Below are 54451 nucleotides of genomic sequence, written 5' to 3' on the forward strand. Positions count from 1 at the left end.
GGACGCGGCTTCTTCTTCCCCATGCTCTCCATCATGGACATCCTTCCGGGGACGAACCCCTGATCTCGGATGTCCGTCAAACCGGATCAAGCCCAGTGCGGCAGTGGATCGGGCGGAGTAGGCGTGGTCACATGATCCAATGCACGATCGGAAGCGCGCCGTTTCGGCTCCTGAGCGGGTATTTCGGCACCGTGCATTGATCGCGAGCACGAGACGGTGTCGGCGACCTGGAACCAGCCTCTGACGAGGAGCTGTCGTTCAGATTCTGTGTGGGCTTTTGTCCGGTCACTGGGTGGAGGACGCTGGGCCGCGCATGAGGCGCCAGATCAGGTAGGCCTGCAGCAGGCCCGCTCCGGTGAGGATCGCTATGAGCAGTACGGGGTCCGCTATCTGCGGTGGAATGACGTCCCACCCCCACCAGATCAGCGGCCCCAGGGGGAAGGTGACGAGCATGAGCGCGACGCCGGACAGCAGGATCGGGTCCTGGACGGTCAGCAGGATCACCGCGGAAGCCACGCCGAGAAGCAGCACCAGGCTGGCGTACGCACCGGCGACGACCGACGCGGCGCGGCCGTTCCTGTAATGCCTCATGCGGTCACGCTCCTCGGGTGCCCGGCGGAAGAGGCCGAGTGTATGCAACGGCGCAGCGCGGGCGGGGATTGTCGGTGCGGTGAGCCATACTCCGCCGAGCCAGGGTGATCACCGACAACGCGAAGGCGTGGGCATGGCACAGTTGTTGCGGGCGCTCGACGACGAGGTCTACGTCGAGTACGACACGTTCGGGCTGGACGGCACCGACCTGCCGTCGTGGGGTTCGCCCACCGATGAGATGTACCACTTCATCGCCGGGGTGCGGCTGGAGTCGTGGGACGCCGAGCCGGCGCCTGCGGACGACTCGTGGACGCCGGTCAGTTCGGCGACGTTCGTCGCGGAGAGCGGCGTGGTCTCGATCGTCACGATGATGGACGGCAGGGGGCATGACTTCCTGATCGGGCCGCCGCATTTCGAGTACGGCGTGCGCATGTACCTGCGGGAGCCGCGGCCGGGCGACGGGCATGGCACGGGGGAGTGTGAGGAGGCGTGGCTGCTGAGGATCTGGCCGATCCGGGATGTCTTCGACCCGATCACGCATGCGGTGCCGTTCTCCTATATCGCGCGCGGAGTGCTGTACTACTCGATCGACCTCGAACCCGAGCAGCTCGTGCAGCCGCCGGCGCGGCGGGAGGTGCCGGTGCCGGTTTCGGGGGTGGCGGACTGGGTGTCGGTGTGCCCGGACCCCGATCTGGACACGTTCGACGGATGGCTGCGCAGGGTGAGCCGTAAGGCCGAGGAGGCGGGCGTCACCGTTCATGAGCTGCTGCGCGGGGGCGGGCTCGACATCGAGGACGGCGCGGACCTCACCGTGGCCTCCTGCACCCCGCCGCGGGCGCGTGCGGGGCGGTTCACGGATCCGCTGGTCGACCGCTACTACGCCGAGCAGGCGCGGCTCGGCACGCTGCCCGAGCAGGAGCCGGGCGAGGATCGGCTGCGCGAGTACGCCGACGGCGAGCGCATCGCCAAGGAGTTGTGCCGCGGCGGCGCCCGTACGTTCTCGGTGCCCGTCGAAGGTCGCGGCGCCCCGTACGTGTCACCGGGTGTGAGCCGTCGCGTGTGGCGGTGGGAGGACGACCTGCTCGGTGGCGAGCTCATGGACGGCGGGCTGACCGTGGATCGGCAGGTTCTGGCCAGGAACCCGTGGACCAGGCAGATCCTCGTCTCCGGCATCGTCACGGTCCTGCGTCGCGATCACGACAGGCGCGGCACCGGCGACACCGTCTGGTACGTGGTGCGTGACGCCGAGCCGCACGAGGCGGCGAGGGTCCTGTGCGCGGAGGCCACCTGGGAGGAGGACCCGGCGCAGCGCCGGGCCCTGGACGAGGTGGCCAGGGAGAAGCTGGTCGAGCTGCGGGCCACGTACAGGAGCCGGGAAGGGTGAGGGGCCGGTCGGCGGAGATCTTGGCGGTTCAGGCATAGATCCAGGCGCCGCCCGCGTCCTTGCCGGTGAATGTCGCGAGGAGGACGGGTGGATCCAGGCTTTGAGGCGGACTTCCGGCAGTTCGTGGTCGACCGGTCGGGGGCGCTGTTCCGTACGGCGTACCTGCTGACCGGTGACCGGCACGCCGCCGAGGACCTGGTGCAGTCGGCCCTGGTCAAGACGGCCGCGAAGTGGCGCAGTCTGCGTGATCCGGGCGCCATCGAGGGGTACGTGCGCCGGGCCATGTACCACGAGCAGGTGAGCTGGTGGCGGCGGCGCTCACGTGTCGCGGAGGTGTCCACCGGCCGGCTGCCTGACCAGGGCGGCGACGGGCACGCCGACGTGGTGGATCTTCGCCTGGTGATGCGCGCGGCCCTGTCCCGGCTCACGCCCCGGCAGCGAACCATGCTCGTGCTGCGCTACTTCGAGGATCTCTCCGAGACCGAGATCGCGCGGTTGCTCGGCGTCAGGGTGGGGTCGGTACGCAGCCAGATCTACCGCTCGCTGGAACGCCTGAAGAAGACGGCGCCTGAACTGACCACCGTGAGGGAGCTCCGATGAACATCGAGAACCTGCTGCGTGAAACGCTCTCCGACATGGCCGACGAGGAGCGGCCGCCCGCGCCCGGCCGGTTCCTGGTGGCCCACGACCGCTCCCGGCCTCGTCGCCGCGGCGTCGCCCTGGTGGCGGCGTCGGCCGTCGCTGCGCTGGCCGTCGGATCGGTGGTCGTGGTGCAGGGGATGTCGTCGCGGGCCCCCGGTGAGGCCGTCGCCGGGCCGCTGAACGCGGCGTCCGAAGCCCCGCGGGCCGTCACCGTGACGGTGGTGGAAGGGGTACGGGTCGCGCGGCTTTTCGAGACGCTGTCGTCGCTCACGGGCAGGCCGGTGGCGGAGTTCGAGAATGCCGCCAAGGACGGCAGCGCGCTCGGGCTGCCGTCCTACGCGCGAGGGAGGCTCGAAGGGTTCGCCTTCCCCGGGCGCTACGCGTTCGCGCCCACCGCGAGCGCGGGTGAGATCCTCGGGGCGATGGTGGCCGGGTTCGGGGTGGCCGCCGAGGGCGCCGGCCTGGTCGAGGGCGCCAGGCGTGCCGGCAGGACGCCGCTGGAGATCGTGACCATCGCCAGCATCGTCCAGGCCGAGGCGGGCCGGGACGAGGACATGCCCAAGATCGCCCGGGTCATCCACAACCGGCTGAACCGGAAGATGTTTCTGCAGATGGACAGCACGGTCCTGTACGGCCTGGGCAAGTACGACGCCCGCGCCGGGCGCGAGGATCTCAGGAGCCGGTCGCCGTACAACACCTACAGGCGTGCCGGACTGCCGCCCGGTCCCATCGGCAACCCGGGGGAGAAGGCCATCCGGGCCGCGCTGAAGCCGGCTTCCGGAGCCTGGCTCTACTACGTGACCACCGACCCGGAGAACGGAATCACGAAGTTCGCCTCCTCCGAGGCGGAGTACGCCGAATTGATCGAAGAACTGCGCCGCAGGAAGCACTGAGCGGGGCTTCCTTTCCGGCGCTTCATCGTCTATCGTCGATGTTCGATGAACACGAACGATGAGTCCCTGCCGCGCGCCGAGGCCGAGGAGTATGCGAGCTGGTTCAAGGCCCTCGCGGACGCGACGCGCATCCAGCTCGTCTCCCTGCTGGCCCGCAGGCGGGCGCCGATGAGCGTGGGCGAGATCGTGCTGGCCTCCGGAGTGGGCCAGTCCACCGTCTCGCACCACCTGAAGATCCTGGCCGACGTGCGTTTCGTGCTGGTCGACAAGCAGGGCACGTCCAGCCTCTACCGGATCAACGAAGCCTGCGTGAGCTGTTTCCCTACGGCGGCCGACGTGGTCATGGGCAATCCCGTGCCCGCCGCGCCCGCCTGTGAGTGAAGGGATGCCGGTCATGGGTGAGGAGAGCGCGGACGGGCAGGGAGGCGTGCTGCCGCGGGCGGGGGAGAGCGTGCTCGTTCTCGGCTCCGGCGGCGGCGTTCTCGGTTCCGGTGGCGGCTTCGACGTGCTGCCGGTGGCCCAGCGGGTCGGTCCGTACGGGACGGCGTACGTGATGGCGGACGACCCCCCGTACGGGCTGGACGGTGGCGCGGACGGGATGGAGCGGGCGGGGATGGCCGACGTGCGGTTCCTGCGGGGCGGCGTCGAAGGGATCCCGCTTCCCGGCCAGTCGGTCGACGTCGTCGTCTGCGGCGGTCTGCCCGGCGGCGGGGAGAAGGCGGTGGCTGAGGCGTTCCGGGTGCTGCGGCCGGGCGGCCGCTTCGGGGTGACCGCCACGACCGCCGCCACGACCGCCGATGCGACCACCGATGCGACCACCGACGCGGTCACCCTCCTGGCGGCGGCCGGGTTCGTCCGCATCCGGATCGCACCCGCGACCGATCACGACCAGGGCATGCCCACCCCGATCATCCACGCGCTCAAGCCACTCGTGGGCCCCGGTCTGGAGATCCGGCCGATGCGGGACGCCGACGCCCCGCAGGTGCTGGCGATCTACCAGATGGGCCTCGACACCGGGGAGGCCAGCTTCGAGACGGTCGCGCCGAGCTGGGAGGGCTTCAACGCCGGCAGGTTGCGGCACCTGCGCTACGTGGCGGTGGACGTCGACTCCGGGGAGGTCGTCGGCTGGGTGGCCGCTTCGCCGGTCTCCTCGCGGCAGGTCTATTCGGGCGTCGTGGAGCACAGCGTCTACGTCCATCCGGGCTGCCAGGCGCATGGCATCGGCCGGGCGCTGCTGTCGGCGTTCGTGGCCGCGACCGAGGACGCGGGCGTGTGGACGATCCAGTCGGCGATCTTCCCGGAGAACGCCGCGAGCCTGTCGCTGCACCAGGCGCTCGGCTTCCGCGTGGTCGGCACCCGCGAGCGTCTCGGCTGCCATCGCGGCGTGTGGCGGGACGTGCTGATGCTGGAACGCCGCAGCAGCGCCGACCCCCCTGTCCAGCATGGATAGATGTGTGTCAATATAGACAACAGTCGACTTCGATAACCATCTATACGAAGGGGTGCCGGTGAGGTGCAGCCCGCAGCTGGCCCGTGAGCCGCTGGACGCCGAACGGGCGGCAGCGCTGGCCCAGGTGTTCAAGGCGCTGGGCGATCCCGTACGGCTGCGCATCGTGTCGATCGTGGCCAGCCACGACGGCGGCGAGGTGTGCGTGTGCGACATCACCGGCGCGTTCGAGCTGTCGCAGCCGACCATCAGCCACCACCTGAAGGTGCTCAAGGAGGTCGGCCTGCTCACCAGCGAACGGCGCGCCTCCTGGGTCTACTACCGGCTGGTCCCCGAGGCGCTCGGCGAGCTGTCGGCCCTGCTCGACGTGCCGGTCGTCGCGTGAGGCCCGCCTTGTCCCCGCCGGGCGTGATCGGCGCGCTGCCGGTCCTCGACCGGCTCCTGCCCGTGTGGATCATCGCGGCGATGGCGGCCGGACTGCTGCTCGGCAGGCTGGTCCCGGGGCTGGACGCCGCCCTGGAGGCGGTGCGGATCGGCGGGATCTCGCTGCCGATCGCGCTCGGCCTGCTGCTGATGATGTACCCGGTGCTGGCCAAGGTCCGCTACGACCGCGTCGGGGCCGTCACCGGCGACCGGCGCATGCTCGTGGCCTCGCTGGTGCTCAACTGGGTGCTCGGCCCGGCGCTGATGTTCGCGCTGGCCTGGACCTTCCTTCCCGACCTGCCCGAATACCGCACCGGGCTCGTCATCGTCGGCCTGGCCCGGTGCATTGCGATGGTGCTCATCTGGAACGACCTCGCCTGCGGCGACCGCGAGGCCGCCGCCGTCCTGGTCGCGCTCAACTCGCTCTTCCAGGTCGTCGCGTTCGGCGCGCTCGGCTGGTTCTACCTGGACGTGCTGCCCGGTTGGCTCGGCCTGGCGCAGACCGGGCTCGACGTGTCGACCTGGGACATCGCCCAGTACGTGCTCGTCTTCCTCGGCGTCCCGCTCGTCGCGGGCTACCTGTCCCGCCGGCTCGGCGAACGCGTCAAGGGCCGTGACTGGTACGAGAGCCGCTTCCTGCCCCGCGTGGGCCCGATGGCGCTGTACGGCCTGCTGTTCACCGTCGTCATCCTGTTCGCCCTGCAAGGCGGCACGATCACCACGCGGCCCGGCGACGTGGCCCGCATCGCGCTGCCGCTGCTGGCGTACTTCGCCCTCATGTGGAGTGGCTCGTTCCTGGCCGGGAAGGCGATCGGCCTGGGGTACGAGCGGGCCACCACGCTGGCCTTCACCGCGGCGGGCAACAACTTCGAGCTGGCCATCGCGGTCGCGGTCGGCGTCTTCGGCGTCACCTCCGGCCAGGCGCTGGCCGGGGTCGTCGGCCCGCTCATCGAGGTGCCCGTCCTGGTCGCCCTGGTCTACGTCAGCCTGGCCGGGCGCCGCCTGTTCCGCAGCGAGGAGATCGTCCATGCCTAGCGTCCTGTTCGTCTGCGTGCACAACGCCGGACGGTCCCAGATGGCCGCCGGCTGGCTCACCCACCTGGCCGGTGACCGGATCGAGGTCCGCTCCGCCGGGTCCGCGCCGGCCGAGCAGCTCAACCCGGCTGCCGTCGAAGCCATGGCCGAGGCCGGCATCGACATCCGCGCGGCCCGGCCGCGCATCCTCACCGCCGACACGGTGCGGGCCTCCGACGTGGTGATCACGATGGGCTGCGGCGACGCCTGCCCCGTCTTCCCCGGCAAACGCTACGAGGACTGGCAGCTCGACGATCCCGCCGGTCAGGGCATCGAGGCCGTACGCGCCATCCGCGACGAGATCCGTACCCGGGTCGAGAAGCTCGTCGGCGAACTGCTGCCCGACTGAGCGTCACCCGCGCCGGGCCAGCAGCTCCACGGTGGCCACCAGGAGCCGGGCGGCGGCCAGCAGGGTGTCGTTCCGGACGCGGTCGGGCGTCTCGGCGGGGGTCTGGTAGCCGGGCATGCCCATGCCGATGCCGACGGCGGGCAGCCCGGCGGCGGCGTAGCGGCGGTTGTCGGAGGCCATGGCGCCGGCGCGCAGCGGCACCCCGGTCAGCCGGCCCGCCTGGTCGAGGGTGGCGAGCAGGGCGTGGGCGGGGCCGCCCGCCTCGACGGAGGCGGCCTGGTGCAGCTCGGCCGCCCCGTCCAGGTTGATCACCAGCGTGTCCTCCGGCAGCGTGGCGGCGTGGTGCGCCGAGCCCCGGGCGCCGGCCTCCTCGCCGTCCAGGAACGCCACCGACAGCTCGACGCGCGAGGCGGCCGGGCTCGTCGAGAGGACCCGGGCGGCCTCCAGGACCGCGGCCACGCCCGAGGCGTTGTCGGCGGCGGCGGGCAGTCGGACGCCGGGGTCATCGCCGACGCCGTCATAGTGCGCCGTCAACAGCACCCGAACCCCCACCCCGCCGCCCGGGCCGAGAACGTGCGCTCCCGACTCGCCGTCAGTGGTCCACGGGGAGCCGGCGTACGCTCCCGGCTCACCGTCGGTGGTCCACGGGGAGCCGGCGTGCGCTCCCGGCTCGCCGTCGGTGGTCCACGGGGAGCCGACGTGTGCCCCCGGCCCGCCGTGGGGGCCGGGGGCCCAGGGGAAGTCGTCCTCTAGCCCCGGGCCGAGGGTGCGCGGGAAGCCGGCCTGTGCCCCCGGCTTGCCGCCTCGCGGGAAGCCGGTGTGCGGTCCCGGCTTGCCGTCCCGGGGGAGGTGGGCGTGGACGTTCAGGCCGTGGGTGTCGAGGCGGCGGAGTGGGGTCGATGCCGTCACCTGGACGGGGCGCTCGGCCGCCGTGTCGGCCAGCCGCCGGTGCAGGTCGGCGCGTACGGCGAGGATCGGCACGCCGCGCGTGCGCGGCCCGGCGATCATCTTGGGCATCCAGCCCTCGGCGTCGACGCCGCGCGCGATCAGCACCCCGGCCGCCCCCTGCGCCTCGGCGAGGTCGCAGGCGCGGGCCCAATCGCCGGGCTCGGCCGGCACCCACCGGCCGCGCAGGTCACCGTCGGCGGAGGGCGCCAGGGGCGCGGTGCGCGGGGTGGGCAGATCGGCGGAGGCGAGGTGTTCGGCGAAGTCCCGGCGATGCCGCAGCCGGGTCGTCCCGCCGTCGTGCCATTCGAGGACCGGCGTGGCGTACAGGTCACGCACGTCCGCGACGGGGAAGCCGTCGAGCCGGACGTCGCCGCCCAGCTCGCGCAGCCGGGCGGCCAGCCAGGCGGCGGCGGCCCGGCCGCCGGGGGTGCCGACGCGCCGCCCGGAGTACCGGTCGGCGGCCAGCTCGTGCACGGTGGCCCGCATGCGCGCCGCCGACACCCGATTGACGGCGCGCCTGGCTGTGGAGGTCATCCGCAGCAGCCGGTCGAGCTGTCGCTGGGGCCGTCCTGCGCGTCGGCGGGGGCGTTGCCGCAGCAGGTCGTGGCCGTCTCGGTCGCGGCGGCCGTACTGCCGCAACAGCCTCCGGCGGCGGCCGGGGCGAAGGCGTCGTTCAGGTCGCCGATGAAGCCGCCGCTGAGCTGAGTGGTCATGAGGATCTCCTAATTAGATGGACATCTAAACAGTGGCCACATTCTCACACTGATTAGAAGAACGTCAAGATAGATGAGGATCGAATCAGCCGGTGATCTCCGCCGCCAGGTGCCGCGCGGTCCGGCCGGCGCCGATGCTCGCGGCGCTCTCCCCGCGTGCCATCGCCTGGTGGTGGCGCGTGGCGAGCGCGAACAGCGCGCGCCCGTCGACCCTCGTCGGGCAGCCGCCGGGGCGGGCGCGTCGCCACCCAGGTGGTGTGGGCGACCTGCGAGACCTCCGCGAGGATCTGCGCGGCCGAGTTGCCGCCGCCGACGATCACCACGCGCCTGCCCCGGAACGGCTCCGGCCCCCGGTATCCGGCGGTGTGCAGATGCTCGCCGCGAAACCCGCCTGCCCGCCCCCGATGACGACGACCTCAGCCTCGGCCGACGCCGGGATCATGAGGGTGCGGTCATACGGTGACGAGCTCGGGCTCGGCCAGCGGGGCGAACAGCGCGCCCAGCTTGTTCACCGCCTCGGGAACGATCCGGTAGTAGACCCAGGTGCCGCGCCGCTCGCCGTCGATGAGCCCGGCGGTGCGCAGCACCTTCAGGTGGTGGCTGATCGTGGGGGCGGTCAGGTCGAAGGCGTCGGTCAGGTCGCACACGCACGCCTCGCCGCCCGCGTGGGAGCCGATCATCGACAGCAGCCGCAGCCGTACGGGGTCGGCGACGGCCTTGAGGAGGCCCGCCAGCTCGGCGGCGTCGCTCTCGGCCAGCGGCTCCCGCGCGATCGGCGCGCAGCACGCCGCTGTCGGGTTGGCGGTCATGACGGCACCTCCTGCTTTGAAACCTGTCTAAATGATAGGCGATGGCAGGACGGCGAGGCCCGGCGCTCAGCCGCAGCAGCCGCCGGACCCGGCGGAGGCGCCCACGGTCTCCAGCGGCAGCAGGCCGCCGCCGACGCCGGTGGCCAGGCCGACCCGCTGCTCCTGGGCCTCGGCGAGGTCGGAGGAGCACACGCCGGTCTCGGGCAGGTCCAGCCGTACGTCGCGGGCCGCCTCCCAGTCGCCGGCCAGCGCCGCGACCACCGAGCGGACCTGCTCGTAGCCGGTCGCCATCAGGAACGTGGGCGCGCGCCCGTAACTCTTGACGCCGACCGCGTAGTAGCCGGCCTCCGGATGCGCGAGCTCGTCGACGCCGTGCGGCGGGACGGTGCCGCACGAATGCCGGTTCGGGTCGATCAGCGGCGCGAGCTGCCGGGTGGAGCCGAGAACCGGGTCAAGGTCCAGGCGCAGCTCGGCGGCGATGGCGTGGTCGGGGCGGTAGCCGGTGGCGCTGACGATCCGGTCCACGGTGACGGACTGCTCGGCGCCCGACGGGTCGCGGCTGATCACCTCGACGCCGCCGGCGCCCTCCCGTACGCGGTGGGTGAAGAAGCCGGTCAGCAGGCGGATGCGGCCGGAGTCGACGTGCGCGCGCAGCCGGGTGCCGAGCGCGCCGCGTGCCGGCAGCGCGTCGGCGTCGCCGCCGCCGTAGGCGCGGGCGGCGCTCCCGGCGCGGATGGCCCAGGTGATCGGCGTGTCCGGCAGCTCGGCCAGGGCCAGGAGGGTGGTGGCGGCCGAGTGTCCCGCGCCGACGACCAGGGTGTGCCTGCCTTCGTACGTCTCGCGGTCGGCGCCGAGAACGTCGGGCAGGGCGTGGTCGACGGCCGCTTCCGCCTCGCCGTGGGCGGGCAGGCCGCTCGCGCCCAGGACGTTGGGGGTCGCGTACGTGCCGGACGCGTCGATGATCGCGCGCGCCCGGATCTCCTCGCCGTCGCTGAGGCGGATCAGGAACGGGACGTCCTCCCGGCCGTTCGTCCGCACCCGGTCGTAGCCCAGGCGGCTGATCGCCGACACGCGGGCGCCGAGCCGTACCCTGTCGCCGAACAGGGCGGCGAGCGGGGCCAGGTAGTCGCTGATCAGCTCGGCGCCGGTGGGGAGCCGGTCGGGGTCGGGCTCGGTCCAGCCGGAGGCGGTGAGCAGGCGGCGGGCGGCGGCGTCGACGTCGTAGCGCCACGGGCTGAAGACCCGGACGTGCCCCCAGCGGGCGACGGAGGCGCCGGCCCGGTCGCCGGCCTCCAGGACCAGGAAGTCGATGCCGCGCTCGGCCAGGTGCGCGGCGGCGGCGAGGCCGACGGGGCCGGCCCCGATGACCACGACGGGCAGGGCGCCGGTGTCGCCCGCGCCCAGGGGGCGCTCCCGTTCGAGTGAGGTGGTGGTGCCGCAGCAGCTGTCGCTCATCGTCGTCTCCGATCGGTTGATTAGAAATCTGTCGAAGTAGCCAGCAGCAGCATGCAACGCTGATTAGAAGATTGTCAAATCAAGGAGCGGGCGGACAGCAGGTGCTCAGCGCGGCCTGTAGGTCGGCCAGCGCCTTGCCGATGCGTGCCGGGTCGGCGCGGTAGTAGACCGTCTTCCACTCCCGGCGCGAGGTGAGCACGCCGCCGTCGCGCAGTGTCGCCAGATGGGTGGAGGTGGCCGACTGGGCCAGCGACATCCGCTCGGCGACCTCGCCCACGGTCAGCTCCGCGCCGCCGGCGAACAGCCCCATGATCTGCTGGCGGGTCTCGCTGGCCATCGCCTTGAGGAAGCCGCGCGCCTCGGCGCTGAGCCCCATCCCGTCGGTCGTCATGGTCATAGCATCACCCCGGGCTCATCATATTGTGATTTCCCGATTTGACGATACGATCTGGCGGCATGGACACCATCGTCATCGGCGGCGGCCAGTCGGGCCTCGCCGCGGCCCGCGCCCTGCGCCTGCGTGGCCGCACCCCCGTCATCCTGGAAGCCGGCCCAGAACCGGCAGGCTCCTGGCCGCACTACTACGACAGCCTCACGCTGTTCTCGCCCGCCCGCTACAGCGCCATGCCGGGCCACGAGTTCCCCGGCGACCCCGACCACTACCCCACCCGCGACGAGGCCGCCGCCTACCTGCGGCGCTACGCCGACAGCCTCGACGTGGAGATCCGCACCGGCGTCCGCGTCACCGCCGTGCGCTCCGACGGGGCAGGAGGCTTCCTGGTCCACCCCGCGACCGGCGACCCCATCCGCACCAGGGGCGTCGTGGCCGCGTCGGGCTCGTTCGGCAACCCGTACGTCCCGATCCTGCCCGGGCAGGACGGCTTCACCGGCCGGGCACTCCACGCCGCCGCCTACCGCGACCCCGGACAGCACGCCGGACAGCGCGTCGTCGTGGTCGGCGCGGGCAACTCCGCCGTGCAGATCGGCTACGAGCTCGCCAGGACGGCCACCGTCACCCTCGCCACCCGGGCGCCCATCCGGTTCTTCCCCCAGATCATCGCCGGCCGGGACGCGCACCACTGGCACACCACCACGGGCTTCGACACCCTGCCGCCGCCCTGGCTGGCCCGCATCGCGACCGGTACCCTCGTCATGGACACCGGCGACTACGCAGCGTCGCTGGAGGCCGGTCGCTGGGACCGGCGCCCCATGTTCACCGCCTTCGACGGCGACCGGGTCGTCTGGGCCGACGGCAGCCGCGAACCCGTCGACACCGTCATCTACGCCACCGGCTACCTGCCCCACCTGGACTACCTGCGGCCCCTGGGCGCCCTGGACGAGCGCGGGCTCCCGCTGCACGACGGCGGCATCTCCACCACCACCCCGGGGCTGGCCTACGTGGGGCTGGAGTTCCAGCGCTCGTTCGCCTCCAACACCCTGCGCGGCGTCCACCGCGACGCCGACCACGTCGCCGCCCCCGTCGCCGCCTACGCCGGCGACGCCCTCACCGCCTACGGCCTCTGACCCGCTGTCGGTCAGAGGCCGCAGGCGAGGCCGGGCGGGTCAGCTCGGGTTGAGGTCGTTCTTCCAGATTTCGCGCTCGTCGCGGCGCGGGTCGTAGACGATGACGTTGTCCGGCTTGTTGTCGTGGTGGAAGGACATCACCGGGCGTTCGGTGGTGTTGTAGGTGGCCCACTCGCCGAGCCGGCCGGTGGTGGCGAACTCGACCCAGCGGCCGTGCAGGGCGTCGGCGAGGGACTGGGGCGGGTTCGGGCCGGTGAAGGCGGCGCTGTCCGGATTGGCGAGCGTGTCCCAGGCGAAGGGCAGCGGCAGGCTGTGGCAGGCGCCCAGCTTGACGCTGAGGATGTTGGGCGTGACGGGCGAGCGCCAGCCGAACTCGAAGACGTACGTGTCGGCGGGCGCGTCGATGCGGGCCTCGGCGATGCGGTAGGTCGGGATGCGGAACATGCGGTCGGTGAGCGTCGCGCAGGCGATGCCGGACGGGGCGTTGCGCGGGTACGGCGCGACGTCGGTCTCGGCGTAGCGGTCGTAGAAGCCGGCCGGAGCCCCGTACACCTCGGTCCTGGTCCGGAACGCGGCGTCGCCGGGCCAGCCCACCATCGGGGTGGGGACGACGAAGGTCCTGAACTCCTCGACGGTGGTGCCGATGAGCAGGGTCACGTCGGCGCCGCGCCCGTCGGCGATGGCGTCGATCGGCAGGCGCGGCACGACCTGGCCGTCGATGACCGGCATAAACGACATGCCGCACGAGGCGATGGTGCTGGCCCCGTAGCGCTCGGGGTCGGCGCTGGAGGTGACGTCGTCGCTGACCTCGGCCTGGGCCGCGATCAGGGCGGCGGTGTCCACGGCGGCGAGCGCCTGGGCGGTGGGCTGCACGTTCAGCCGGGTGGCGACGGCGGCGGTGATCAGGGCGGCGTCCTGGACGGTCTGGCCGATGTGCGCGCTGCCGCTCTCGACGATGGCCTGCTGGAACAGGTTGCGGTCGAGGGAGAGCAGGGTCAGCACGCTCATGGCGCCGGCGGACTCGCCCGCCACGGTGACGTTGCCGGGGTCGCCGCCGAAGCGGGCGATGTTGTCGCGCACCCATTCCAGGGCGAAGATCTGGTCGAGCAGGCCGCGGTTGGCCGGGGCGGGCGCGTCCTCGATGTAGGCGAAGCCGTCCACGCCGAGGCGGTAGTTGACGGTGACGCAGACGACGCCGTCGCGGGCGAAGGTGGCGCCGTCGTAGGTGGTCACCGCGGAGGAGCCGGTGGTGAACGCGCCGCCGTGGATCCACACGAGCACCGGCAGCGCGGCGTCGGAGTTGGGCGCGCTGGTCCACACGTTCAGGTTGAGGTAGTCGTCGCCGGGGACGACCGGGTTGCGGAAGAGCTCGCCGAGCCGGCCCTTGAGCGGCGGCTGCGGCGGGGTGGGGCCGAACGCGTGGGCGGGCAGCGGCGTGCTCCACGCCCTGGGCGGCACGGGCGCGGCGAACCGGTTCTGGCCCACGGGCGCGGCGGCGTACGGGATGCCGCGGAAGGCGGCGATCCCATTCTCGGTGAGGCCCAGGACGGGGCCGTGGACGGTGGGCACCTCAACGGTGGTGGGCGACATGGCACTCCTTGGCCGGGTCAGGTCGGTGCACGCTCGCTGAGGGGCCGGCCGTCCCCGGAGCACCGTCCAGGCCGACAAGCCGCGGCCAGGCATCTGGGTGATTACCCGGAGTGATGATCGCCGGATCTGGGCCTGACGAAGCATGACGATCTGTTGCCTCAGGATTTCTGTCCGGACTTGCCGGGCGGCTGAGTAAGCATTCCTTACCAACTCGCCGCCGCCGGCTGTGCTCGATGTCGGGATACAGCCTCTTTGGAACTTTGGGTCTTGTGTAAGGTCCGGTGTCAATTTAGGCTCCGCGTCAAGTTAGTAAACCTTCCTAATCGGACCCCTCCCCCAAGGATCGGAGCTGTTCGTGAGGCGAAGTGCAGTGATCACAGTTCTGGCCGTCGTGGCCGCACTGCTCGCGCCGTCAGGCGCGAGCGCGGCGGCGGCGGCGGACCCGCTGGTGTCGCAGGGCAAGAGCGTGACGGCCTCCTCGGTCGAGGCCGCCGGCCTGGAGCCGGGCAAGGCGGTGGACGGCGACCCGGCCACCCGCTGGGCCAGCGCCGAGGGCGTGGACCCGCAGTGGATCCGCGTCGACCTCGGCTCCGCGCACACGATCTCCCGCGTACGGCTGACCTGGGAGGTCGCCTACGCCAAGTCCTACCGGGTGCAGACCTCGGCCGACGGCTCCACCTGGAGCGACGTCTACGCCACCGCCTCCGGCGACGGGGCGACCGACGACCTCACGGTCACCGGAACGGGCCGGTACGTCCGGGTCCACGGCACCCAGCGCGGCACCCCGTACGGCTACTCACTGTGGGAGCTGGAGGTCTACGGCGCTCCCGTCACGGGCGGCGGCGGGGACACCCCGGTCGAGGCCAACGGGCAACTACGGGTATGCGGCATCAAGCTCTGCAACGAGAACGGCAAGCAGATCCAGCTGCGCGGCATGAGCAGCCACGGCATCCAGTGGTACAACCAGTGCCTCAACAGCGCCTCGCTCGACGCGCTGGCCGCCGACTGGAAGGCCGACGTCCTGCGCATCTCCATGTACGTCCAGGAGGGCGGCTACGAGACCAACCCCCGGCTGTTCACCGACCGGGTGCACAACCTGATCGAGATGGCCACCGCGCGCGGCATGTACGCGATCGTGGACTGGCACATGCTCACCCCCGGCGACCCGATGTACAACCTCAGCCGGGCCAAGACGTTCTTCACCGAGATCGCCCAGCGGCACGACAGCAAGGACAACGTCCTGTACGAGATCGCCAACGAGCCGAACGGTGACGCCGTGACCTGGTCCGTCATCCGCAACTACGCCCACCAGCTCATCCCGGTGATCCGCCAGCACGACGCCGACGCCCCGATCCTGGTCGGCACCCGCGCCTGGTCGTCGCTCGGCGTCTCCGGCGGCGGCGACGAGAGTGAGATCATCGCGAACCCGGTCAACGCCGCCAACATCATGTACACGTTCCACTTCTACGCGGCCTCGCACGGGTCCGAGTACCTGAGCACGCTGTCCCGGGCCGCCGACCGGCTGCCGATCTTCGTGACCGAGTTCGGCACCCAGACGGCCTCGGGCGACGGCGGCAACAACTTCACCAGGTCGCAGCAGTATCTCGACCTGATGGCCCAGAAGAAGATCAGCTGGGTGAACTGGAACTTCTCCGACGACTTCCGCACCGGCGCCGTCTTCAAGACCGGGACCTGCCCGGGCGGCCCGTTCGCCGGGACGGCCAACCTCAAGGAGGCCGGCGTCTGGGTCCGCGACCGGATCCGCACCGCCGACGACTTCTGACGGAACGGGACGACCCCCACCCGCGGCTTGACAACCGATCGGCGCGCGTTTCTAATGTTCGGCGTGTCGCGTGACGCCGCCGGGAAGACGGCCGCGGGTGGGCGGCACCGTATACAGGGAGATGATCGCCGTGGACTCGTTCACCACAGGTCGCGCCTGATCTCGTCGCGCCCGCGCGTCATCGCCGAGCCCTTTCCCGTCCCTTCCCGTTCGCGAACGGGTCGCTGACGCGCGCCGGTTTCCGCACTGCTCGTCCCACATTCCTCACCGCCTGCGCGCGGTCTTTCTCACGTGGCCGAAAGGGCTTTCTTTTTGCTGACCATCACCCATGTCCCCGCCTCCCAGCACGAATCGGACGCCGTACGGGCGAGGATGCAGCAGGTCTTCTCCGACCCGCCCGTCCTCGACGGCGACGCCGAGCTGCGCCCGCTCCTGCCCGGGACCGGCGGGGTGCCCGCCACCTGGGTCACCTCGGGCGGGGCGACGATCGAGGACGGCGTGACCGTCTACGTCCACGGCGGCGGCTTCTCCTTCAGCAACCCGGCGATGGAGCGGATCATGGCCTGCCGCCTGTCGAAGGCCACCGGCCGCCCGGCGCTGGCCGTGGACTACCGTCTGGCCCCGGCGCACCCGTACCCGGCGGCGGTCGAGGACGTGCTGGCCGTCCACCGCGGCCTGCTGGCGCAGGGGGTGCCCGCCGGGAAGATCCTGCTCGTCGGGGAGTCGGCCGGCGGCACCCTGATCCTCTCGGCGCTGCTGCGGCTTGCCGCGGCGGGGGAGCCGATGCCGGTGGGGGCCGTCCCGGTCTCCCCGATCACCGACCTGGCGGCGAAGCCGGCGGGCAACGGCCGTGACTCGATCGACCCGGCCATCCTGGGGCCGATCGCCACGCAGTATCTCGGCGAGGCCCGGCCGGACCAGGCGCCCCAGTCGCCGATCTACGGGGATCTGCGCGGGCTGCCGCCCATGCTGCTCCCGATCGGCGGGGACGAGATCGTCCTCGACGACGCCCGGCGGTTCGCCGAGGCCGCCGCCGGGGCGGGCGTCCCGGTGGAGGTGGACGTCTACGAGGGCATGCCGCACGCCTTCCACGCGGCCGTGCTCTTCGCCGAGGACGCGCACCTGCCCACGGCGGCCGCCTTCCTGAGCCGCCTCACGGACTGGGTCACGAGGCTTCCCGCGCGCTGAGCCCGGCGGACAGCACGGCGGGCTGGGCGGCGGGCTGGGCGGCGGCGATGACGCCGTGCACAGCAGCCGCGATGCGGGCGGCGGCCTGCTCGGGGTCGGGCCGGCCGGCGTCCAGCCAGGCGATGACGGCCTCCAGGGTGAAGGCGGGGACGAGGTTGGCCGCCCAGTCCAGCCACGGCCCGGCCGGGATGCGGCGCGCGAGGTTGCGGCGGGCGACCTCGCGCGAGGCGTCGGTGATGGTGTCGATCAGCTCGCGGAAGTCGGGCTCGCGGGCCGCGTGGCGGAACAGCAGCCGGAACCCGTCGGGGTCGGCGCCGGCGGCCCGCAGCAGCGCGGGAATGGCGTCGTCGTCGTAGTCGTCGCCGCCCGTGGCCTCGGCCAGCCGCGCGCAGGCGCGGTCGAGCACGGCCCGGTAGAGGCCGGCCTTGGAGTCGAAGTGCCGATAGAGCATCGCCCGGGTCAGCTCGGCCTCGGCGGCGATGTCGTCCAGGCCCGTCGCGGCATAGCCGGCGCGGGCGAAGGCGCGGGTGGCCGCGTCCAGGATCTGCTCACGCCGCTCCGCGCGGCGCATCCTGCGCACCGGCTCGGCCTCGGGCTTGCTCATCGACCCTCCACTTGTAGAAGGCAAAGTATACATGTAGCTTTTTAGACGCTGGAGTATACAAAGCTGCGTCTACCTCCTGGAGGGGTCATGCCGTCCACGCCCGTTCGGCTCCCGTACGAGCAGCCCGACCCGATGCGGCCCGCGCCGCTGCTGCGCGAGCTGCAGGCACGCGGCCCGATCCACGCCATCCGCACCGCCGTCGGCGACCCCGGCTGGCACGTCACCGCGTACGAGCACGTACGCCTGCTGCTGGACGACGACCGGCTCGGCCGCGCCCACCGCGAGCCCGCACGCGCCTCCCGCACCGGCGAGTCGGCGCTGTTCGGCGGCCCGATGGGCGACTTCGACACCGAGCAGGCCGACCACCGCAGGATGCGCTCGCTGCTCCAGCCGCACTTCTCGCCCAAGCGGATGCGCGCCCTGACCGGCCGGGTCGAGACCCTGACCACCCAGCTCCTCGACGAGCTGGCCGCCGCCGGGCCGCCCGCCGACCTGCACGCCGCGCTGGCGCTGCCGCTGCCGATCGCGGTCATCTGCGAGCTGCTCGGCGTGCCGTACGAGGACCGGGCCCGCTTCCGCGCCTGGACGCAGGCCGCCGGGGACGTCACCGACCGGGCCCGCTCCGAGCAGGGGCTGGCCGAGCTGTTCGGCTACGGGCGGCGCCTGGTGGCCCGCAAACGCGCCGCCGGCGACCTGGACGGCGACGTGATCTCCCGGCTGGCCGCCACCGACGGGGTGAGCGACGACGAGGCGGCGGCGATGGGCATGACGCTGCTGTTCGCCGGCCACGAGACGACGGTGACGGCGATCGGCCTGGGCGTGCTGTGGCTGCTGGCCACCCCCGGCCAGTGGCAGGCCCTGGTCGACGACCCGGCGCGGATCGACGCCGCGGTGGAGGAGATCCTGCGCGCGCCCGGCCTGGGCGGCGGCGGCATCCCCCGCTACGCCCGCACCGACCTGGAGATCGCCGGCGTGCGCGTGCGGGAGGGCGACCTGGTGCTGCTGGATCTCGGGGCCGCCAACCACGACGCGTCGGTGTTCGCCGACCCGGACCGCTTCGACCTCGACCGGCCCGCCGCGCCGCACCTGACGTTCGGCCACGGCGCCCGCTACTGCATCGGCGCGCCGCTCGCCCGGATCGAGCTGAAGGCCGTCTTCTCCCAGCTCGCCGCCCGCTTCCCGACCCTGCGGCTGGGCTGCGCGGTCGACGAGCTGACCTTCAACCCGCACGTGCTCACCGGCGGGCTGACCGCGCTGCCGATCGCCTGGTGAACGCGCCCTGACGCCACCCACGGGACGCGCGTCAGCCCGGCGGCGGCCGGGTGTCAGGCCGGCCGGCCATCGTCATCCCCATGAACGGCACAGCGATCGCGGCCACGGGGCTGCGGAAGGCCTACAAGGACAAGATCGTCCTGGACGGCGTCGACCTGCGCGTCCAGGCCGGCACGATCTTCGCGCTGCTCGGGCCCAACGGCGCGGGCAAGACCACGACGGTGAACGTGCTCACCACCCTGCTGCGCCCCGACGCCGGCCAGGTGCTCGTCGCCGGGCACGACGTCACCACGCAGACCCGGGCGGTGCGGGCGGCGATCGGTGTGACCGGGCAGTTCGCCTCGGTGGACGACCTGCTCACCGGCCAGGAGAACCTGCTGATGATGGCGGACCTCCTGCACCTGCCCAAGGCGGAGGGCAGGCGGATCACCCGGCGGCTGCTCGGCCGGTTCGACCTGGCGGAGGCGGCGGGAAAGCCGGCGTCGTCCTACTCCGGCGGCATGCGCCGCAAGCTGGACCTGGCGATGACGCTGGTCGGCGGGCCGCAGATCATCTTCCTGGACGAGCCCACGACCGGACTCGACCCGCGCAGCCGCCGCACCATGTGGGAGATCATCCGCGAGCTGGTCGCCGACGGCACCACCATCTTCCTCACCACGCAGTACCTGGAGGAGGCCGACCAGCTCGCCGACCGCATCGCCGTGCTCGACCGGGGCCGGCTGGTCGCCGAAGGCACCGCCGCCCAGCTCAAGCGCCGGGTCCCGGGCGGCCACGTCCGGCTGCGGTTCGCCGACCGGCGCGCGCTCGACACCGCGGCCCGCGTCCTGGCCGGATCCGCCACGGACGAGGAGGAGCTGACCCTGCGGGTGCCCGGCGACGGCGGCGTCCGGTCGCTGCGCGCCCTCCTCGACCGCCTCGACTCCCACGCCGTCGAGGCCGAGGAGCTCTCGGTGCACACCCCCGACCTGGACGACGTCTTCCTGGCCCTCACCGGCCACACCGACAAGGAGATCAAGGCATGACCGGCTTCTCGGCCACCCTGACGGACTCGGCGACCATGCTGCGGCGCAACTTCCGGCACACGCTGCGGAACCCGCTGGCGCTGTTCAACGCCGTGATCATGCCGATCGTGCTGATGTTCCTGATGGTCCACATCCTCGGCGGGGCGTTCAGCGTCGGCGTCGACTACGCGGACTACGCGACCCCCGGGCTGATCATGACGACCATCTGCTACGGCATCAGCCCCACCGCGATCGCCGTCAACTCCGACATGACGACCGGGTTCATCAACCGGCTCCGCGTCATGCACGTGTCACGGGCCGCCGTGCTCAACGCGCACGTGATCGGGACCATGCTGCGCAGCCTGGTGGCCATCGCGCTCATCGTCGGGGTCTCGTTCCTCATGGGGTTCCGGCCCTCGGCGAGCTTCCTCCACTGGCTCGGCGCGATCGGCATCGTCGTGCTGACGGTGCTGGCCATCGGCTGGCTGACCATCGCGTTCGGCCTCGCGGCGAAGTCACCGGCCAGCGCGGGCCTGATCGGCGTCCCGCTCATGCTCCTGCCCTTCCTGAGCAGCGCGTTCGTGCCCGCCGAGAAGATGGGCGCGGGGGCGCGGCAGTTCGCCGAGTATCAGCCGTTCACCTCGATCATCGAGGCCCTGCGCGGCTTCCTGACCGGCGCGCCGTCGGCGAGCTCTGCCGTCACGGCTATCGCCTGGTGCGCGGGCACCATGCTGGTCGGCTACGTGTGGGCGCGGGCGTCCTTCACGAAGCGAGGATGACGCCCGCCAGCTCGCGCCAGTCGGCCTCCCGGCCGGCGCCCGACGCCTCGGCGAACCCGGTCTCGCCGAGGCGTCCTCGTGCGTCCGCGGCGATCCTGGCGGCGTCGGGCTGCGACAGGTCCGGCGTGCCGCGCACGGCGTCGCTCGCCGCGAGCAGCCGTACGGCCTGCTCGTCCCCGCCCTGGCGCAACGCCTGGTCCGCGACCCCGACCAGCACCAGGGCGATCAGCGGCGGATAGGAGGTCTCGGCCGCCAGGCGGAACGCCTCCGCCCGGTGCGCGCGGGCCTGCTCCAGGTCCTCGGTCAGATAGCCGTACAGGTCGCTGACCTTGGCGTGCACCATGACGCTCAGCTCGTGGACGCCCGGCATCGCCCGCACGGTGGCCAGGTGCCGGCGCGCCTCGTCCGCCTCGCCGCGCCAGTGGGCGAGCTGCGCCTTGGCCAGCTCCAGCTCGGCGGACGTCTCCGGCCAGGCGATCTCGCCCGTGTAGCGCTCTGCCTCGGCCATGGCGGACGCGCTGGCCCGCTCGTCGCCGAGCAGCCAGTAGAGGTGGGCCAGCCGCGAGCGCAGGCTGGTGACCTCCTCGTTCACGCCCAGCTCGGTCAGCGCGGTGCTCGCCTCCTCGTAGTGCTCGCACGCGCGGGCCAGCTCGCCGCGCATGGCGAGCCGGTCGGCCAGCAGGGTCAGCGACAGCGAGATCCCCATCCGCTCGCCCAGCGAACGGAACTCGGCGAGCGCGATCTCGGCGTCGTCGTCGACGCCGGTCTCGTCGCCGCTGAGCGTCAGCCGCAGCCGGCCGCGCGCGAGCCGCGCCTGCGCCCGCACCCAGGCGTCCTCGTCGCTGATCAGCGGCTCCAGCGCAGGCAGGAACCCCGTCGGGTCCCGCAGCATCCGCTCCCACAGCCGGACGAACCCCAGGATGGAGTGGCGCAGGCCGTGGCGCTCGGTGATCCGGTGCGCCTCCTGGATCCACTCCCGCGCCTGATACTGGTCGCCGCCGACCCCGGACGTCAGGAACACGGTCACGATCGTGTACGCGACCGCCCGCGTCTCGTCGGCCACCTCGCCGGGCAGCGAGGCCGCCGCCACGGCCAGCTCGGTGCCCTCGGCCCGGTGCCCGGCCAGGAACCAGAACCAGCCCACCGCCCCGACCAGCCGCATCGCCTCCTCGGCCCAGCCCTCGGCGATCGCCCCGCGCGCGGCCGCGCCGATGTTGTCGTGCTCGGCTTCCAGCGTGGCCAGCCATTCGAGCTGCGCGGCCGTGCGCAGATGCGGGTCGGCGCTCCGGCCCAGCTCGGTGAAGTAGGCCAGATGCGCCCGCCGCGCCCGTTCGCTCTCCCCGGCCTCGTCGAGCCGGTCGGCCGCGTACTCCCTGATGGTGTTGAGCATCCGGTAGCGGGTGCCGTCGCCGTCGGAGAGCAGCAGCGACTTCTCGATCAACGCGGTCAGCACGTCGAAGACCTGCTCCCCGGCCGTCTCCCCGTCACCGCAGACCTGCTCGGCCGCCTCCAGGGTCGCCCCGCCCGCGAACACCGAGAACCGGCGCAGCACGGCGCGTTCGGCCTCCGTCAGCAGGTCCCAGCTCCAGTCGACGACCGCGCGGAGCGTCTTGTGCCTGGCCAGCGCCGTCCGGCTGCCGCCGGTCAGCAGGCGGAAGCGGTCGTCGAGCCGGCGGGCGAGCTGGTCGACGGACATGGTGCGCAGCCGCGCGGCGGCCAGCTCGATCGCCAGCGGGATCCCGTCGAGCGCCCGGCAGATCCGCGCCAGGGCCGCCAGCGTGTCCGCGTCGGAGCCGATGTCCTTGCGCACCAGGTCGGCGCGGTCGCGCAGCAGCCGCACCGCGGGCGAGGACTCGATCCCGGCGGCGTCCGCCCCTTCGGCGGGCAGCGCGAGCGGCTCGACCTGCCACAGCACCTCGCCGGTGATGCCGAGCGGCTCCCGGCTCGTGGCCAGGATGCGCAGCCTGCGGCACTCGCCCAGCAGCCGCTCGGCGAACGCCGCCGCCGCCTCGATCACGTGCTCGCAGTTGTCCAGGACCAGCAGGACCGTGCGCTCGCGCAGCGCCGTGATGAGCCGGTCCATCGGCTCGCCGCCCCGCGCGTCACCGACCACCGCCTGGTCGCGCAGGCCGACCGCGGTGAGCGCGGCCTGCGCCAGCTCGCCACCCGCCTGCACCGAGGCCAGCTCCACCAGCCACGCGCCGTCCGGCAGCTCGGCGAGCATCGTCCGCGCGGTCTCCGTGGCCAGCCGCGTCTTGCCGGAGCCGCCCGGCCCCGTCAGCGTGACCAGCCGGTGCCTGACGGACAGGCCGGCGACCGCCGACACGTCGGCGTCCTTGCCGACGAAGCTCGACAGCCCGGCGCGCAGGTTGGTCCTGCGGTTCTCCGCCCGCTCGCCCAGCTCGCCGCGGAGCAGCGCGGTGTGCAGCGCGGACAGCTCGGCCGACGGGTCGGCGCCCAGCTCGTCGGCCAGCCGCTCGCGCGTCCGCTGGTAGACGGCCAGCGCCTCGGTCGCGCGCCCCGCCTCGGCGAGCGCCCGCATCAGGCCCGCCACGAACCCCTCGCGCAGCGGGTACGTGGCCACCAGGTCGGTCAGCTCGGAGACCAGCTCCGAACCCCGCCCCAGCCGGAGGTCCGCGTCGACGCGGTCGCCGAGCGCGGCCACGTGCAGCTCGTCCAGCCGCGTGACCACGGCGTCGAACGCCTCGCTGTCACGCAGCGCGATGTCGGCCAGGGCCTGGCCGCGCCACAGCTCCAGGGCCGAGCGCAGCAGCTCGGCCCGCGCCGCGGGCTCGGCGCCACGCGCCTGGGCGACCAGCCGCTCGAACCGGCACACGTCCACCGCGTCCGGGTCGACGGCCAGCCGGTAGCCGCCGGACTCCGCCTCGATCACCCCGTCGGGCAGCACCCGGCGCAGCCTGGACACCAGCGCCTGCAAGGCGTTCACCTCGTCGGCGGGCGGCTGCTCGCCCCAGATCCAGTCGACCAGCCTCGACCGGGTGACGATCCGGCCGGCTTCGAGGGCCAGCGCGGCCAGCAGTGCGCGCAGCCGAACCCCGGGAACCTCGACCACGGCCCCGTCACGGTTACGGACCTCGAAGGGCCCGAGCAATCCGACTCGCACATCAGCAATTGTGCCGAATCGCGAAGACCAGCCGCGACGGCGAGCGCGTACGGGCGCCGTCAGCGGTCGTGTCAGGGCGGCGACGGCCCGATGTCAGCGCGACCGGCGAAGGTGAAGTCCTGTCGCCAGGGAGGAAAGAGCATGGAACACACCGTCACCACGATGCCCGCGGCCCGTCAGGCCGGCTGCCCCTTCGACCCGCCCAAGGAGCTCATCGAGGCGCGCGAGCAGAGCCCGATCAGCCGCTACCCGTTCCCCGACGGGCACCAGGGCTGGCTGGTGACCGGCTTCGACCTGGTCCGGTCCGTCCTGGCCGACGCGCGGTTCAGCTCACGCAAGGAGTTCATGAAGCACCACCCGACGATCGACTACGGCGACATCGAGGTGCCGCCCGCGCCGCCCGGCGAGTTCCTGCTGATGGACGAGCCGAGGCACAGCCGCTACCGCAAGCCGCTGGTGGGCCGGTTCACCGTGCGGCGGATGCGGCTGCTGACCGAGCGCGTCGAGCAGGTCACCGCCGCGCACCTGGACGCGATGGAGCAGGCCGGGCCGGCGGCGGACCTGGTGACGGCGTTCGCCAAGCCCATCCCCGCCATCGTGATCTGCGAGCTGCTGGGCGTCCCGTACGAGGACCGGGGCTTCTTCCAGGAGCAGATCGACAAGTTCCTCGGCGGCGAGGTGGGCGACGAGGAGCTGATCGCGGCCTACCTGGGCGTCCAGAACTACCTCGCCGAGCTGGTCGCGGCCAAGCGCGCCAACCCCACCGACGACCTGCTCAGCGACCTGACCGACAGCGACCTCACGGACGAGGAGCTGAAGGGCATGGCCCTGATACTGCTGTCGGCCGGGTTCGACACCACCGCCAACATGATCGCGCTCGGCGCCTTCGCGCTACTGGAGAACCCGGATCAGCTCGCCGCGCTGCGCGCCGACCCCACCCTCGTCGAGGGGGCCGTGGAGGAGCTGCTGCGCTACCTGAGCGTCGCCAAGACGTTCATGCGGGTCGCTCTGGAGGACGTCGAGCTCGGCGGCCACACGATCAAGGCAGGCTCGACGGTCATCGTGTCCATCAACACCGCCAACCGCGACCCCGAGCGCTTCCCGGACCCGCACAAGCTCGACCTGCGCCGCCAGGACGGCGGCCACCTGGCCTTCAGCCACGGCATCCACCAGTGCCTCGGCCAGCAGCTCGCCCGCGTCGAGCTGCGCGTCGCCCTGCCCGCGCTGCTCCAGCGCTTCCCCACGCTGCGCCTGGCCGTGCCCGCCGGCGAGGTCCCCCTGCGCCCGGAGGCCGCCGACATCTACGGGGTCAAGAGCCTGCCCGTCACCTGGGACGCCTGACCGGATCCGCCCGCGTCCGCACCTGGCCTTCGCTGACGACCCAACCTTTCACCCCCTCCCGGGCGTCTTGTCTGTATGACGGACTCCGAGGCGTTCGAGGCCTTCGTCGCCGCGTGGTACCGGCGGCTGCTGCGGGCCGCCGTCCTCATCAGCGGTGATCCGCACCTGGCCGAGGACGTGCTCCAGGACGCCCTGATCAAGCTGGCCCGCCGGTGGCCGAAGGTGCACACCGACCCGGTCGGCTACGTGCGCACCACCCTGTACCGGGACGTCGCGTCCAAGTGGCGGCGGCAGCGGGAGTTCGCGTACGGGGAGCAGCCCGACCGGGCCGACGGCGACAGCGCGGCGGCGACGGACCTGAAGGTGCTCTTCGCCCGCGCGCTGGCCAGGCTGCCGGTGAAGCAGCGCGCGGTGCTGGTGCTGCGCTTCTACGAGGACCTGCCCGTCATGGAGGTGGCCGCGATCCTCCGCGTCTCGCCCGGGACGGTCAAGAGCCAGACGCACGCGGCGCTGAAACGGCTGCGCGAGGTCGCCCCCGAGCTGGAAGAGGTGCTGGTATGACGGACCAGAGGCTGCGGGAGCTCTTCGGCGAGCTCGCCGAGACCCTGCCCGAGGGCTCGTCCAGGGCGGGGGAGCTGTGGCGGCAGGGCACGCGGAGCCGGGCCCGCCGCCGGTGGACGGTGCTCGCGGCGGCGACGGCCGTCACCGGGCTCGTCGTCGCGGCGAACGTGGTGACCGGCCCGGAGCAGGCCGAGCGCGGCGTCACGGGCCGGCCGACGCCTGCCGCCTCGCCCGGTCCCGTGCTCGACACCGCCCCGCCGGCCGGCGACGAGGCGGCGCTGCCCGCCGCGGCGACCGCGCTGCCGGAACGCTGGGCCGCCATCCCCGTCGTGCGCACGGTCCCCGGGCCCGTCCTGGCGCTGGCCGAGTTCGGCGACGGGCGCGTCCACGTGCTGAAGTCCGGCGGGCGCTTCCCCCTCGACGTGAAGCTGGGCCGGGCGGGCGACGGCGGGACGCCGCTGCGGCCCAACTCGCTCGCGCCCGACGGGACGATGGCCGCCTTCCCGCAGAAGGACGAGGTCGTGGTCGTCGACCTCGTCATCGGCCAGACCAGGCGCTACCCGGTGCCGGGGCGCAACGCGGTGGTGCTGTGGCGCGGCGAGCGGCTGCTCGTCGAGCAGGAGAAGGCGGACTACCTGCTCGACCTGGCCACCGGGGAGGTGACGCGGCAGCCGAACCGGGGCTTCGGCGGGGTGGCGGGCTACCGCGACCTGCGGATCGTGCCGATCGGCGGCCGGACGTTCCTGAGGGAGGGCGCGACACAGGTGGAGCTGGCCGTCGACGGCGGACCGGCCACGGCCGTCCCGGGCCGTCACGGGTGGCAGCGCGACGGGCTGGTCGCCGTGCCCGGACGCGCCCCCGGCGAGCGTCCGGGGCGGGCCGACGCGGTCGTCGTGGCCGACGCCGCCACCGGGCGGGTGGTCAGGACGCTGCTCCTGCCCGGCGCCCGGTGCGGCAAGGGCGGCTGCCCGGTGCGCGGCTGGGCCCGCCACGGCACCGTGCTCGTCGAGAGCGGTGACCGGCTGCTCGGCTGGGACCTCGCCACCGGCGCGCTGTCACGTGTCGCCGACCTGCGCCCGGACGTGACCGCCTACTCGCTGCGCAGCGGGTGAGCGCCGTCAGCCGGCCAGGGCGCGGCGCAGCGCCGCGAACAGTTCGCCGTTCTGCCGCTGCGACACCCCGGCCGACATGATCGCGTACGAGCCGTGGAACGTCCCCGGCCACTGGTGCAGCTCGACCTGGACACCGGCCTGCATGAGCCGCAGCGCGTAGTCGATGCCCTCGTCGCGCACCGGGTCGAACTCGGCGGTGGCCACGTAGGCGGGCGGCAGGCCGGACAGGTCGTCGGCCCGCGCCGGGGCGGCGTACGGGGTGGCGGGCGCGCCGCCGAGGTAGAGCCGCCAGGCGGCCGTCAGGCTGGCGGCGTTCGCCCTCGGGGTGCCGGTGAAGTTCCGCGCCGACCAGGTCCGCTGCCGGTCGTCGAGGCTGGGCTGGGTGAGGAGCTGGAAGCGGATCGGCGGCCCCTGCTCGTCGCGGGCCCGCAGCGCCACGCCGGCCGCGAGGCCGCCGCCCGCGCTCATGCCGCCGACCGCGATCCGGTCCGGGTCGACGCCCAGCTCGGCGGCGTTCGCGGCGACCCAGACCAGCGCGGCGTAGGCGTCGTCGAACGGGGCGGGGAACGGGTGTTCCGGGGCGAGCCGGTAGCCGACCGAGACCACCACGGCGCCGGACTCGGCGGCCAGCTTGGCCGCCCACCGGTGCTCGGTGTCGAGGTCGCCGACGATGCACCCGCCGCCGTGCATCCAGACGATCACGCCGCCCTGCGCCTCCTGCGGCCGGTAGATCCGTACGGGAACGTCCGGGTCCGCCGAAACCATGCGGTCGGTGATCTCCAGGGCCGAGACGTCGGGCTCCGGCAGCGAGGCGACCAGCTCGGCGAGGGCCTTGCGCTCGCTGACGGGGTCGGCGTACTCGGCCGCGGGCAGCAAGGGGACGAATGGTTCGAGTTCGGGATCCATGCCGACAATCCTCGGCGTCGACCTGGGGCCCGATCATCCGCCAACCGTCGGGATTCGCACCCCCGGGGCGCACCGTTCGGCGGGCCGCCTCAGGTCAGGACCACGAGCTGCCGCGTCGCCCGGGTCATCGCCACGTAGCGGTCCACCGCGCCCTCGACGCCCTCGCCGAACTCCTCCGGCCGGACCAGCACGACCAGGTCGAACTCCAGCCCCTTCGACAGCTCCGGAGTGAGCGACCGGACGCGCGGCGTACCCCGGAAGGCCGGATCGCCGATCACGCACGCCGTGCCCTCGGCATGCTCGGCCAGCCAGCCGTCGAGGATCGCCTCCAGCTCCGACACCTGCCCGTGGACCACGGGCAGGCCGTTGCTGCGGATCGACGTCGGCACGTTGGCGTCCGGGAGCGCGGCCCGGATGACCGGCTCCGCCTCCGTCATGATCTCCTCCGGCGTCCGGTAGTTGATGCTCAGGGAGGCCAAGGTGATCCGGTCGAGCCCGATCCGTTCGAGCCGCTCCTGCCACGACTCCGTGAACCCGTGCCTGGCCTGGGCGCGGTCGCCGACGATGGTGAAGCTCCTGGACGGGCAGCGGAGCAGCAGCATCTGCCATTCGGCGTCGGTCAGCTCCTGGGCCTCGTCCACGACCACGTGCGCGAACGGGCCCGCGAGCCGGTCCGGCTCGACCGACGGCACCGCGTTCTCGTCGACCAGCGCGTCCTTGAGATCCTGGCCGTGCAGCATCGTCACCGCGCCCTCCCCGTCGTCGTCGGCCTCGACCAGGGCGTCGACGACCGTGGACACGCGGGCGCGCTCGGCGGCGACGGCCGCCTCCCGGCGGCGCCTGTGCCGGGACGCCTCCGGGTCGCCCAGCCGCTGCCGCGCCGCGTCCAGCAGCGGCAGGTCCGACACCGTCCACGCCTGCGGCTCCGCGCGCTGCAGCTTCCTGATCTCCTCGACGCTGAGCGAAGGCGCGCACCTGCGCAGGTAAGCGGGCACCGTCCACAGGTCGCCGACCAGGTCGGCCGCCTCGATCACCGGCCAGGCGCGGTTGAACGTCGTCAGCAGCTCCCGGTTGCGCAACAGCGACCTGCGGAGCAGATCCGGCGAGACCTCCTGCTCGTGCTTGTCCTGGACGATCGTGACCAGCTCCTCCCAGATGCGGTCACGCGCCTCGTTGTGCGGGGTGCCCGGTTCCGGCGCGTCGAACGCGTCCGCCCAGTCCTCCGCGCTCACCCACACGTCCGCCCAGGGCGTCGTGATCGTCATGCCCGTCGTGGGCGGGTTCTCGTAGAACCTGACGGCCGGCTCGATCGCCCGCACCAGCTCCGCCGACGCCTTCAGCCGGGCCACCTCCGGGTCCGCCTCCACCCCGGCCTCGGCCCCCTCCGCGACCAGGTCGCGCAGCGTGCACGTCTGCACGCCCTCCTCCCCGAGACTGGGCAGCACGTCCGCGACGTACGCCAGGTACGGCTGGTGCGGGCCGACGAACAGCACGCCGCCCCGGCGGTGACCGAGACGCGGGTCCGAATAGAGCAGATAGGCCGAGCGGTGCAGCGCCACCACCGTCTTGCCCGTGCCCGGACCGCCGTCGACCACCAGGGCGCCGCTCGAACCGGCGCGGATGATCGCGTCCTGGTCGGCCTGGATGGTGCCCAGCACGTCCCGCATCCGGGGCGACCGGTTGCTCCCCAGGCTGGCGATGAAGGCCGACTGGTCGTCGAGCGCGGCATGCCCGTCGAACCCGTCGGCGGTGAACACCTCGTCCCAGTAATCGCTGATCCGGCCCCGGGTCCACCGGTAGCGGCGGCGGCTCGCCAACCCCATCGGGTTGCCGTGCGTCGCCCCGAAGAACGGCTCCGCCGCCGCCGAACGCCAGTCCAGCAGCAGCCGGCGGCCCTCGCTGTCCGTCAGGCCGAGCCGCCCGATGTACACCGGCTCCGGATCGTCCTCGCTCACCATGTGCCCCAGGCACAGGTCCAGCCCGAACCGGCGCAGCGCCCGCAGCCTGGCCGCCAGCCGGTGCACCTCCAGGTCCCGGTCGAGCGCCTGCCGCCCCTTGCCGCCCGGCGCCCTGCGCGCGGCGTCGAGCCGGGCGGACAGGTCGGCGATCGACCGGTCCAGGCTCTCCGCGATGGCCGCGAAGTGCCGCTCGTCCCCGGCGATCAGCTTCGGGTCGGCCTTGGCGGCGAGGCGGGCGGGAAGGTCGAACACGCTGGTGGTCAGCGGGGTCACAGGCAAACGCTCCGATCTGGGCCTGGCTCGCGGACGCGCGTCGTCCGCCGTTTCCCCAGGCCGGCTGTGGCTTCGGCGTGCCATTGTGCGGCATGACCGGGGCCTTGCGGCAAGCCCCCCGCTCCGCTATACGTTGAGAGTGGAGAGGCGTGGCCATCCCCTCTCCCTTTCTCGCTTTTCAGCTGTTTTTGTTGTCCCGATATGTCGTGCATATGCATGAATACTTGGGCAGAATGATCGTGTGACGGCGATCGTGAAAACCGAGCAGATGCCCGGCCTCGTACGGGCTGCCAGGGTCATCCTGATCGTGCAAATGGCCTTCAGCCTGTTCGGCCTTGTGCTCATCTCGCCGGTGATCACGGTGATGTTCAGCGAGCCGAGGGTGGCGGCGCTGCTGCTCGTATCCTTCGCGACCGTGGTTCTCATGGGCGTGCTGATCTCTCGCTGGTCGTCCCGGCGGAAATGGGTGCGCTGGGGCGGCATCGCGTTCGAAACGGTCTTGCTCGCCAGCAATCTCATCCTGACCGCCATCGACGGAGAATTCAGCTGGCTGACCCCGATCCACCCGGGCACCATTCTGCCCCTGGCGATCGTCGTCGCGCTGCTCAGGCCCCCGGCGGCCCACTGGTTCGACCGCTGACCTGAGGCGGGCGTCAGCTTGTGGCGCAGTGGGTGAGGGTGGAGCCGCGTTGCTCCCGGACGCACTGCTGGTTGACCACGGTGGCGACGCCGCGCAGGTCCCGCACCGTGTCGGCCATCGTGCGCCAGGACGCGCCCTCCCGCAGCTTCAGGCGGAACGACTCGGGCACGTCGCCGGCGGTGAGGGCGGCCCACCAGCGCGGCGCTCTCGGCCGACCAGACGGGCGGCTGGTACGGCAGTGGGCGCCGCAGTCTGACGGCCCGGCGGCGCAGCGTCGACCGGCACCCGTTGAGCACCGTCGACCGTACGTACGCCAGGGCGCGGCCGGGGTCGTGCAGCGTGACCCGGCCCGCGTGGATGCGCGTGTAGGCGTCCTGGACGACGTCCTCGGCGCTCGCCTGGTCGCCCACCATGAGCAGGGCCAGCCGGACCAGCCCCACATGATGGGCGGCGAAGATCTCCGCGAGGTCCACGCGTTCCCGCGCCGTCGGCTCTCCGCTGGAGAGCAGCTCGACTTCCATACTCCAGAGACGCCCGGCGCCCCGGTTTGCTGCCTCCGTCGCTACTTGAGGTTTGAGCGCAAGTACTTGCTATCGTGTGTCAAGTGAGTACGCGTGAGCACGTGGCGTTGGTGCGTGAGCTGGTCGAGCTGGTCGAAAGGCGGATCGTCGACCCGCTGGAGATCCTGTTCGGCTCCGGCGAGCAGGTGGAGCCCGTACGGGCGCGGCTGCGGATCGAGGCGGAGGTGTGGGCCGCCCAGTTGCTCGGCCCCGACGACGCCCTCGCGGTCCGGGCGGCGGCGCGGCTGGTCGCGGCCGTCTTCCCCGGTGACGGCCCGTTCGACCCCGCCGACGCCTGGTGGGGCACGGCGTTCGGCCGGGCCGTGGCCAGGCGGGCGGGCCACCCCGGCAAGGAGGCGGTGCCGTACGCCACGGCGGGGGCGATGCTCGGCATCACCCGGCAGGGCGTGCACGACCTCGTCAAACGCGGCAAGCTCGACCGGCACCCCGACGGCGGCGTGACCACGCGCTCCATCCGCGCCCGGCTGAACCGATCTCTGGAGCGACATGGCGTACGACGTCACGATCACTGACCACGACATCCCCCTGGCCGTACGCGACCACGGCGGCCCCGGCGACCCCGTGCTCCTCCTGCACGGCCTCGGCGGCACGCTGGAGGCGTGGGACGCCGTCGCCCTGCCCGGCCGCCGCGCCGTGGCGCTCGACCTGCGCGGCCACGGCCTGTCCGGCGACGGCCCGTGGGAGTGGGACCGGGTGCTCGACGACCTCGAAGCGGTGGTGAAACACCTGGACCTGGGCAACCCGGCGGTCGTCGGCCACTCGCTGGGTGGCATGCTCGCCGTGCTGTGGGCCAGGCGTCACCCCGAGTGCCCGGCCATCGTCAACCTCGACGGGCTGCGATCCGCCGAGAGCGCCCCGGGCAACTACCCGGGCCTGGACGCCGCGACGCGGGACCGGGAGCTGGCGGCGCTCAAGGCCGCCTTCGACGCGCAGGCGGCGACCCTGGCCGGGCCGCTGCCCGACGGGCTCGGGCCGCTGTTTCCGGCCAGGGCGCGCGTCGAACGCGACGGCGAGGTCTACGCCAGGCCCGGCGCCGAGCTGCTCGCGGCGGTGCGTCATTCGCCGGAGTTCTGCGACACGATCCCGCTGCTGCGCCAGGTCACCTGCGACGCCCTGGTCGTGATCCCGACCCAGGACCCGCCGGGGGTGCCGGGCGGCGAGCTGATGGCGGCGTTCCGGCGGGGCGTGCGCCGCGACCTCGCCGGCCTGCCGCCCCACCTCCAGGTCAGGGAGCTGGAGGGGAGCCACGACATGCTCGCCGAACAGCCCGCCGCCGTGGCCGCGCTGATCGGCGGCTTCCTCGCCTGACGCGGTTCGGGCTCACATCGGCGGCGGCTGTCTCGTCGGAGCCGGAAAGCCCGCCACCGAGAGGAAGACTCCTGATGACCGACGCCCTCCAGTCCCGGCTGCCCGATCCCTCCCGCTTCTTTCCCGAGGTGGGGCCGATCGCCGGAGGCATGACCAAGGCCGTGCGGAACGGCGCCGTCCCCGACGCGACCGTCCACCTGATGCAGCTGCGTGCCGGGCAGCTCGTCGGCAGCACCTACCACGCGGTCCGGCAGAGCGGCCAGCTCCGCAAGGCGGGGGAGAGCGAGGAGCGCATCACCGCCGTGGCGACGTGGCGTGACGCCCCCTGTTTCACCGACGCGGAACGGGTCGCCTTGGAGCTGGTGGAGGCCGTGCTCACGCCGAGCCCGTCGGGGGAGCGGGTGCCCGACGAGCTGTACGCCAGGGCGGCGGCGCACTACGACGACAAGGCGCTGTGGACGTTGACCCTGGCGATCGGCCAAATCTGCTTCTTCATCCCCGTCGCGCTCATCGCCAGGCCGATCCCCGGCAGGCCGCTGGGCAAGAACTACACCGGCTGAAACGCGCCACCGGCGCGGCGGTCAGCGGCAGCCGGCGCGTCCCGGGTGGGCGTCAATCTTGCACCCATTTGGGGCCGGCGCACTGGGCGATCTCGCGGACGATCTCCTCCGGGCGGGCCCGGTAGCCGCTGAGCGTGGTGAACAGGACCTCGCCGCGGCCCGGGTCGTACCGGGGGCTGAAGTCGCCGTTGCGCTGCGCCGACGGCAGCATGATCGTGGGCTTGAGGTCGATGCAGATGTAGCGGCGGAAGTTGCGCCGCCGCTCGGCGATCCGGGACACGTCCGCCCACCGGTAGTGCCATCGCTGGTCGCGCACCCGTACCTCGATCCCGGCGGTGTTCACGATGAGCAGCCGGGCCAGGCGGCGGCGCATGCGTCGGTTGCCCCGCTGGAGCATGTTCACGAACAGCCCTAACGAGTAGGCGCAGCCGACGATGCCGATCACCATCAGGATGGCCAGGAGGAGGCCGGGCGCCCTCAACGAGCCCGCGATCAGCCAGATGAAGGCGCCGGCCAGGGCGAGCGGCAGGAGCGAGGCCAGCCACCACATCCAGCCCAGCCCCCGGCTCGGCGCGAACGTCCGCCCCTGCCCGGCCTGGACGATCGGAAGCTCGCGGGAAGGCGGTGTACGGGCGCCGGTGCGGGCGGCGTTGCGCGTGAAGGGGAAGTCGTGGGCGTTGTCGGTGCCGCGCTGGTTGGGGTCGGGCAGCCCCCGGGCCCGCAGCCGGTGGCGCAGGTGCCCGTACAGCACGCCGAGCGTGAGCGGGTCGGGCTCGCCCGGGAGGCCGCCCCTGATCAGGCGCAGCAGCTCTCCGGTGAAGGACGTGCAGGCGTCGACCTGCTCCCCGAACGGCACGACGTGCGCCGCCAGGTCGCTGGCGGTCAGCGTGTAGACGCCGCGGACGTCGCTCTGGTCGGCGATCAGCCCGGCGGACAGCCCGGCGGAGAGGGTCTCGGTCTGGATGACCGATCCGGCGTAGCAGCAGTCGAGCACGGCGATCTTCACGGCCGCCGGGCTGTCGCGCAGCGCGGTGCGGATGCGGGAGTACTCCAGGCCGGTCAGGTCGGGGTCGGCCGCGGTGGTGTCGGCCAGGGCCAGGCACAGCTCGCCCTCGGCGGTGAGCATGCCGTGCCCGACGAAGTACAGCAGCAGCACCCCGGTCGTCTCCCGGGCGAGTTGCCGGATGCGCTGCGCCACGACGCGGCTGTCGCCCTCGTTGTGCAGGACGGTGACCTCCCCGGCGGGCCAGCCGCACAGGGCGGGGTCGGTCAGCGCCGCGCGCATCCCCAGGACGCTGTTGGCGGCGGCGGGCAGGTCGGGCAGGCTCTCGTCGCGGTGCACGGAGGTCGCGACGAGGACGGCATGGGAGACGCCGCTCCGGCGCCGGTCAGCCGACATCGCCCGCGCTCGCCCGGTCGGTCTGGTCCAGCACCTCCTGGAGCAGGGGCAGCGCGTCGCCGACCCGCTTGGCCTCGACCGTCACGGTGCGTTCGGGGGTGGTGAGCGTGATGGACACGTCGGCGTGCCGGTTGGTCAGCCACGTCGTCAGCGCCCTGGCCAGCACCATGCCAGCGCCGCCCGACCCGACGGCGATGCTGAGCAGCTCGACGGCGCCGCCGAGCTCCTCGCGGCCCGGCGGGCGGCCGACCGGGTCGATCCGGCCCTGCAGCGGGCGCTGGCTGCGCAGCCAGCGCGTCAGCGAGACCAGCTCGCCCGTGGGGACCACCCGGACTTCCACCCGCATCTGGCCTCTCCTCTGCTCAGGGAGCTGATCCAGCTCCAGCATGAGGCATCGCCCGGCGGGGTGTCAGGAAACGCTTCCTACCACACGACCCACGGGCTCTCCACGCGGCCGCTGAACGACGCCGTGCCCGACCTGCGCCACCGCTGGCGCACGTCGACCTTGGCTCCGGTACGGGACGCCGTGGCGGTGAACGGGCCGCAGGTGACCACGGCGCCGTCGCGGGCCGGGGCGACGCCCGCGCAGAGGAACGGCTGCGACAGGTTCGTCTCGGCGTCGGTGTTGTAGAGCTGCACGTGGATGTCGGAGCGCAGCGAGGCGGAGCCCCTGATCCGGCCCATCAGGCGGAACTCGTCCCCGACCTGCGCCATGCAGGGCGACATCTGCAGCCCGGGCGTGGGGGAGAACCAGTCGCGGCACCGCCAGTTCACGGCGGCGGCCGGGGGCGGGGTCTCGGGCTCGGCGGTCGTCGGGTCCTCCGGGTCGGCGGACGTGGGCGGCGAGGTCTTGGGCTTGGGCTTGGGGGAGCGGGTCGTGCGTTCCGGTGCGGGGCGCGTGGTGGCGGGCTCGGCGGTGGGGGTCTTCGGGGGGTGGCTGCGGATCGGCAGCACCTTCGACGTGGGGGTGTCCGGGACCTCGGGCTTCTTGGAGGCGGTGGCCGGGGCCGGGGCCTGGGCCTCGACGGTGGCCTCGACGGTGGCCTCGCTCACGGCGCCGACGGTCTGGGCCCGCCACGGCGCGACGACGACGAGCGCGCCCGCGCTCACGACCAGCGCCGCCGCGGTGGCCAGGCCGACCAGGACGCGCTGCCGCGACCGTCCCGTCCCCTTCCCGGCCTCGCGCCGCCCGCCGTTCCCACGCCCGGGCGCCGTCTCCACGGCGCCCGTCCCGCCGGCGCCCGGCGTCCCGCCTGTGCCCGGCGTCCCGCCTGTGTTCGGCGTGCCGGTGGGCGCGGGCGGGCGGGTGCGCGCGTCCTGCGGCTCGGCTGCCGCGGGCGGCTCGTACGGGCCGGGCAGGGGCTGGGAGGTGGCCAGCGGCGGGTGTTCCATGCCGACCGGCGGCAGGGCGGGCAGGCCGGCCAGCGACGGCGCGGCAGTGGTCAGCGCGTCGGCCAGGCCGGCCGCCGTGGGGCGGGCGGCGGGGTCCTTGGCCGTGGCTGCGGTGATGAGCGCCCACAGGACGTCGGGCATGCCGGGCAGCCGCCGGGGCGCGGCGGTGGCGTGCTGCCTGAGCAGCGCCATCGGATGCTCGCCGACGAACGGAGGCCGTCCGGCGAGCAGCTCGTACAGGATCAGCCCGGCCGCGTACACGTCCACGGCGGGGGTGGGCGTGGTGCCGTCGGCCACCTCGGGCGACAGGTACGTGGGGGTGCCGATGATCGACGAGGTCTGCGTGAGGCCGGGCCCGTGGACGATGCGGGCGACGCCGAAGTCGGTGAGCCTGGGCTGCCCGGTGGCGGCGTCGATCAGGATGTTGCCGGGTTTGACGTCGCGGTGGATCACGCCCATGTCGTGCGCGGCGGCGAGCGCTGCGGCGATCCGGGCCACCATGCGGGCGGCCTCGGCGGCCGACAGCGTGCCGCGCTCGTGGAGGAGCGTGCGCAGGTCGCCGCCTTCGACGAAGTCCATCACCAGCGCCAGCCGGTCGCCCTCGACGACGAAGTCGCGCACGGTGGCGATGTTGGGGTGACGCAGGTTGAGCATCACATTGCGTTCCTGGACGAACCGGAGCACCAGGTCGCGGTCGGCGGCGAGCCCTTCGCGCAGGAGCTTGGCGGCGACGATCTCCCCGGTGTCGCGGTGCCTGGCGCGCCAGACGGTCCCCATCCCGCCGGCGCCGATCTGCTCCACGAGGATGTAACGGCTGCCCAGGGCCCCGTCCGTCGCCATCCGCCCGCCCTCCCCCTGAAGATGCTTCGATCACAATAGTGACGTTCGGGCTGATTTGTTCGGGGGATCCCGCGTCAGGAGATGCGTGACTGCAGGGCCGTGGGCACGTCCGGGTCGGCGGGGATGACGCTCGACACCCCCGTCACCTCGAGGAGCCGCCGCAGCACGCCCTGGACCCCGGCGAGCCTGAGCCAGCCGCCCGCCGCCCTGGCCCGGTTGGAGAATTCGAGGATCGTCCGCAGGCCCATCGAGTCGCAGAAGGACAGCTCGGTCACGTTGACGACGAGGTGGACGCAGCCTTCGGACATGCCGGCCGCGATCTTCTCCGTCACCTCGGGACACCGGGTGGTGTCGAACTCGCCGACCAGTGTGATGACCGCCGTGTCGCCGAAGTGTTCAATTGTGAGGGCGAACGGTGATTGCATCCAGCAGGCCTCCATCGGGGTTGCTTGTGACGCTACACCGCCCGTGCGCTTCGTGGCGGCCGGAGCCGTGACGCGGTGTCCGAATGCCGCCAGCGTCGGCGCAGCCCGATCGGTCACAGTGTTGCGGTGAGCACAGTGATCGACAAGCACACCCGGATCGAGCCGGGCATCCTCTACTTCGGCACCCCTGTGGTCCTGGTCTCCTCAACGAACCCGGACGGCACCCCCAACCTGGCGCCCATGTCGTCGGCCTTCTGGCTGGGCTGGCGGGCCATGCTCGGCTGGGGCACCCGCTCACGTACGGCCCAGAACCTGCTCAGGACCGGCGAGTGCGTGCTGAACCTGCCCTCGGACGCGCTCGCCGCCGCCGTCGACAGGCTGGCCCTGACCACGGGCAGCGACCCCGTCCCGCCGGGCAAGCACGCGCGCGGCTACCGCCACGTCGCCGACAAGTTCGCCAGGGCGGGGCTGACGCCGGTGCCGAGCGAGACGGTCGCGCCGCCCCGCGTGGCCGAGTGCCCGGTGAGCATGGAGGCCGTCGTGGAGCGGACGCACCCGGTGGGCCCCGACGACGGCGTGACCGCCTTCGAGGTGCGCGTCCAGCGCGTCTGGGTGCACGACGACATCCGTACGGAGGGGACCGACGACCACATCGACCCCGACGCCTGGCGTCCGCTGATCATGAGCTTCCAGAAGCTGTACGGTCTCGGCCCGCAGGTGCACCGCTCGACGCTGGCGACCATCCCCGAGTCGATGTACCGGGGCCCGGACATCGAGCGCGCCCGCTAGCCGAGCAGCCTGCGGTGCAGGCTGAGCCAGGTGCGGCCGGCGCCGAGCCGTTCGACGTCCGCGCGCGGCAGCCACCGCGCCCGCGTGCTCTCCGACCCTGCAGGCGGCCGCGTCGGCCCGCCGAGCCCGGCCAGCCGGGCGGTGAACATCACCATGTACGTCAGCGCCGGGTACGGGTGACCGGGCGGCGGCGCGGCGAGCAGTTCGATGCGGTGCCAGGCGAAGACCGACAGCAGCCCGGGATCCAGCCGCAGGCCGGTCTCCTCGGCCAGCTCGCGGGCCGCCGCCTGGACGGGCGTCTCACCGGGGTCGAGGTGGCCGCCGGGGATCTCCCAGCCGCGCCCCGGCCGGTCCACGTGCGTCAGCAGCGTCCGGTCCGCCTCGTCCAGGACGAACGCGAACGCGGACGTGACCGTGCCGGTGCCGGGCAGGTCGCCGGCGAGCACCACGTCCAGGCGGTGCGGGACGGCGATCCACGGCACCGTCCGGGTCTCCACGATGTGACTCATCCGGTCCAGCGTCTCAGACGCCCCGGCGCATCGCCCGGTTGCCCAGCACCAGCCCGGCCGCCGCGATCACCACAGCCGCCGCCGCGCCGTACAGGACCGACGGGTGGGCGAGGTCGCCCGCGAACAGGGCGCGCTGGGCGTCCACGACGTGCGTGACCGGGTTGACGTCGCCGAGCGCCCGCAGCCAGGCCGGGCCGGAGTCCATCGGCAGCAGCACGCCCGACAGCAGCAGCATCGGGAACAGCAGCGCCTGCGTGACCACGTAGAACAGGGTTCCGCTGGGCGCGGACTTCAAAGCGAGCACGAACGACAGCGCGCCCAGCCCGATCCCGAACACGATCAGCAGCGCCATCCCCGCCAGCACGCCCGCCGGGTGGAGCTCGAAGCCCAGCGGCAGCGCCAGCACGATGATCAGCACCGCCTGGGCGGTCAGGATCGCCATCTCCTTGAGCGTGCGGCCGACGAGCATGGCGGTGCGATTGAGCGGGGTGACCATCATGCGCTCCATCGAGCCGCCGATCAGCTCGACCAGCAGGTGGTAGCCGGACGCCATCGGCCCCGACAGGCACATCATGACCAGGATGCCCGGCACGAACCACTGCCAGGACGACCCGACAGCCCCGTCCAGCAGCGACCCGAACAGGAACAGGAACAGCAGCGGCTGCCCCATCTCGAACAGCAGCCCGACCGGCTCGCGCAGCACGGGCGCGAACTCGCGGCGGAAGACGGTGGCGGTGTCACGCAGGAAGGTCGTCATCGAGCTTTCTCCCGGTCAGGCTGAGGAACACGTCGTCGAGGGTGGGGCGGGCGGTCTCGGCGGTGGCGACCTCGATCCCGGCCGCCTCCAGGGCGCGCAGGTATTCGGGCAGCGCGGCGGCGGCGTTGGCGACGCGCACCCGGACGGTCAGCCCGTCGGCCTCGCCGCCGCCGATCCGGGCCGCCTCGGCGGCGTCGTGCCCGGTGCGGGTGGTGATCGTGAGCCGGTCGCCGGCGAGGTCGTTCTTGAGCCGTTCCGCGGTGCCGTCGGCGATGACGCGGCCGCCGTCGATGACGATCACCCGCTCGGCCATGCTGTCGGCCTCGTCGAGGTAGTGGGTGGTCAGGAAGATCGTGGTCCCGTACGTCTCCCGCAGGCGCAGGATGTGGGCCCAGATGTCGGCGCGGCTGCCGGGGTCGAGCCCGGTGGAGGGCTCGTCGAGGAAGAGCAGGTCCGGCCGGTGGATGAGGCCGAGCGCGATGTCGAGGCGGCGGCGCTGGCCGCCGGAGAGCGTGCCGGGCTTGCGGGTGGCGAGGGGCTCCAGGTCGAGCAGTTCCAGCAGTTCGGCGGCGCGGGCGCGGGCCTGGGCGGTGGTCAGGCCGTAGCAGCGGCCCTGGGTGACGAGCTCGTCGCGGACGCGGAAGTTCTCGCCGGCGCTGTTCCGCTGGCCGACGTAGCCGATCCTGGCGCGCACGCCGGCCGGGTCGCGGGCCACGTCGCGGCCGGCCACGACGGCGGTGCCGGACGTCGGGGGCAGCAGCGTGGTGAGCATGCGCAGGGTGGTGGACTTCCCCGCGCCGTTGGGGCCGAGGAAGGCGACGAGCCGGCCGGGCTCGACGTCGAGGTCGATGCCGCGCACCGCCTCGACGGTCTCCTTTTTCATCGTGAAGACACGGGTCAGTCCCCGGGCGTGGATCATGGTCGTTCTCCTCCGGGCATGACGAAGAAACCCCAGGTCGGGGGCTTGGTTGAGGTTGGGGGTCCAGTGTGGGCGCGGGGGAGGGCTTTGGCAAACGCGAACACGACGTTCACATACGGCTCTGACCTGCGAAAACGCTACGTAGGAGACGTGGCGGAGCCGGGCCGGTTTCGAGGCTCTGAAGTGGGGTTTCGACGGACGTACAGAGAAATTTCCAATGACGGATAGCTGCGTCCGGTTATGTGGATATAGCGGGTTGCGGGATTATGCCGGGCTCCGGGATGATCTCGCAGGTGAAACGTCTGTTATTGGTCGCGGTGGCCGCGGTGGTCGGCATGGCCGGTCCCGCCCAGGCGGCCTCCGGGGTGCCCGGGGTCGATGTCAGCAACTGGACGGCGGAGGTCGACTGGCCGGCGGTGGCCTCGGGAGGCGGGAAGTTCGCCTTCGTCCTCGCCACCGAGGGCGTCGACTTCCGGAGCACGCACTTCACCTCGCAGTACGACGGCGCGGCGGCGGCCGGGCTGATGCGCGGGGCCTACCACTTCGCCCAGCCGCACGAGTCGGGCGGGGCCGCGCAGGCCGACTACTTCGTGCAGAACGGCGGGGCGTGGACCGGTGACGGGATGACGCTGCCCGGGGTGCTCGATCTTGAGGACAATCCATACAAAGAGCGCAACGGCAAGAACAGCTGCTATGGATTGACCGCGAAAGACATGGTCGCCTGGATCAAGGACTTCACAAAGAAATACCGCCAGCGGACCGGGCGCAACGCGATCATTTACACCACCACGAGCTGGTGGCGCACGTGCACCGGCGACAGCGCCTCCTTCAAGGCGCACCCGCTCTGGATCGCCCGCTGGGGAGCCGATCCTGGCGAGCTGCCCAAGGGCTGGGAGAAGCACACGTTCTGGCAGTCGGCCGAGAAGGGCACGCTGGCCGGCGGGCAGAACGCCTTCAACGGCACCGAGGCCGACCTCAAGGCGCTGGCCAACCCGCCCGCCGAGGTCACGGTGTCGGGCAAGGCGCGCAGCCGCAAGAGCTTCACGCTGACCGTGGCCAACACCGGCCCCCACCCGGTCACGAACGTCAAGGTGTCCGGCCGGACCTTCGGCGGCATGCGCGTGGTCAAGGCGACCTCGGGCTGCACGTTCAGCGGCACGGCGATCCGCTGCGCCATCCCCGAGATCGCGCGCGGTCAGAAGCGGACGTTCACCTTCGCCACCAAGCCGTCGAAGTCGAAGGGCGTCGTCGGCATCCGGTTCACGGTCGGCTCGGCGGAGCTGGAACTGCGGGCGAGGTAGGCCGGGGTGAGGCTGTCGGGCAGGCGCCGGCTCGCCCTCGCCGTCGTGCTCGTCCTGCTGCTCGCCACGGCCTCCGTCCCGATCAGGCGGTACGTGCTGCCGCGCATCGTGGAGATCGCGTACGCGGTCGAGAAGCGCGGGATCGTCTACTCGTGGGGCGGCGGCCACGCCGAGGAACCGGGGCCGTCCAAGGGCACCTGCCTGGGCTACGAGGGGAAGATCAAGCCCTGCCCGGCGGCCAGGACGCGCGGGCTGGACTGCTCGGGGCTGACCCGCTGGGTGTACGCGCTGGCGCACGGCGAGGACGTGCTCGGACGGGGCAACACCGACGACCACATCCGCCGCATGCGCCGGGTCGCCCGGCCGCGGCCCGGCGATCTGGTGTTCTTCGGCAGGAGCGTCAAGCAGACCCGCCATGTCGGCGTCTACCTGGGCGGGGGCCGGATGATGAACGCCCCGGAGACCGGCGCCGTCGTGCGGGTCGACCCCGTCTCCCGGGTGAAGGGCTTCCTCGGGTACTACCGGTACTGATCCGGTATGGCGTGTAACGCGGGTCACGTACCGGAAATTGAGAGACCCGGAGGCTACTGTGTGCCGCTATGGACAGGCGATGGGTAGGTGGCGACGGGTTCGAGATCGTGCTCGCCCTGCGCGCGGGGCGGCAGGTGCTCCGGGTGCGTCGCAACGGGTGGCTGGTGGCCGACTGCCTGTCGGTCGCGGAGGTCGCGCGCCACGTCGATCTGGCCGATCTGTGCGAGGTCGTCCGGCTGCCCGCGGCCCGGGTCCCGGCCGAGGCGGTGGAAGGGCGGACGAGTTCGCATCATCGCTGAGCGCCGTGTATGGTTACACCTGTCCGCAGCGCCGGACAGGCCCCTATAGCTCAGTCGGCAGAGCGTCTCCATGGTAAGGAGAAGGTCAACGGTTCGATTCCGTTTGGGGGCTCCAGCTGTGACGGGCCTCACCGCAAGGTGAGGCTTTATTCATTTAGGTTCACCGGTGATTCTGAGGCATACTGGGGTCACCCGCTCGACCAGGCGAGTTACGAATGTGCTCCCGGTGTCGGGTATCCTCTACGGGGCCGGGTCGTTACCGGCTCAAGGCGGAGTAGCTCAGTCAGGCAGAGCAAACGGCTCATAATCGTTGTGTCGCCGGTTCAAGTCCGGCCTCCGCTACTGCCCTTCCCCAGGTCACCTGACCTGGGACGGGCGTGTCCATGTCCCGAACGTAGAAAGGCACTCCCAAGTGGCTGCCACCGACGTTAGGCCGAAGATCACGCTGGCCTGCCAGGAGTGCAAGCACCGCAACTACATCACGCGGAAGAACCGGCGCAACGACCCGGATCGGCTTGAGCTGAAGAAGTACTGCCCCAACTGCCGCTGCCACCGCGCGCACCGCGAGACCCGCTAGTTCTCGCCGGGCAGCATTCCTGCCTCCCCATAACGCACAACCGGCGTCCTGCTGACAGGGCGCCGGTTCGTCGTGTCCGGCGGGTTTTCATGGGCAAAATGCCGGTCATCCCGGCGACAGCCGAACCTTGTTCTGTTACCGTCTGGCTCAACGACGCTCGGTGACACATGCGAGGGAGCGCTGATGGCGTTGAACCGTGACTTCGTGGGACGCAGCTACCCTGCCGGCCCCCCGTACGAGGTCAGCCGGGTCAAGATCAGAGAGTTCGCGGCGGCGATCGGCGACAACAACCCTGTCTACCGCGACAGGGAGGCGGCGCGGGCCGCCGGGCATCCCGATGTGATCGCGCCGCCCACGTTCCCCATCGTGTTCAGCCTGCAGAGCGGCGGCGAGGCGCTGGCCGACCCCGACCTCGGCCTGAACTTCGCCATGGTCGTCCACGGCGAGCAGCGCTTCGAGTACGTCCGCCCCGTCTACGCCGGCGACCGGCTCGTGGTCACCGCGACGATCACCGACATCCGCAGCGCCGGGCGCAACGAGCTGCTGACCGTCAGGAGCGACGTCACCACGGTCGAGGGCGAGCCGGTCTGCACCACGTACAACACGATCGTCGAGCGCGGAGGGGCGGCCTGACATGACGGCGACGGTGAAGTACGACGAGGTCGAGGTCGGCCAGGAGATCCCGGCCGTGGACTACGGCGTGCGCAGGCTCAACCTGGTGATGTACGCGGGCGCGTCCGGCGACTTCAACCAGATCCACTGGAACGAGCGGTTCGCCAAGATGGTCGGCCTGCCCGACGTGATCGCGCACGGCATGTACACGATGGCGCAGGCCGGGCGGTTCGTCACCGACTGGGCGGGCGATCCCGGCGCGGTGGTCGACTACGGGGTCCGGTTCTCCTCGATGGTGGTCGTGCCCGACGACGACCAGGGCGCCACGATCACGGTCAGCGGGGTCGTGGAGGAGAAGCTGCCCGACAAGCGGGTGGTGGTCGGCCTCACGGCCCGCTCCGGCGACGCCCGCGTGCTGTCGAAGGCCCGGGCGGTCGTCCAGCTCGCCTGACGCGCCCGTGATGACTGGCCGGGCGGCTCTCGGGTACGCGTGAGCCCATGACCGCGAACGTCTGGCCCACCGTGCAGTCCATCCCCGTCTCCGCCGTGACCGACGACCGGCCGCCCGGCCACCTCCGGCCGCCCCGCTTGGAGGAGGTGGCCGGCACCGTCGGCACCGGCCGCGACACGACAGGCGGCGCGGGCGGCGCGGGGAGTGCGGGCCCGGCGCGGAAGGGGCCCGCCACCGGCGTCGGCACCGCCGGGGCCAGGCCCCGGGGCGCGCGCCAGAACCCGGCCGCCGAGCTCGGCTTCTCCGGCGACCCAGGGCAGCACGGCGCGCCCGACGACAGCATGCTGCACGCCCAGCGGACCTGGGACGGCGCCCTGGCCACCAACCGCATGGACGACCTGGGCGTCAACGCCGAACGGCTGCGCATGGAGACCAAGGACGTGACCGCCTCGGTGGGCCTGGTCGTGGACGGCCGGCCCGACGACGTGCGGGCCTGCGTGCAGTCGGTCCTGGACCACACCGGCGCCGCCGTGCTGGCCATCGACCTGGGCAACGTCGCCGGCGCCGGGGACGTGCTCGACGAGCTGGCCGAGCGGGACCCGGAGCGGGTCAAGGTCTGGCACGTCGCCGAGACCTCGCAGTGGCGCGACGGCACGGCGACGTGGGGCGCGTGCCGGGCCAAGCTGCTCCACCTGGACACCGCCGAGGTGCACGTCCTCATGGACACCTCCCTCGTCCTCGAAGGCGACGCCCTCGCGCCGCTGGTGGCCGCCGTCAAGGACGGCGCGGTGGCGGCGGGCCGGCAGGGCTGGGAGCCGCTGCCCGAGGGACGGGCCCCGGTGGTCGAGGTCACGTCCGAGCGGCCCAGGCCGCACCAGGCGCCGCCCGGCTGGCGGCAGGCGTCGCCCGGCAAGGTGCGGGCGCTCGGCGGCGGCCTGATGGCCGTACGGCGGGCCGCCGCCGTGGGCGTCTTCCCCGAGGACGCCCAGGACGGCCGCCACGGCGACCTGGAGCTGTCGCTGGCGCTGCGCGGCGAGCTGGTCGTCCCCGACCAGCACCTGCCGGTACGGCAGCGCCACGAGCACGACCTGCCCGCCGGCTGACGCGAACCCCCCGACCCGGCACACCCGGGGGGCGGGCACCCGGGAACGCTCATAAGCTTGTGGCTCATGGAGATGCTCGCGCCTTACACCACGCTGGGTCTGGGCGGTCCCGCCGGCGAGTTCGTCGAGGCCGCCACGGCAGAGCAGCTCGTCTCCCTGGTCGCGGAGGCCGACCGGCAGGGCAGGCCGACGCTGGTGCTGGGCGGCGGCAGCAACCTGGTGGTGTCCGACGCCGGGTTCGACGGGCTGGTCGTGCGGGTGGCGTCCCGGGGCGTGACGGTGTCGCGTGACGGCGAGCAGGTCGTGGTCACCGCCGAAGCCGGCGAGGACTGGGACCCGCTGGTGGCGCGGGCGGTCGCGGAGGGCTGGTCGGGCATCGAGTGCATGTCGGGCATCCCCGGCCTGGTGGGCTCCACCCCGATCCAGAACGTCGGCGCCTACGGCCAGGAGGTCTCCCAGACGGTCCGGTGCGTGCGCGCCTACGACCGGCTGACCCGGCAGGTCGTCGACATCGAGGCGCGGCAGTGCGGGTTCTCCTACCGTGACAGCGCCTTCAAGAGGGATCTGTCGCGGCACGTGGTGCTCGCCGTGACGTACGCGCTGGACCTCTCCGACAGGTCGGGCGCGGTGGCGTACAAGGAGCTGGCCGGACGGCTCGGCGTCGCGCTCGGCGAGCGGGTGCCGCTGGCGCACGCCCGTGAGGCCGTGCTGGCGCTGCGGCGCGGCAAGGGCATGGTGCTCGATCCGGACGACCCCGACACCCGCAGCGCCGGATCGTTCTTCACCAACCCGATCCTGACGGCGGCCGAGGCCGAGGAGCTGGCGGCGCGCGCGCCCGGCCACCCGAGCTGGCCGCACGACGGCGACACGGTCAAGGTGCCGGCCGCCTGGCTGATCGAGCAGGCCGGCTACCCCAAGGGCTACGGGCGCGGCCCGGTGCGCATCTCGACCAAGCACACGCTCGCGCTGACCAACCCCGACGGCCTCGGCACCACCGCCGACCTGCTGGCCCTGGCCAGGGAGGTGCGTGACGGGGTGCGCGAGAAGTTCGGGGTGACGCTCGTCAACGAGCCGGTGATGGTCGGCTGCGCGCTCTGATCCCCGGGAATAGCCCGTACGGAGGGGCTGTTATGGTGGTTCGGAAACACCGAGGGGGAGTAGTCCCAATCGCGTGATCGACACACTGGCGCGGCCTGCCGCGCCCGGTCACGCGGGCCTTCACGGGCGGACGAGACCTTCGGCCTGGCAGTCGCGTACGAAGACGCTGCCGGGCCGAAGCCGTGCCCGAAAACTTCCCCCGGCGCACGCTCACGGTCCGGTCGCGCGGAAGAGGACCGTTGGAAGCGTTCTGGATCAGCCTGGTCGCGATCTTCATCGCCGAGCTGGGCGACAAGAGCCAGCTCATGGCGATGACGTTCGCCACCCGTTTCAAAGCCTGGCCCGTGCTGGCCGGCATCACCATCGCCACCACGGCGGTGCACCTGGTCAGCGTGGCCGTGGGCGGCCTGATCGGCGACGCGCTGCCCACCACGGCGATCGCCGTCGTGGCCGGGATCGCCTTCCTCGGCTTCGCCGTGTGGACGCTGCGCGGCGACGAGCTGACCGACGAGGAGTCGCGCAAGGCCCAGACCACCACCCGCAACGCGCTGATCGCGGTGACCGTCGCGTTCTTCATGGCCGAGCTGGGCGACAAGACCATGCTGGCCACGATCACGCTGGCCACGCAGCACGGCTGGCTGGGCACCTGGATCGGCTCCACGGTCGGCATGGTCGCGGCCGACGCCCTGGCCATCGTGGTCGGGCGGATGCTGGGCAGGCACCTGCCGGAGAAGGCCATCCGCTACGGCGCGGCGGCGGCGTTCGCCGTGTTCGGCGTCGTCCTGCTGGCCGACGCGTTCGTCTAGGGAGTCAGCAGCGACAGCCGGTGGGCGGCGGCGGCCGCCTCACCCCGGGTGGTGACGCCGAGCTTGCCCAGGATGTTCGAGACGTGCACGGAGACCGTCTTGGCGGAGATGAACAGCTCCGCCGCGATGTCCCGGTTGGTCCGGCCGAGCGCCACGAGGCGCAGCACCTCCAGCTCGCGCGGCGTGAGCAGCTCGGACGGCTCCTGGGCCCGCTGGACGCCGCCGACCCGGCGGGACAGCGCCGCGATCTCCTCGATGAGCGGGGTCGCGCGAAGCCCCTCCGCCAGCGGCAGCGCCACCGCCAGCCGGGAGGCGGCGCCGTCGCGGTCGCCGGACAGCGCCGCCGCCTTGGCCCCCCGCGCCAGCGCCTTGGCCTGGCTGTGCGGGCGCCCGAGGCGCTCCCACGCGGCGGCCGAGGCGTCGAAGTCACCGGAATAGGTGAGCTTGTACGCCTTCGCGACCGGCCCCGCGACCGACAGGTGCGCGGCCACCTCGGCGGCGTGCTCCCGTACGGCACGGGCGCGGGCGGGCTCGGTGACCTCGGCCGCGTCGCAGACCGTGCGCAGCAGGGCCAGCAGCCGCCAGCCCAGCATCGCCTTGCTCGACTGCGCCGGACGGGCCAGGATGCCCTCGGCCACCTCCAGCGCCGCGCTGTGCTCGTTCCTGAGCATGTGCCAGCCGATGTGCAGCCGGGTGCTGTTGGTGATGTCCTGAACGAAGTCCTCAGGCCGCTCCTTGAGCACGCCGATCTCCGACAGGATGGCCTCCAGCGGCTCCACCTCGCCCCGGCCGAGCGCGATGTCGGCGCGCACGCGCAGCAGGTGGTGGCGGGTGCGCAGCGCGGGGCTGAAGCTGAGCGCCCGCTCCACGGTGTCGAGCGCCTCGTCCCAGCGGCCGACCGCCTCCAGCGCCTCGGCCCAGTTGTTGAGGATGAACAGCCCGCTGGCCCGCAGCCTGCCGTAGCGCTTGGCGACCTGCCAGCCCTCCTCGCACAGCTTCAGCGCCTCGTCGGCCCGGCCGCTGTCGAGCAGGGCGTCGATGTTGTTGCCGATCGCCCGGATCATCACCCGGCCCGAGTTCTGCTCCCGGCCGAGCTCCAGCGCGCGCAGGTTGGTGGAGATCGTCGCCTCGACGTCGCCCGACAGGGAGTGGCCCAGCGCCAGGTTCATCAGCAGGTCGGCCTCCAGGCACCGGTCACCGAGCTCGCGGGCCAGGCGCAGGCCCTCGTCGATGTACATGGCGCCCTCGGCGGCCTCGCCGCGCAGCATCAGGTGCCGGCTCATCGGCATCAGCACCTCGGCCCTGGCCCGGCCCGGCTCCGGCACCAGCTTCAGCGCCCGCCGCAGGTCCTCCACGACGCCGGTCTTGCCCTTGGAGATCTTCAGGTTCGCCCAGTGCACGATCAGGCTGGCTACCCGGCCGGGCTCGCGCGTCTCGTCCAGCTCCGCCAGGGCCGCCTTGGTGAACTTGACCGACCGGTCCACCTCGCCGCCCGCCTGCGCGGCCTTGGCCGCCTTCTCCAGCACGGCGATGTGGTCGGCGCCGATCCGCTCGGCGGCGTCGGGCACCCGGTCCCAGAGCATGAGCACGCGTTCGAGCAGCGGCACCGCCTCGGTGTACGCGAACGCCATGGACGACTTCTTGGCCGCCTCCCACGCGGAGACCAGCGCCTCGACGTCCGCGCGTGCCCCGTACCAGTGGTGGGCCAGCTCGACGGCGGCCCGGCCGGGCGGGACGAGCTTGCGGTCCTTGGAGATCTCCTCGGCGTAGCGGGCGTGCAGGCGCTGGTGCTCGCCGGGCAGCAGCTCCTCGTGCACGGCCTCGCGGATCAGGGCGTGGCGGAACACGTACGCCCGGTTGTCGGCGATCTGCAGCACGTTGCCGGCGATGGCTGGCCGGAGCGCGGCCTCCAGCTCCAGGTCGGAGAGGTTGCTGACGGCGGCGAGCAGCGCGTGGCCGACGCGGATGCCGCCGGCGGCGGCCACGCGCAGCACCCGCTGCGTCTCCTCCGGCAGGCGCTCGACGGCGCCGAGGATGAGATCCTGCATCGAGTCGGGGAACGTGCAGTCGGTGCCGCTCTCGAGCATCGCCTCGACGAACAGCGGGATGCCCTCGCTGCGTTCGTAGACCTTCTCCACGCTGGTGTAGTGCGGGGCGCTGCCGAGGATGCCGGTCATCTGCTGCGCGACCTCGTCGCGGGAGAGCCGGGGCAGGTCCAGCCGGAGCACGCCGCTGACCCGGCCCAGCTCGGCGAGCACCGGGCGCAGCGGGTGCTGCCGGTGCAGGTCGTCCGAGCGGTAGGTCATGACCATGAGCACCTGCGGGATGCGCAGGTTGCGGCTGAGGAAGGCGATCAGGTCGCGGCTGGAGCGGTCGGCCCAGTGCACGTCCTCGATGATGAGCACGGTGGGGTGGCTGTCGGCCAGGCGTTCGAGGAGGGTGAGGAACTGCTCGAAGAGCCGCGCGCGGCCGGTTCCGGTCTCGCCGTCGGCGCTGGGCTCCCCGAACTCGGGCAGCAGGCGGGCCAGGTCGCGGGCCGCCCCGTCGGGCAGCAGCGCGGCGATCCGGTCGGCGCCCTGTTCCCTGACGAGCTGGCGGAGGGCGGCGGTGAAGGGCGCGTAGGCCAGGCCCTCGGTGGACAGCTCCACGCAGCCGCCGAACAGCACCCGGGCGCCGTCGGCCGCGATCTGTTCGGAGAAGCGCTGGAGCAGCCGGGATTTTCCGACACCGGCCTCGCCGCCGAGGAGCACCGCCGTGGCGTTTCCCTTGCGGGCCTCGTCCAGCGCCTCGCGGAGCTCCGCCAGCTCCTCCTCGCGCCCGACGAAGACGGGGCTGACCGAACGTCCCAGCATGTCATCCAGCATGTCATGCCTTATCTGTTGCTTTCGACGCTTTTATGGGGGCGGGAGGCCCGTTCATGGAGGCTGTGAGGCCCGGCCGCGAGGGAGGTTGCGGCCGGGCACTCGTGGGGCGGTCATGAGGAGCGGCGCTTGCCGAAGACCGAGCGGCGCTCGGACTTGTTGACCTGGAGCGCCTCGCGTACTCGGCGGTGCCTGGCCGCCGCCTCGCGAAGCTCGTTGGCATGACTCTTCATGAGCTGGAACTCGATTTCCGCGTTCACGGTGATCTCCTATGAGATGTCGTTCTCTTTCCTGACATACTCAAGATTCGCGCTAAGGCCCCCCGTCCCACATCGGCTGGATGCCTTATCTCCTGCCTCACCGGGGCTCCCGGGACGTCTAGGTATGGCCCTGGTTTGGAAGTAAGGCACCTGGTCGGCGATGCTGTGGAGGTGTCAACTGTGACTACTTCGCTCACCGACGTCGCCGCCTCCGACGCCACCCTGCGGGCCTTCCTGCACGGACTGCCCGGCGTCGACCGGGTCGGCGCCGACCAGCGGGCGGCGATGCTCGGCACCCGGTCCATCAAGACGACGGCCAAGGCCCAGGCCATCGACCTGGCCATCTCCATGGTCGACCTCACCACGCTCGAAGGCGCCGACACCCCGGGCAAGGTCCGGGCCATGTGCACCAAGGCCGTGCACCCCGGCGGCGACGCCCCTCGCGTGGCCGCCGTGTGCGTCTACCCCGACCTGGTCGCGGTGGCCGCCTCCGCGCTGGCCGGCTCCGGCGTCAAGATCGCCTCCGTGGCGACGGCGTTCCCCAGCGGGCGCTCCTCGCTGGAGGTCAAGGTCAGCGACACCGCACTCGCCGTCGCCGCCGGCGCCGACGAGATCGACATGGTCATCGACCGCGGCGCGTTCCTGTCCGGCGACTACGTCAAGGTCTACGAGGAGATCGTCGCCGTCAAGGCCGCCTGCGGCGCCGCCCACCTCAAGGTCATCCTGGAGACGGGCGAGCTGGCGACCTACGACAACGTACGCCGCGCGTCCTGGCTGGCGATGCTGGCCGGGGCCGACTTCATCAAGACCTCCACCGGCAAGGTCGCCCCGGCCGCCACCCTGCCCGTGACGCTGATCATGCTGGAGGCCGTGCGCGACTTCCGCGACCGCACCGGACGGCAGGTCGGCGTCAAGCCCGCCGGCGGCATCCGCACCACCAAGGACGCCATCAAGAACCTCGTCCTGGTCAACGAGACCGCCGGCGCCGACTGGCTCTCGCCCGACTGGTTCCGCCTGGGCGCCTCCTCGCTGCTCAACGACCTGCTGATGCAGCGCGAGAAGCTGACCACCGGCCGCTACGCCGGGCCCGACTACTTCACGCTCGACTGAGCCGCGCGGGACGGGCCACGGCGGGCTACGCCGCCGGGGCCTGGTGGTAGACCGAGTGCCACACCTCGTTGCGGATGCGCGCGAACTCCGGCGACAGCCGCATCTCCTCGGTGCGCGGGTAGGGCAGGTCCACGTCGATGACCCGGTAGACGCGGCCGGGCCTGGCGGCCATGACGACGACGCGGTTGGCCAGGTAGACGGCCTCGTCCACGTCATGGGTGATGAACATGACCGTGCGGCGCTCCCGGCTCCACGTGTCCAGGAGCTGGTCCTGGAGCTGGACGCGGGTGAGCGCGTCGAGGGCGCCGAACGGCTCGTCCATGAGCAGCACCTTCGGGTTGACCGCGTAGGCGCGGGCGATGGCGCAGCGCTGCTTCATGCCGCCGGACAGCGTCTTGGGCAGCGCGTCGGCGAAGTCGGTGAGGCCGACCAGGTCGATGGCCCGCTGGGCGCGTTCGCGGCGCTCCTCGGCGGGGATGGGGGCAAGGTCCAGCCCGAACTCGACGTTCTTGCGCACGGTGAGCCAGGGGAAGAGCGCGTACTGCTGGAAGATGACGCCGCGGTCGGGGCCGGGGCCCGCGACCGGGGCGCCGTCGAGCAGGATCTCGCCGTCTCCGGGCTCGACCAGGCCGGCGGCCATGCTCATCAGCGTGCTCTTGCCGCAGCCCGACGGGCCGACGACGGTGACGAACTCCTGGTCGGCGATGTCCAGGTCGACGCGGTCGAGGGCGAGGAAGTCGGTGTCCTTGAGCGCGAACGTCTTCGACACGCCGCGGAAGGAGATCTTGGTGGTCATCGGCGTTCCTGCCATCCGGTGAGGCGGCGTTCGGCGAGCTGGAGCAGCCGGTCCATCAGCAGGCCGAGCACGCCGATGCTGATCAGCCCGACGAAGATGGTGGGCAGGTCGTAGTAGAGCTGGGCCTGCTGCATGCGGTAGCCGAGGCCCTCCTGGGCGGCGATGAGCTCGGCGGCCACCAGCGTGCCCCAGGCGGCGCCGAGGCCGACGCGCATGCCGACGATGATGAACGGCGTGGAGGCGGGCACCACGACCTTGAGGAAGATGACCCGGTCGGAGGCGCCGAGCACGCGGGCGGCGTTGATGAGCGTCTTGTCGACGTCCATGACGCCCTGGAACGTCGCCACGACGCTCGACAGGAACGCGGCCAGGAAGATGACGAAGACCTTCGGCGTCTCGCCGATGCCCATGAGCAGGATGGCCAGCGGGATGATGGCCAGCGGCGGGATCGTGCGGAAGAACTGCACGTAGGGCTCGATGAGGGCGCGGGCGGTCGCGTACCAGCCCATCAGGAAGCCGACCGGGACGGCCAGCGCGGTGCCGAGCGCGAAGCCGGTGAAGACGCGACGCAGGCTGGCGAGCAGGTCGGCGGTGAGCGTGCCGTCCGCGATCAGCTCGGCGCCGCGCACGGCGACGTCGACGGGGCCGGTGAGGCCCTGGATGCCGGAGGCCGACAGGCCGGTCCAGGCGGCGAGTCCGGCCGCGACGGCGATCACGTTCAGGATGATCCCGCGGGCGGGCCGCTTGGCGCGGCGGCGGCGGGGAGCGGGCGGGTCGCCGGGTCTCTGGGTGACGCTCAGTGCGGTCATGGCTGGGGTGCCTCCATGCCCGACAGTGTGCTGATGTCCGGATATTTTCGTCAATAGGTAGGCAAAAATAGCCGATGATTGTTCCGCTCCACCGCAGGTCGGATGCGGGTACGGTCAGCCGCAGGCTCGGGTTTTGATCCGTAGCCCGTACAAAAAAGGTGGGTCAGGCGGGCCTGAGGTGGGCCGGGATCGACGGCTCCTCGTGCAGCAGGAGCGCGATCGCGCCCATGGCCGAGGCGTTCACGCCGAGGTCGGCCTGCGTCACCCGGATCTCGCGCGGCGACCTGGGCAGGGCCAGGTGGCCGATCGCCTCGCGGATCGGGTCGAGCACCAGGCTGCCCAGCCCGGCCAGCTCGCCGCCCACGACGACCAGCGCCGGGTCGAGCTGGGTCACGGTGTCGGCCAGCACGCGGCCCAGGTCGCGGGCCGCCGACGAGACGACCTCGCACGCCACCGTGGCCCGGTCCTGGGCGGCGGCGACGAGCGCGTCGAGGCCGTCGAGCGGGACGCCGCGCGCCGCGCACGCGTCGAGCAGCGCCTGGCCGCCGATCCTGCCCTCCAGGCAGCCGCGCCCGCCGCAGTGACAGGGCGGCCCCGACGGGTCGAGCGAGACGTGGCCGAGCTCGCCGCTCGCGCCGTGGGCGCCGCGCAGCAGCCTGCCGCCCGCGACGAAGCCGCCGCCCACGCCCACGGACCAGCGCACGTAGACGACGTCGCGCGCGGACCTGGCCGCGCCCCAGGTGGCCTCGGCCAGCGCCGCCAGCCTGGCGTTGTTGTCGACCGCCACCCGCACGCCGAACTCGTCGGCGATGCGGCGCGCCAGCGGCTGGTGGCCCGCGGGACCGGGATCGCCGTCGACGACGCCCACCAGGCCGAGCCCGACCGCCTCCAGGGCGCCCAGCCGCACGCCGCGCTCCTCGGCCACCTGCCGGACCAGGTCGATCGCCGCCTCCGCCAGCGCGAGCGGCGCCGCGTCCTCGGGAAGGTCGCGGGCCGCGGTGGTGACGACCTGGTGCGCGGCGTTGGCGATCGCCAGGCGGATGCGCCCCCGGCCCAGGTCGAGGCCGAGCAGCAGGCCGGCGGCGGGGTTGAGCGCCACCAGCGACGCCGGACGGCCGCGCCCGCGCGGCTCGCCGGGCGCCGGCTCGGTCTCGACGGCGGCCCCGCGCTCGATCAGATCGGAGATGATCGTGAACAGCGTCGTGCGTGACAGCCCGGTGCGCTCGGTGAGCTGGGCCCGGCTCAGCGCGCCCGACGAGCGCAGCGCGGACAGGACGGCGTCCTCGTGCACCCGGCGGAGCCGCTGGAGCGCGTCAGTGGGGCTCGACATGGGACCATGATGGGTCGAGGTCGAAATTTGTCAACTTCCCGGGTTAATTAGCGGCGCCCTTGTAGAGGTCGGCCGTGAAGTACGTGGCCGGGTCCGGCGACTGCGGCAGCTTGCCCATCGTGACGAAGATGTCCGCCAGGCCCTTGTACCAGCCTGCCACCGATCCGTCCGCGGTCAGCTTGTCCAGCTCGGCCGTCGGCACGATCCTGGTCACCGCCGAGGCGCCCTTGAACTGCTCCGCCGGGGCCTTCAGGAACGTCGCCGTCAGCGTCTCGGCCTCGGCCGTGTTGGCCGCCACCCAGTCGTTGCCCTCGCGCAGCACCTTGAGCACCTTGGTCACGGTCGCCGCGTCCTCGGCCACCAGCTCGTTGCGGGCCACGAAGGAGCTGGGGAAGCTGAGCTTGGGGTAGTAGTCCTCGCTCTTGGTCAGCTCGACCAGGTCAGGCACGTTCTTCTTGATGGTGTCGATCAGCGGATACCAGATGGCGGCCGCGTCGATCTGCTTGGCGCTGAAGGCCGACACCACCGTGCTCGGGTCCATGTTGACCTTCTGCACGTCCTTGCCGGTCAGCCCGGCCTCCTTGAGCGCCAGCTCCAGGATCATGTCGCCGCTGGTGCCCTCGGGGACGCCGATCTTCTTGCCC

Annotated in this window: 57 protein-coding genes, 2 tRNA genes and 2 pseudogenes (1 of these 61 cut by a window edge); 34 read left to right on the top strand and 27 right to left on the bottom strand. The window is 72.5% G+C overall.

Going from position 1 to position 54451, the window contains the following annotated elements; genetic code table 11:
• Window positions 1-285: 285 nt before the first annotated feature.
• A complete protein-coding gene (locus ACWDXC_RS39305; RefSeq protein WP_449991078.1) occupies window positions 286-591 on the bottom strand; it encodes an SCO4225 family membrane protein in 306 nt (101 codons plus the stop codon).
• A 133-nt stretch (window positions 592-724) separates the two neighbouring features.
• Here ACWDXC_RS39305 and ACWDXC_RS39310 point away from each other — a divergent pair, with 133 nt between their 5' ends.
• The 8 genes from ACWDXC_RS39310 (at window position 725) to ACWDXC_RS39345 (ending at window position 6803) form a co-directional block, all read left to right on the top strand.
• A complete protein-coding gene (locus tag ACWDXC_RS39310) occupies window positions 725-1975 on the top strand; it encodes a hypothetical protein (RefSeq protein ID WP_449991080.1) in 1251 nt (416 codons plus the stop codon).
• An 87-nt stretch (window positions 1976-2062) separates the two neighbouring features.
• The gene (locus ACWDXC_RS39315; protein ID WP_449991083.1) at window positions 2063-2575 is read left to right on the top strand and encodes a SigE family RNA polymerase sigma factor; all 513 of its coding nucleotides are present in this window, start codon (window positions 2063-2065) and stop codon (window positions 2573-2575) included.
• Entirely contained in the window at window positions 2572-3510 is a 939-nt protein-coding gene (gene mltG, locus ACWDXC_RS39320) for an endolytic transglycosylase MltG (RefSeq protein ID WP_449991085.1), read from the top strand. The genes ACWDXC_RS39315 and mltG overlap by 4 nt, the downstream gene beginning before the upstream one ends.
• A 45-nt stretch (window positions 3511-3555) precedes the next feature.
• A complete protein-coding gene (locus ACWDXC_RS39325) occupies window positions 3556-3891 on the top strand; it encodes an ArsR/SmtB family transcription factor (protein WP_219509257.1) in 336 nt (111 codons plus the stop codon).
• Window positions 3892-3904: 13 nt separating this feature from the next.
• A complete protein-coding gene (locus ACWDXC_RS39330; protein ID WP_449991087.1) occupies window positions 3905-4960 on the top strand; it encodes a GNAT family N-acetyltransferase in 1056 nt (351 codons plus the stop codon).
• Window positions 4961-5018: 58 nt separating this feature from the next.
• Complete coding sequence (locus ACWDXC_RS39335) at window positions 5019-5342, top strand: ArsR/SmtB family transcription factor (protein WP_308125950.1); 324 nt, start codon at window positions 5019-5021, stop codon at window positions 5340-5342.
• Window positions 5339-6415: an ACR3 family arsenite efflux transporter gene (gene arsB / locus ACWDXC_RS39340; RefSeq protein ID WP_449991090.1), complete on the top strand. Its 1077-nt coding sequence runs from the start codon at window positions 5339-5341 to the stop codon at window positions 6413-6415. Before ACWDXC_RS39335 ends, arsB begins: the two co-directional genes overlap by 4 nt.
• A complete protein-coding gene (locus tag ACWDXC_RS39345; RefSeq protein WP_449991093.1) occupies window positions 6408-6803 on the top strand; it encodes an arsenate reductase ArsC in 396 nt (131 codons plus the stop codon). Before arsB ends, ACWDXC_RS39345 begins: the two co-directional genes overlap by 8 nt.
• A gap of 3 nt (window positions 6804-6806) precedes the next feature.
• Here the strand turns inward: ACWDXC_RS39345 and ACWDXC_RS39350 are convergent, their stop codons facing one another.
• The 6 genes and pseudogenes from ACWDXC_RS39350 to ACWDXC_RS39375 all read right to left on the bottom strand — a co-directional run bounded on the left by ACWDXC_RS39350 (window position 6807) and on the right by ACWDXC_RS39375 (window position 11125).
• Complete coding sequence (locus tag ACWDXC_RS39350) at window positions 6807-8285, bottom strand: M28 family metallopeptidase (protein ID WP_449991095.1); 1479 nt, start codon at window positions 8283-8285, stop codon at window positions 6807-6809.
• Window positions 8282-8464: a hypothetical protein gene (locus tag ACWDXC_RS39355; protein ID WP_219509244.1), complete on the bottom strand. Its 183-nt coding sequence runs from the start codon at window positions 8462-8464 to the stop codon at window positions 8282-8284. Before ACWDXC_RS39355 ends, ACWDXC_RS39350 begins: the two co-directional genes overlap by 4 nt.
• Before the next feature lie 133 nt (window positions 8465-8597).
• Window positions 8598-8850, bottom strand: a pseudogene (locus ACWDXC_RS39360) (pyridine nucleotide-disulfide oxidoreductase); the annotation flags it as partial.
• A 66-nt stretch (window positions 8851-8916) separates the two neighbouring features.
• Window positions 8917-9273 carry a metalloregulator ArsR/SmtB family transcription factor gene (locus ACWDXC_RS39365; protein WP_449991097.1) on the bottom strand — a complete coding sequence of 119 codons (357 nt, stop codon included), beginning with the start codon at window positions 9271-9273 and terminating at the stop codon, window positions 8917-8919.
• A gap of 66 nt (window positions 9274-9339) precedes the next feature.
• Window positions 9340-10728 carry an FAD-dependent oxidoreductase gene (locus ACWDXC_RS39370; protein ID WP_449991100.1) on the bottom strand — a complete coding sequence of 463 codons (1389 nt, stop codon included), beginning with the start codon at window positions 10726-10728 and terminating at the stop codon, window positions 9340-9342.
• 79 nt (window positions 10729-10807) lie between these two features.
• Window positions 10808-11125 (bottom strand): ArsR/SmtB family transcription factor, encoded by a 318-nt coding sequence (locus ACWDXC_RS39375; RefSeq protein WP_246645880.1) that lies wholly within the window; start codon window positions 11123-11125, stop codon window positions 10808-10810.
• Between the two features lie 59 nt (window positions 11126-11184).
• Here ACWDXC_RS39375 and ACWDXC_RS39380 point away from each other — a divergent pair, with 59 nt between their 5' ends.
• Window positions 11185-12252 (top strand): flavin-containing monooxygenase, encoded by a 1068-nt coding sequence (locus tag ACWDXC_RS39380; protein ID WP_449991103.1) that lies wholly within the window; start codon window positions 11185-11187, stop codon window positions 12250-12252.
• A 39-nt stretch (window positions 12253-12291) separates the two neighbouring features.
• On the opposite strand, the gene ACWDXC_RS39385 is transcribed toward ACWDXC_RS39380, so the two are convergent.
• A complete protein-coding gene (locus ACWDXC_RS39385; RefSeq protein ID WP_449991106.1) occupies window positions 12292-13842 on the bottom strand; it encodes a carboxylesterase/lipase family protein in 1551 nt (516 codons plus the stop codon).
• Window positions 13843-14212: 370 nt separating this feature from the next.
• Here ACWDXC_RS39385 and ACWDXC_RS39390 point away from each other — a divergent pair, with 370 nt between their 5' ends.
• Both ACWDXC_RS39390 and ACWDXC_RS39395 read left to right on the top strand, forming a co-directional pair.
• Window positions 14213-15625, top strand: a complete 1413-nt coding sequence (locus ACWDXC_RS39390) for a cellulase family glycosylhydrolase (RefSeq protein WP_449991108.1) — start codon at window positions 14213-14215, stop codon at window positions 15623-15625.
• A 312-nt stretch (window positions 15626-15937) separates the two neighbouring features.
• On the top strand, window positions 15938-16813 hold the full coding sequence (locus ACWDXC_RS39395) for an alpha/beta hydrolase (RefSeq protein WP_449991110.1): 876 nt from the start codon (window positions 15938-15940) through the stop codon (window positions 16811-16813).
• Here the strand turns inward: ACWDXC_RS39395 and ACWDXC_RS39400 are convergent.
• Window positions 16791-17417, bottom strand: a complete 627-nt coding sequence (locus ACWDXC_RS39400) for a TetR/AcrR family transcriptional regulator (protein ID WP_449991113.1) — start codon at window positions 17415-17417, stop codon at window positions 16791-16793. The two genes, ACWDXC_RS39395 and ACWDXC_RS39400, sit on opposite strands and share 23 nt — an antisense overlap.
• Window positions 17418-17504: 87 nt before the next feature.
• Between ACWDXC_RS39400 and ACWDXC_RS39405 the strand changes: the two genes are divergently transcribed.
• The 3 genes from ACWDXC_RS39405 (at window position 17505) to ACWDXC_RS39415 (ending at window position 20469) form a co-directional block, all read left to right on the top strand.
• Entirely contained in the window at window positions 17505-18689 is a 1185-nt protein-coding gene (locus ACWDXC_RS39405) for a cytochrome P450 (RefSeq protein WP_449991116.1), read from the top strand.
• A gap of 80 nt (window positions 18690-18769) precedes the next feature.
• Window positions 18770-19711: an ATP-binding cassette domain-containing protein gene (locus ACWDXC_RS39410; protein ID WP_449991119.1), complete on the top strand. Its 942-nt coding sequence runs from the start codon at window positions 18770-18772 to the stop codon at window positions 19709-19711.
• Entirely contained in the window at window positions 19708-20469 is a 762-nt protein-coding gene (locus ACWDXC_RS39415) for an ABC transporter permease (RefSeq protein WP_219509225.1), read from the top strand. Before ACWDXC_RS39410 ends, ACWDXC_RS39415 begins: the two co-directional genes overlap by 4 nt.
• Here the strand turns inward: ACWDXC_RS39415 and ACWDXC_RS39420 are convergent.
• Window positions 20453-23593, bottom strand: a complete 3141-nt coding sequence (locus ACWDXC_RS39420) for a BTAD domain-containing putative transcriptional regulator (protein ID WP_449991123.1) — start codon at window positions 23591-23593, stop codon at window positions 20453-20455. The two genes, ACWDXC_RS39415 and ACWDXC_RS39420, sit on opposite strands and share 17 nt — an antisense overlap.
• A 141-nt stretch (window positions 23594-23734) precedes the next feature.
• Here ACWDXC_RS39420 and ACWDXC_RS39425 point away from each other — a divergent pair, with 141 nt between their 5' ends.
• The 3 genes from ACWDXC_RS39425 to ACWDXC_RS39435 all read left to right on the top strand — a co-directional run bounded on the left by ACWDXC_RS39425 (window position 23735) and on the right by ACWDXC_RS39435 (window position 26607).
• Window positions 23735-24934, top strand: a complete 1200-nt coding sequence (locus ACWDXC_RS39425) for a cytochrome P450 (protein WP_449991126.1) — start codon at window positions 23735-23737, stop codon at window positions 24932-24934.
• A 75-nt stretch (window positions 24935-25009) separates the two neighbouring features.
• Window positions 25010-25495 carry a SigE family RNA polymerase sigma factor gene (locus tag ACWDXC_RS39430; RefSeq protein WP_449991129.1) on the top strand — a complete coding sequence of 162 codons (486 nt, stop codon included), beginning with the start codon at window positions 25010-25012 and terminating at the stop codon, window positions 25493-25495.
• Window positions 25492-26607 carry a hypothetical protein gene (locus ACWDXC_RS39435; protein WP_449991132.1) on the top strand — a complete coding sequence of 372 codons (1116 nt, stop codon included), beginning with the start codon at window positions 25492-25494 and terminating at the stop codon, window positions 26605-26607. The genes ACWDXC_RS39430 and ACWDXC_RS39435 overlap by 4 nt, the downstream gene beginning before the upstream one ends.
• A gap of 6 nt (window positions 26608-26613) precedes the next feature.
• Here the strand turns inward: ACWDXC_RS39435 and ACWDXC_RS39440 are convergent, their stop codons facing one another.
• Both ACWDXC_RS39440 and helR read right to left on the bottom strand, forming a co-directional pair.
• A complete protein-coding gene (locus tag ACWDXC_RS39440) occupies window positions 26614-27513 on the bottom strand; it encodes an alpha/beta hydrolase (protein ID WP_449991135.1) in 900 nt (299 codons plus the stop codon).
• A gap of 89 nt (window positions 27514-27602) precedes the next feature.
• Window positions 27603-29744: an RNA polymerase recycling motor ATPase HelR gene (gene helR / locus ACWDXC_RS39445; RefSeq protein WP_449991137.1), complete on the bottom strand. Its 2142-nt coding sequence runs from the start codon at window positions 29742-29744 to the stop codon at window positions 27603-27605.
• A 241-nt stretch (window positions 29745-29985) separates the two neighbouring features.
• Here helR and ACWDXC_RS39450 point away from each other — a divergent pair, with 241 nt between their 5' ends.
• Window positions 29986-30384: a hypothetical protein gene (locus ACWDXC_RS39450; RefSeq protein WP_449991294.1), complete on the top strand. Its 399-nt coding sequence runs from the start codon at window positions 29986-29988 to the stop codon at window positions 30382-30384.
• Window positions 30385-30397: 13 nt separating this feature from the next.
• Here the strand turns inward: ACWDXC_RS39450 and ACWDXC_RS39455 are convergent, their stop codons facing one another.
• Both ACWDXC_RS39455 and ACWDXC_RS39460 read right to left on the bottom strand, forming a co-directional pair.
• Window positions 30398-30553: a hypothetical protein gene (locus ACWDXC_RS39455; protein ID WP_449991296.1), complete on the bottom strand. Its 156-nt coding sequence runs from the start codon at window positions 30551-30553 to the stop codon at window positions 30398-30400.
• A 100-nt stretch (window positions 30554-30653) separates the two neighbouring features.
• Window positions 30654-30905, bottom strand: a pseudogene (locus ACWDXC_RS39460) (sigma factor); the annotation flags it as partial.
• Between the two features lie 83 nt (window positions 30906-30988).
• Between ACWDXC_RS39460 and ACWDXC_RS39465 the strand changes: the two are divergent.
• From ACWDXC_RS39465 to ACWDXC_RS39475, 3 genes are all read left to right on the top strand, one after another.
• The gene (locus tag ACWDXC_RS39465) at window positions 30989-31477 is read left to right on the top strand and encodes a hypothetical protein (RefSeq protein WP_219518195.1); all 489 of its coding nucleotides are present in this window, start codon (window positions 30989-30991) and stop codon (window positions 31475-31477) included.
• Entirely contained in the window at window positions 31452-32273 is an 822-nt protein-coding gene (locus tag ACWDXC_RS39470) for an alpha/beta fold hydrolase (protein WP_449991139.1), read from the top strand. The genes ACWDXC_RS39465 and ACWDXC_RS39470 overlap by 26 nt, the downstream gene beginning before the upstream one ends.
• A gap of 74 nt (window positions 32274-32347) precedes the next feature.
• Window positions 32348-32833 (top strand): carboxymuconolactone decarboxylase family protein, encoded by a 486-nt coding sequence (locus tag ACWDXC_RS39475; protein WP_449991142.1) that lies wholly within the window; start codon window positions 32348-32350, stop codon window positions 32831-32833.
• Window positions 32834-32885: 52 nt separating this feature from the next.
• On the opposite strand, the gene ACWDXC_RS39480 is transcribed toward ACWDXC_RS39475, so the two are convergent.
• The 4 genes from ACWDXC_RS39480 to ACWDXC_RS39495 form a co-directional block, all read right to left on the bottom strand.
• The gene (locus tag ACWDXC_RS39480) at window positions 32886-34232 is read right to left on the bottom strand and encodes a caspase family protein (RefSeq protein WP_449991144.1); all 1347 of its coding nucleotides are present in this window, start codon (window positions 34230-34232) and stop codon (window positions 32886-32888) included.
• Entirely contained in the window at window positions 34222-34578 is a 357-nt protein-coding gene (locus tag ACWDXC_RS39485; RefSeq protein ID WP_449991147.1) for an effector-associated constant component EACC1, read from the bottom strand. Before ACWDXC_RS39485 ends, ACWDXC_RS39480 begins: the two co-directional genes overlap by 11 nt.
• A gap of 77 nt (window positions 34579-34655) precedes the next feature.
• Window positions 34656-36464: a protein kinase domain-containing protein gene (locus ACWDXC_RS39490; RefSeq protein ID WP_449991150.1), complete on the bottom strand. Its 1809-nt coding sequence runs from the start codon at window positions 36462-36464 to the stop codon at window positions 34656-34658.
• Window positions 36465-36538: 74 nt separating this feature from the next.
• Entirely contained in the window at window positions 36539-36889 is a 351-nt protein-coding gene (locus ACWDXC_RS39495; protein WP_449991152.1) for an STAS domain-containing protein, read from the bottom strand.
• Window positions 36890-37015: 126 nt separating this feature from the next.
• On the opposite strand from ACWDXC_RS39495, the gene ACWDXC_RS39500 reads away from it, so the two are divergent.
• Window positions 37016-37678, top strand: a complete 663-nt coding sequence (locus tag ACWDXC_RS39500; RefSeq protein WP_357584519.1) for a flavin reductase family protein — start codon at window positions 37016-37018, stop codon at window positions 37676-37678.
• Here the strand turns inward: ACWDXC_RS39500 and ACWDXC_RS39505 are convergent.
• The 3 genes from ACWDXC_RS39505 to ACWDXC_RS39515 are packed head-to-tail and all read right to left on the bottom strand — an operon-like array spanning window position 37675 to window position 39863.
• Window positions 37675-38187 carry an NUDIX hydrolase gene (locus tag ACWDXC_RS39505; protein WP_449991156.1) on the bottom strand — a complete coding sequence of 171 codons (513 nt, stop codon included), beginning with the start codon at window positions 38185-38187 and terminating at the stop codon, window positions 37675-37677. The two genes, ACWDXC_RS39500 and ACWDXC_RS39505, sit on opposite strands and share 4 nt — an antisense overlap.
• Window positions 38188-38200: 13 nt before the next feature.
• The gene (locus ACWDXC_RS39510; protein ID WP_357584515.1) at window positions 38201-38944 is read right to left on the bottom strand and encodes an ABC transporter permease; all 744 of its coding nucleotides are present in this window, start codon (window positions 38942-38944) and stop codon (window positions 38201-38203) included.
• Window positions 38925-39863, bottom strand: a complete 939-nt coding sequence (locus tag ACWDXC_RS39515; protein ID WP_449991158.1) for an ATP-binding cassette domain-containing protein — start codon at window positions 39861-39863, stop codon at window positions 38925-38927. Before ACWDXC_RS39515 ends, ACWDXC_RS39510 begins: the two co-directional genes overlap by 20 nt.
• A gap of 293 nt (window positions 39864-40156) precedes the next feature.
• On the opposite strand from ACWDXC_RS39515, the gene ACWDXC_RS39520 reads away from it, so the two are divergent.
• From ACWDXC_RS39520 to ACWDXC_RS39570, 11 genes are all read left to right on the top strand, one after another.
• Window positions 40157-41164: a GH25 family lysozyme gene (locus tag ACWDXC_RS39520; protein ID WP_375072500.1), complete on the top strand. Its 1008-nt coding sequence runs from the start codon at window positions 40157-40159 to the stop codon at window positions 41162-41164.
• 6 nt (window positions 41165-41170) lie between these two features.
• On the top strand, window positions 41171-41695 hold the full coding sequence (locus ACWDXC_RS39525) for a C40 family peptidase (RefSeq protein ID WP_449991161.1): 525 nt from the start codon (window positions 41171-41173) through the stop codon (window positions 41693-41695).
• Between the two features lie 68 nt (window positions 41696-41763).
• On the top strand, window positions 41764-41994 hold the full coding sequence (locus ACWDXC_RS39530) for a transposase (RefSeq protein WP_219514427.1): 231 nt from the start codon (window positions 41764-41766) through the stop codon (window positions 41992-41994).
• Window positions 41995-42033: 39 nt separating this feature from the next.
• Window positions 42034-42109: transfer RNA gene (locus ACWDXC_RS39535), tRNA-Thr, on the top strand.
• A 153-nt stretch (window positions 42110-42262) separates the two neighbouring features.
• A tRNA-Met gene (locus ACWDXC_RS39540) sits at window positions 42263-42336 on the top strand.
• Window positions 42337-42406: 70 nt separating this feature from the next.
• The gene (rpmG, locus tag ACWDXC_RS39545; RefSeq protein ID WP_019632658.1) at window positions 42407-42571 is read left to right on the top strand and encodes a 50S ribosomal protein L33; all 165 of its coding nucleotides are present in this window, start codon (window positions 42407-42409) and stop codon (window positions 42569-42571) included.
• 183 nt (window positions 42572-42754) lie between these two features.
• Window positions 42755-43204, top strand: coding sequence for a MaoC family dehydratase N-terminal domain-containing protein (locus ACWDXC_RS39550; protein WP_357584507.1), 450 nt, complete (start codon window positions 42755-42757; stop codon window positions 43202-43204).
• A 1-nt stretch (window position 43205) separates the two neighbouring features.
• Window positions 43206-43634: a MaoC family dehydratase gene (locus tag ACWDXC_RS39555; RefSeq protein ID WP_449991166.1), complete on the top strand. Its 429-nt coding sequence runs from the start codon at window positions 43206-43208 to the stop codon at window positions 43632-43634.
• Window positions 43635-43681: 47 nt separating this feature from the next.
• A complete protein-coding gene (locus ACWDXC_RS39560; protein ID WP_449991169.1) occupies window positions 43682-44737 on the top strand; it encodes a hypothetical protein in 1056 nt (351 codons plus the stop codon).
• Between the two features lie 72 nt (window positions 44738-44809).
• On the top strand, window positions 44810-45835 hold the full coding sequence (locus ACWDXC_RS39565) for a UDP-N-acetylmuramate dehydrogenase (RefSeq protein ID WP_449991291.1): 1026 nt from the start codon (window positions 44810-44812) through the stop codon (window positions 45833-45835).
• A gap of 239 nt (window positions 45836-46074) precedes the next feature.
• Window positions 46075-46641: a TMEM165/GDT1 family protein gene (locus ACWDXC_RS39570; RefSeq protein WP_219514441.1), complete on the top strand. Its 567-nt coding sequence runs from the start codon at window positions 46075-46077 to the stop codon at window positions 46639-46641.
• On the opposite strand, the gene ACWDXC_RS39575 is transcribed toward ACWDXC_RS39570, so the two are convergent.
• Window positions 46638-49493, bottom strand: a complete 2856-nt coding sequence (locus ACWDXC_RS39575; protein WP_449991172.1) for an ATP-binding protein — start codon at window positions 49491-49493, stop codon at window positions 46638-46640. The genes ACWDXC_RS39570 and ACWDXC_RS39575 overlap by 4 nt on opposite strands.
• A 122-nt stretch (window positions 49494-49615) precedes the next feature.
• Complete coding sequence (locus ACWDXC_RS39580; protein ID WP_219514451.1) at window positions 49616-49762, bottom strand: hypothetical protein; 147 nt, start codon at window positions 49760-49762, stop codon at window positions 49616-49618.
• Between the two features lie 180 nt (window positions 49763-49942).
• Here ACWDXC_RS39580 and deoC point away from each other — a divergent pair, with 180 nt between their 5' ends.
• Window positions 49943-50872, top strand: a complete 930-nt coding sequence (deoC, locus tag ACWDXC_RS39585) for a deoxyribose-phosphate aldolase (protein WP_219514453.1) — start codon at window positions 49943-49945, stop codon at window positions 50870-50872.
• Window positions 50873-50897: 25 nt separating this feature from the next.
• Here the strand turns inward: deoC and ACWDXC_RS39590 are convergent, their stop codons facing one another.
• The 4 genes from ACWDXC_RS39590 to ACWDXC_RS39605 form a co-directional block, all read right to left on the bottom strand.
• Window positions 50898-51668, bottom strand: coding sequence for an ABC transporter ATP-binding protein (locus ACWDXC_RS39590; protein ID WP_449991176.1), 771 nt, complete (start codon window positions 51666-51668; stop codon window positions 50898-50900).
• Complete coding sequence (locus ACWDXC_RS39595) at window positions 51665-52477, bottom strand: ABC transporter permease (protein WP_449991178.1); 813 nt, start codon at window positions 52475-52477, stop codon at window positions 51665-51667. Before ACWDXC_RS39595 ends, ACWDXC_RS39590 begins: the two co-directional genes overlap by 4 nt.
• Before the next feature lie 163 nt (window positions 52478-52640).
• Window positions 52641-53807 carry an ROK family protein gene (locus ACWDXC_RS39600; RefSeq protein ID WP_449991181.1) on the bottom strand — a complete coding sequence of 389 codons (1167 nt, stop codon included), beginning with the start codon at window positions 53805-53807 and terminating at the stop codon, window positions 52641-52643.
• A 43-nt stretch (window positions 53808-53850) separates the two neighbouring features.
• Window positions 53851-54451 carry the 3' portion of an aliphatic sulfonate ABC transporter substrate-binding protein gene (locus tag ACWDXC_RS39605; RefSeq protein WP_449991184.1) on the bottom strand. Its footprint extends 392 nt past the window's final position, so only the last 601 of its 993 coding nucleotides appear in the window; its start codon lies off the right edge, out of view — the gene reads right to left on this strand; its stop codon occupies window positions 53851-53853.

Source organism: Nonomuraea sp. NPDC003214, assembly GCF_053590035.1.

Bases quoted from the DNA above. Each gene is read 5' to 3' on its own strand.
- ACWDXC_RS39305 (WP_449991078.1), bottom strand. From the start codon at position 591: ATGAGGCATTACAGGAACGGCCGCGCCGCGTCGGTCGTCGCCGGTGCG.
- ACWDXC_RS39310 (WP_449991080.1), top strand. From the start codon at position 725: ATGGCACAGTTGTTGCGGGCGCTCGACGACGAGGTCTACGTCGAGTAC.
- mltG (WP_449991085.1), top strand. From the start codon at position 2,572: ATGAACATCGAGAACCTGCTGCGTGAAACGCTCTCCGACATGGCCGAC.
- ACWDXC_RS39325 (WP_219509257.1), top strand. From the start codon at position 3,556: ATGAACACGAACGATGAGTCCCTGCCGCGCGCCGAGGCCGAGGAGTAT.
- ACWDXC_RS39330 (WP_449991087.1), top strand. From the start codon at position 3,905: ATGGGTGAGGAGAGCGCGGACGGGCAGGGAGGCGTGCTGCCGCGGGCG.
- ACWDXC_RS39345 (WP_449991093.1), top strand. From the start codon at position 6,408: ATGCCTAGCGTCCTGTTCGTCTGCGTGCACAACGCCGGACGGTCCCAG.
- ACWDXC_RS39350 (WP_449991095.1), bottom strand. From the start codon at position 8,285: ATGACCTCCACAGCCAGGCGCGCCGTCAATCGGGTGTCGGCGGCGCGC.
- ACWDXC_RS39355 (WP_219509244.1), bottom strand. From the start codon at position 8,464: ATGACCACTCAGCTCAGCGGCGGCTTCATCGGCGACCTGAACGACGCC.
- ACWDXC_RS39365 (WP_449991097.1), bottom strand. From the start codon at position 9,273: ATGACCGCCAACCCGACAGCGGCGTGCTGCGCGCCGATCGCGCGGGAG.
- ACWDXC_RS39370 (WP_449991100.1), bottom strand. From the start codon at position 10,728: ATGAGCGACAGCTGCTGCGGCACCACCACCTCACTCGAACGGGAGCGC.
- ACWDXC_RS39375 (WP_246645880.1), bottom strand. From the start codon at position 11,125: ATGACCATGACGACCGACGGGATGGGGCTCAGCGCCGAGGCGCGCGGC.
- ACWDXC_RS39380 (WP_449991103.1), top strand. From the start codon at position 11,185: ATGGACACCATCGTCATCGGCGGCGGCCAGTCGGGCCTCGCCGCGGCC.
- ACWDXC_RS39385 (WP_449991106.1), bottom strand. From the start codon at position 13,842: ATGTCGCCCACCACCGTTGAGGTGCCCACCGTCCACGGCCCCGTCCTG.
- ACWDXC_RS39400 (WP_449991113.1), bottom strand. From the start codon at position 17,417: ATGAGCAAGCCCGAGGCCGAGCCGGTGCGCAGGATGCGCCGCGCGGAG.
- ACWDXC_RS39405 (WP_449991116.1), top strand. From the start codon at position 17,505: ATGCCGTCCACGCCCGTTCGGCTCCCGTACGAGCAGCCCGACCCGATG.
- ACWDXC_RS39410 (WP_449991119.1), top strand. From the start codon at position 18,770: ATGAACGGCACAGCGATCGCGGCCACGGGGCTGCGGAAGGCCTACAAG.
- ACWDXC_RS39415 (WP_219509225.1), top strand. From the start codon at position 19,708: ATGACCGGCTTCTCGGCCACCCTGACGGACTCGGCGACCATGCTGCGG.
- ACWDXC_RS39425 (WP_449991126.1), top strand. From the start codon at position 23,735: ATGGAACACACCGTCACCACGATGCCCGCGGCCCGTCAGGCCGGCTGC.
- ACWDXC_RS39430 (WP_449991129.1), top strand. From the start codon at position 25,010: ATGACGGACTCCGAGGCGTTCGAGGCCTTCGTCGCCGCGTGGTACCGG.
- ACWDXC_RS39435 (WP_449991132.1), top strand. From the start codon at position 25,492: ATGACGGACCAGAGGCTGCGGGAGCTCTTCGGCGAGCTCGCCGAGACC.
- ACWDXC_RS39440 (WP_449991135.1), bottom strand. From the start codon at position 27,513: ATGGATCCCGAACTCGAACCATTCGTCCCCTTGCTGCCCGCGGCCGAG.
- ACWDXC_RS39470 (WP_449991139.1), top strand. From the start codon at position 31,452: ATGGCGTACGACGTCACGATCACTGACCACGACATCCCCCTGGCCGTA.
- ACWDXC_RS39475 (WP_449991142.1), top strand. From the start codon at position 32,348: ATGACCGACGCCCTCCAGTCCCGGCTGCCCGATCCCTCCCGCTTCTTT.
- ACWDXC_RS39480 (WP_449991144.1), bottom strand. From the start codon at position 34,232: ATGTCGGCTGACCGGCGCCGGAGCGGCGTCTCCCATGCCGTCCTCGTC.
- ACWDXC_RS39485 (WP_449991147.1), bottom strand. From the start codon at position 34,578: ATGCGGGTGGAAGTCCGGGTGGTCCCCACGGGCGAGCTGGTCTCGCTG.
- ACWDXC_RS39490 (WP_449991150.1), bottom strand. From the start codon at position 36,464: ATGGCGACGGACGGGGCCCTGGGCAGCCGTTACATCCTCGTGGAGCAG.
- ACWDXC_RS39495 (WP_449991152.1), bottom strand. From the start codon at position 36,889: ATGCAATCACCGTTCGCCCTCACAATTGAACACTTCGGCGACACGGCG.
- ACWDXC_RS39505 (WP_449991156.1), bottom strand. From the start codon at position 38,187: ATGAGTCACATCGTGGAGACCCGGACGGTGCCGTGGATCGCCGTCCCG.
- ACWDXC_RS39510 (WP_357584515.1), bottom strand. From the start codon at position 38,944: ATGACGACCTTCCTGCGTGACACCGCCACCGTCTTCCGCCGCGAGTTC.
- ACWDXC_RS39515 (WP_449991158.1), bottom strand. From the start codon at position 39,863: ATGATCCACGCCCGGGGACTGACCCGTGTCTTCACGATGAAAAAGGAG.
- ACWDXC_RS39530 (WP_219514427.1), top strand. From the start codon at position 41,764: ATGGACAGGCGATGGGTAGGTGGCGACGGGTTCGAGATCGTGCTCGCC.
- ACWDXC_RS39550 (WP_357584507.1), top strand. From the start codon at position 42,755: ATGGCGTTGAACCGTGACTTCGTGGGACGCAGCTACCCTGCCGGCCCC.
- ACWDXC_RS39555 (WP_449991166.1), top strand. From the start codon at position 43,206: ATGACGGCGACGGTGAAGTACGACGAGGTCGAGGTCGGCCAGGAGATC.
- ACWDXC_RS39560 (WP_449991169.1), top strand. From the start codon at position 43,682: ATGACCGCGAACGTCTGGCCCACCGTGCAGTCCATCCCCGTCTCCGCC.
- ACWDXC_RS39565 (WP_449991291.1), top strand. From the start codon at position 44,810: ATGCTCGCGCCTTACACCACGCTGGGTCTGGGCGGTCCCGCCGGCGAG.
- ACWDXC_RS39575 (WP_449991172.1), bottom strand. From the start codon at position 49,493: ATGCTGGGACGTTCGGTCAGCCCCGTCTTCGTCGGGCGCGAGGAGGAG.
- ACWDXC_RS39590 (WP_449991176.1), bottom strand. From the start codon at position 51,668: ATGACCACCAAGATCTCCTTCCGCGGCGTGTCGAAGACGTTCGCGCTC.
- ACWDXC_RS39595 (WP_449991178.1), bottom strand. From the start codon at position 52,477: ATGACCGCACTGAGCGTCACCCAGAGACCCGGCGACCCGCCCGCTCCC.
- ACWDXC_RS39600 (WP_449991181.1), bottom strand. From the start codon at position 53,807: ATGTCGAGCCCCACTGACGCGCTCCAGCGGCTCCGCCGGGTGCACGAG.